General features: G+C 45.0%; 29 protein-coding genes (1 of these 29 running past the window's edge). 23 read left to right on the top strand and 6 right to left on the bottom strand.

The window, feature by feature from the left end; translation table 11 throughout:
- The 4 genes from BN161_RS21110 to BN161_RS21095 form a co-directional block, all read left to right on the top strand.
- Nucleotides 1–875, top strand: partial view of a DUF4836 family protein gene (locus BN161_RS21110; RefSeq protein ID WP_044270009.1) — the 3' portion only. It extends 676 nt beyond the left edge of the window; only the last 875 of its 1,551 coding nucleotides appear in the window; the start codon falls outside the window, past its left edge; the stop codon is at nucleotides 873–875.
- A 12-nt stretch (nucleotides 876–887) separates the two neighbouring features.
- The gene (locus BN161_RS21105) at nucleotides 888–1,532 is read left to right on the top strand and encodes an ATP-binding cassette domain-containing protein (protein ID WP_007215518.1); all 645 of its coding nucleotides are present in this window, start codon (nucleotides 888–890) and stop codon (nucleotides 1,530–1,532) included.
- Between the two features lie 12 nt (nucleotides 1,533–1,544).
- On the top strand, nucleotides 1,545–2,750 hold the full coding sequence (locus BN161_RS21100; protein ID WP_044270038.1) for a hypothetical protein: 1,206 nt from the start codon (nucleotides 1,545–1,547) through the stop codon (nucleotides 2,748–2,750).
- A 72-nt stretch (nucleotides 2,751–2,822) separates the two neighbouring features.
- On the top strand, nucleotides 2,823–4,754 hold the full coding sequence (locus tag BN161_RS21095) for a transglycosylase domain-containing protein (protein ID WP_044270007.1): 1,932 nt from the start codon (nucleotides 2,823–2,825) through the stop codon (nucleotides 4,752–4,754).
- A gap of 141 nt (nucleotides 4,755–4,895) precedes the next feature.
- Here the strand turns inward: BN161_RS21095 and BN161_RS21090 are convergent, their stop codons facing one another.
- Entirely contained in the window at nucleotides 4,896–8,999 is a 4,104-nt protein-coding gene (locus BN161_RS21090) for a hybrid sensor histidine kinase/response regulator transcription factor (protein ID WP_044270006.1), read from the bottom strand.
- Nucleotides 9,000–9,583: 584 nt separating this feature from the next.
- On the opposite strand from BN161_RS21090, the gene BN161_RS21085 reads away from it, so the two are divergent.
- The 18 genes from BN161_RS21085 to BN161_RS21000 all read left to right on the top strand — a co-directional run bounded on the left by BN161_RS21085 (nucleotide 9,584) and on the right by BN161_RS21000 (nucleotide 44,077).
- A complete protein-coding gene (locus tag BN161_RS21085; RefSeq protein ID WP_044270005.1) occupies nucleotides 9,584–12,736 on the top strand; it encodes a SusC/RagA family TonB-linked outer membrane protein in 3,153 nt (1,050 codons plus the stop codon).
- 22 nt (nucleotides 12,737–12,758) lie between these two features.
- On the top strand, nucleotides 12,759–14,447 hold the full coding sequence (locus BN161_RS21080) for a RagB/SusD family nutrient uptake outer membrane protein (protein WP_044270004.1): 1,689 nt from the start codon (nucleotides 12,759–12,761) through the stop codon (nucleotides 14,445–14,447).
- 15 nt (nucleotides 14,448–14,462) lie between these two features.
- Nucleotides 14,463–15,866 (top strand): glycan-binding surface protein, encoded by a 1,404-nt coding sequence (locus BN161_RS21075; protein ID WP_044270003.1) that lies wholly within the window; start codon nucleotides 14,463–14,465, stop codon nucleotides 15,864–15,866.
- Nucleotides 15,867–15,898: 32 nt separating this feature from the next.
- Nucleotides 15,899–18,217, top strand: coding sequence for an endo-1,4-beta-xylanase (locus BN161_RS21070; protein ID WP_044270002.1), 2,319 nt, complete (start codon nucleotides 15,899–15,901; stop codon nucleotides 18,215–18,217).
- A gap of 269 nt (nucleotides 18,218–18,486) precedes the next feature.
- The gene (locus tag BN161_RS21065) at nucleotides 18,487–20,199 is read left to right on the top strand and encodes a GH35 family beta-galactosidase (RefSeq protein ID WP_044270001.1); all 1,713 of its coding nucleotides are present in this window, start codon (nucleotides 18,487–18,489) and stop codon (nucleotides 20,197–20,199) included.
- 151 nt (nucleotides 20,200–20,350) lie between these two features.
- Nucleotides 20,351–22,024 carry a sialate O-acetylesterase gene (locus tag BN161_RS21060; RefSeq protein ID WP_044270000.1) on the top strand — a complete coding sequence of 558 codons (1,674 nt, stop codon included), beginning with the start codon at nucleotides 20,351–20,353 and terminating at the stop codon, nucleotides 22,022–22,024.
- Between the two features lie 73 nt (nucleotides 22,025–22,097).
- Nucleotides 22,098–23,594: an MFS transporter gene (locus BN161_RS21055; protein WP_044269998.1), complete on the top strand. Its 1,497-nt coding sequence runs from the start codon at nucleotides 22,098–22,100 to the stop codon at nucleotides 23,592–23,594.
- 155 nt (nucleotides 23,595–23,749) lie between these two features.
- Entirely contained in the window at nucleotides 23,750–26,467 is a 2,718-nt protein-coding gene (locus tag BN161_RS21050) for an endo-1,4-beta-xylanase (RefSeq protein WP_044269996.1), read from the top strand.
- Nucleotides 26,468–26,563: 96 nt separating this feature from the next.
- Nucleotides 26,564–27,541 carry a glycoside hydrolase family 43 protein gene (locus BN161_RS21045; RefSeq protein WP_044269994.1) on the top strand — a complete coding sequence of 326 codons (978 nt, stop codon included), beginning with the start codon at nucleotides 26,564–26,566 and terminating at the stop codon, nucleotides 27,539–27,541.
- 17 nt (nucleotides 27,542–27,558) lie between these two features.
- A complete protein-coding gene (locus BN161_RS21040) occupies nucleotides 27,559–28,539 on the top strand; it encodes a Gfo/Idh/MocA family protein (protein ID WP_044269992.1) in 981 nt (326 codons plus the stop codon).
- Between the two features lie 21 nt (nucleotides 28,540–28,560).
- Nucleotides 28,561–30,636 (top strand): alpha-glucuronidase, encoded by a 2,076-nt coding sequence (locus BN161_RS21035; RefSeq protein ID WP_044269990.1) that lies wholly within the window; start codon nucleotides 28,561–28,563, stop codon nucleotides 30,634–30,636.
- A 361-nt stretch (nucleotides 30,637–30,997) separates the two neighbouring features.
- Nucleotides 30,998–34,093, top strand: a complete 3,096-nt coding sequence (locus BN161_RS21030; RefSeq protein WP_044269988.1) for a SusC/RagA family TonB-linked outer membrane protein — start codon at nucleotides 30,998–31,000, stop codon at nucleotides 34,091–34,093.
- Between the two features lie 12 nt (nucleotides 34,094–34,105).
- Nucleotides 34,106–35,794, top strand: coding sequence for a RagB/SusD family nutrient uptake outer membrane protein (locus BN161_RS21025; protein ID WP_044269985.1), 1,689 nt, complete (start codon nucleotides 34,106–34,108; stop codon nucleotides 35,792–35,794).
- A gap of 278 nt (nucleotides 35,795–36,072) precedes the next feature.
- On the top strand, nucleotides 36,073–37,155 hold the full coding sequence (locus tag BN161_RS21020; protein ID WP_044269983.1) for a glycoside hydrolase family 26 protein: 1,083 nt from the start codon (nucleotides 36,073–36,075) through the stop codon (nucleotides 37,153–37,155).
- Nucleotides 37,156–37,191: 36 nt separating this feature from the next.
- On the top strand, nucleotides 37,192–38,478 hold the full coding sequence (locus BN161_RS21015; RefSeq protein ID WP_044269981.1) for an MFS transporter: 1,287 nt from the start codon (nucleotides 37,192–37,194) through the stop codon (nucleotides 38,476–38,478).
- A 4-nt stretch (nucleotides 38,479–38,482) separates the two neighbouring features.
- Complete coding sequence (locus BN161_RS21010; RefSeq protein WP_044269979.1) at nucleotides 38,483–40,075, top strand: glycoside hydrolase family 43 protein; 1,593 nt, start codon at nucleotides 38,483–38,485, stop codon at nucleotides 40,073–40,075.
- 18 nt (nucleotides 40,076–40,093) lie between these two features.
- The gene (locus BN161_RS21005) at nucleotides 40,094–41,152 is read left to right on the top strand and encodes a glycoside hydrolase family 26 protein (protein ID WP_044269977.1); all 1,059 of its coding nucleotides are present in this window, start codon (nucleotides 40,094–40,096) and stop codon (nucleotides 41,150–41,152) included.
- Between the two features lie 30 nt (nucleotides 41,153–41,182).
- Nucleotides 41,183–44,077, top strand: a complete 2,895-nt coding sequence (locus BN161_RS21000) for a helix-turn-helix and ligand-binding sensor domain-containing protein (RefSeq protein ID WP_044269975.1) — start codon at nucleotides 41,183–41,185, stop codon at nucleotides 44,075–44,077.
- Here the strand turns inward: BN161_RS21000 and BN161_RS20995 are convergent.
- Nucleotides 44,074–44,856, bottom strand: coding sequence for an alpha/beta hydrolase (locus BN161_RS20995; RefSeq protein WP_044269973.1), 783 nt, complete (start codon nucleotides 44,854–44,856; stop codon nucleotides 44,074–44,076). The genes BN161_RS21000 and BN161_RS20995 overlap by 4 nt on opposite strands.
- Before the next feature lie 174 nt (nucleotides 44,857–45,030).
- On the opposite strand from BN161_RS20995, the gene BN161_RS20990 reads away from it, so the two are divergent.
- Nucleotides 45,031–49,134, top strand: coding sequence for a hybrid sensor histidine kinase/response regulator transcription factor (locus tag BN161_RS20990; RefSeq protein ID WP_044269971.1), 4,104 nt, complete (start codon nucleotides 45,031–45,033; stop codon nucleotides 49,132–49,134).
- Nucleotides 49,135–49,234: 100 nt separating this feature from the next.
- Here the strand turns inward: BN161_RS20990 and BN161_RS20985 are convergent, their stop codons facing one another.
- The 4 genes from BN161_RS20985 to BN161_RS20970 form a co-directional block, all read right to left on the bottom strand.
- On the bottom strand, nucleotides 49,235–50,488 hold the full coding sequence (locus BN161_RS20985; protein WP_244436587.1) for a glycosyl hydrolase family 8: 1,254 nt from the start codon (nucleotides 50,486–50,488) through the stop codon (nucleotides 49,235–49,237).
- Between the two features lie 21 nt (nucleotides 50,489–50,509).
- The gene (locus BN161_RS20980) at nucleotides 50,510–53,743 is read right to left on the bottom strand and encodes a glycosyl hydrolase family 95 catalytic domain-containing protein (protein ID WP_244436586.1); all 3,234 of its coding nucleotides are present in this window, start codon (nucleotides 53,741–53,743) and stop codon (nucleotides 50,510–50,512) included.
- Nucleotides 53,744–53,775: 32 nt separating this feature from the next.
- Entirely contained in the window at nucleotides 53,776–54,657 is an 882-nt protein-coding gene (locus BN161_RS20975; protein WP_044270034.1) for an alpha/beta hydrolase, read from the bottom strand.
- Nucleotides 54,658–54,771: 114 nt separating this feature from the next.
- Nucleotides 54,772–56,739 carry a cellulase family glycosylhydrolase gene (locus tag BN161_RS20970; protein ID WP_044269966.1) on the bottom strand — a complete coding sequence of 656 codons (1,968 nt, stop codon included), beginning with the start codon at nucleotides 56,737–56,739 and terminating at the stop codon, nucleotides 54,772–54,774.
- Nucleotides 56,740–57,671: the final 932 nt, after the last annotated feature.

Here is a 57,671-nt window from a genome sequence, read left to right as displayed (position 1 = left end):
AAGAAAGTGATATGCCTTTTAACATGAAGGATCTGAAGATGTTGGGAAGTCTTTCTTTCGAAAAAGGTAAGATCAGCATGAAATATGAGAACTTCACTGAAAGTCCTGAACTGCAAGCCTTGTTCGATAAGCAAAAAAAAGCAACTTGTCCCATAGAGAATACTTTCCTGAAATATTTCCCTAAATCGACTCTGATGTATATCAGCATGGGTATCAACGGAGAGGAATTCTATAACCTGCTACTGGAGAACGAGCAATTCCAAAAGAACTTCTCCATTGCCAAGGCCAATGAAGTAAAAGAGTTGTTCGGCACATTCCAGAAAGATATGGCAATGGGGCTGATAAACTTCACAATGGACAATGCTCCCACTTTCCTGATGTACGCCAGCGTAAAGAGTGCGACACCCGTACAATTACTGTATGAAAAGAAGAATGAACTGGGCTTGAAACGTGGAGAAGATATCCTGAAACTGGGTGAGAACGAATATGTATATAAGTCCAGAATGCTGAATATATTCTTTGGTGTCCGCAATAATAGCTTGTATGCTACGAATGACGAAATGTTGTATAAGAGCATAGATAAAACTGTTAATCCTTCAATCAAAGATACCGAATTTGCATCTAATATCAAAGGAAAGAATGGTGCTTTCGTTATTAATACAGAAGCGGTTCTCGCTTTGCCGATTGTGAAAATGCTGTCGGAATACGGTGGTTCACAATATGCAACGGCTTTTGCTCTGGTTGATAAGATAGCTTATGTAGAAGCAACCGGCAATTCCAATAATGATGCAGACATGGTCATTCAGCTGAAAGACAAGAATGTAAATGCATTGAAACAGATCGTAAACTTCATCAAAGGGTTTGCAGGCATCTAATCCCGATAAATAATGGAAATCATTCATCTGCGGCAAACACTTCCCCAAGTGTTTGCCGACCGGGATGCCATCACATCCGACGTGTGGCATCAAGACCTTGTGCTACGAAAAGGAGAGCGGTATCTGATAGAAGCTGCTTCCGGCACAGGTAAATCTTCTCTATGCAGCTATATCTACGGATATCGCCGCGATTACCAGGGTATCATCAACTTTGATGAACGCAATATCCGTTCGCTCTCCATTCATGAGTGGGTGGAACTGCGGAAACATTCGCTGAGCATGCTGTTCCAGGAGCTGCGCATCTTCCCGGAACTGACAGCTTTGGAAAACGTTCAGTTGAAGAACCGACTCACCAATTATAAGAAGAAAAAAGAAATCCTTGCACTTTTTGAAACACTCGGTATCGCTGAGAAAGTAAACGAGAAAGCCGGAAAGTTGTCTTTCGGACAACAGCAACGTGTAGCCTTCATCCGTGCCCTCTGCCAACCGTTCGATTTCATCTTTCTGGATGAACCTATCAGCCACCTGGATGATGATAACGGCACACTTATGGGACGCATGCTGACCGAAGAAGCCGAACGGCAAGGCGCAGGAATAATTGTTACTTCCATTGGAAAACATATAGAATTAGAATATAATAAAGTGATGAAACTATAAATGATAATTTCAATGAACAAGCTTGTTTGGAAACTTCTTCGCCAGCACATCAGCATCGGACAATTAAGTGGCTTTTTTCTCGCCAACATCTTCGGTATGCTGATTGTACTGTTGAGCGTGCAATTTTATAAAGATGTTCTTCCCGTCTTCACGCAGGGAGACAGTTTCATGAAGAAGGATTATATCATCGCTACCAAAAAGATCAGCACTCTTGGCAGCATTACCGGACAAAGCAATACTTTTTCCAAAGATGAAATCAAGGAGCTGGAAGCACAACCTTTTACACGCAGCGTAGGCGCCTTCACACCTACCCTTTTCAAAGTATCGGCAGGGTTGGGAATGCAACAAGCCGGTATCCGTATTTCTACGGATATGTTTTTTGAATCTGTTCCCGATGCTTTTGTCGATGTCAGCCTGGACAAGTGGCACTTTGATGAAGGTACACAAACCATACCTATCATCATCCCCCGCAATTATCTGAACCTTTACAACTTTGGTTTTGCGCAAAGCCGTAACTTGCCGAAATTATCGGAAGGGGTGATGGGACTGATACAAATGGATATCAACATGCGTGGCAACGGACGTGTAGAACAATACAAAGGAAATATCGTCGGTTTCTCCAACCGGTTGAATACCATCCTTGTTCCTCAATCCTTTATGGAGTGGGCAAATCAGAATTTCTCCCCCGAACGGGAAGCGCAACCCTCCCGCCTCATCGTGGAAGTAAAGAATCCCACAGATACAGCCATCACCGACTACTTCCTACAAAAGAACTATGAAACCGAAGGAGACAATCTGGATGCCGGAAAAACAACCTATTTCCTCCGCCTCATCACAGGTATTGTTTCGGGAGTAGGACTATTTATCAGTATCTTGTCTTTTTATATTCTGATGTTAAGTGTATTCTTGCTGCTTCAGAAGAATACGGCAAAGTTAGAAAACCTGCTATTAATAGGTTACAGCCCTTCTAAAGTCGCATTGCCCTATCATGTATTGACCGTAGGCTTGAATTTACTGGTACTGCTCCTCGCCGTCATTGGTGTAGTCTGGTTAAGATCTTACTACACCGGAGTCCTGCAAACTTTTATTCCACAACTGGAAACAGGCTCTCTTCTGCCCTGTATCCTTGCCGGAAGTATCTTATTTATAGTGGTATCCGCTTTAAACATCCTCCTGATACGAAAGAAAGTTCTCTCCATCTGGAAAGGCAACAAATGATTACTGTTTTTAGGCTTCAAGAGTAGCAACTTACATTTTTATCCATACCTTTGCGCCCGAAAAGTAAAGAGTATGATAAAACGAAAAGTAACCAAAGTAATAGTAGCATGTCTCATGCTGCTATTTCTTTTATCAACAGGTATTTTCATCTTCCGGGGAAGCCTACTGCGCCATATCGCAGATAAACGCATTGTCAGACTGGAACAGCGTTACGGATTGGACATAAGTTACAATAAACTCCACATGAAGGGGTTGAATACGATCTCTATCGACGGACTGAATGTGGTTCCACAGAAAAGAGATACATTGCTTTCCCTTCAATCTCTCAATATCCGTATCGGTCTTTGGAAACTGCTGTGGAGAGATATCAAGATCAAAGAAGTCCGCCTGGACGGACTCTCACTCAATTTCATGAAAAAAGACTCTACAGCCAACTATGATTTCCTTTTCCTGCCCTCTTCCGAAGTAACTGCCTCCAATGAAAGCAATACCAGTACCGATTACACCCGTCGCATCAATACAACATTAAATCTCCTTTTCGGCCTGTTACCCGGAAACGGTGAACTCACCCATCTTACAATCACTGAGCGGAAAGACCGTAATTTCGTCAGCTTCCGTATTCCCCGCTTTGTGATTGATGACTATCATTTCCAATCAGAAATAACAGTTCTAGAAGACAGCCTGAACCAACAATGGAATACCGAAGGAGAATTTAATCCTTCGGAAAGGCGATTGCATGCAACTTTACACGCTCCACAACTGACTGTTCCTTATATCCACCGCCGATTCGGTGCAGAAGTACAGTTCGACAGTCTGACGTGCGACTTCTCACAAGAAAAAGCAAGCAACGGACTCACATATCTGGTTGGCCAGTCGGAAGTACGGGGATTGCAGGTATATCATAGGCGGTTGTCGTCCGAGACGATCAACCTGGATCGCGGACAACTGGATTTCCACGTAAATGTCAGTCCGCAAGCCGTAGAACTGGATAGTACCAGCCTTGTACGTTTCAATGCACTGACCTTCCATCCTTATTTAAAGGCAGAACGTGTCGGAAAAAGTACAGGCAAGAAAGAGTGGCATTTTATAGCTTCTGTTCGGAAACCCTGGTTCCCTTCGGAAGAGTTGTTCGGTTCATTGCCCAAAGGACTTTTCGAAAACCTGGAAGGTCTCGGCACTACCGGACAATTAGCTTATCACTTTCTATTGGATGTGGATTTCTCGCAACTGGATAGCTTGAAGTTTGAGTCGGAACTGAAAGAAAAAGATTTCCGTATTCTCCATTATGGAAAGACGGATTTAGGTAAGATGTCCGATGAGTTTATCTATACAGCGTACGAGAACGGACAACCCGTATACACCTTCCCAGTCGGTCCGTCATGGGAGAACTTCACACCCTTAGACAGCATATCTCCTCTGCTGCAAATGTCTGTCATGCAGAGCGAGGACGGAGCTTTCTTCTATCACCGGGGATTCCTGCCGGATGCCATGCGAGAAGCTCTGATTCATGACCTGGAAGTTCGCAAGTTTGCCCGCGGAGGTAGCACGATCTCCATGCAATTGGTGAAGAATGTTTTCCTGAACCGTAACAAAAACATTGCCCGCAAACTGGAAGAAGCGCTTATCGTCTGGCTCATCGAAACCGAACACCTCACTCCAAAGGCACGCATGTACGAAGTTTACCTGAACATAGCGGAATGGGGGCCTATGGTTTACGGCATCCACGAAGCGGCATCTTTCTACTTTAACAAACGCCCCTCACAGTTAAGTTTAGAAGAAAGTATTTTCCTGGCTTCTATCGTTCCAAAACCGAAACACTTCAAAAACTCATTTACGGCAGATGGGCGGTTGCAAGAAAGCCAGGAAGGCTACTTCCGCCTGATTGCGGAAAGATTAGCCAAGAAAGAAGTGATAACTGATGCACAAGCGGCACAGGTAAATATTAATAATGTGGTACTAAAAGGAGTGGCTAAATCAAGTTTTGTAAATGAAGGTTGGCAATAAAGCAAAACGGAAAAGAAAGGAATGAAGTTACAAGCTACAGGCTACAAGTGCCTTTCGGAACATAGCGCAGCTACTTGTAGCTTGTAGCCTGTAGCTCGTAACTGATTCATAACCGTTCCATAATAAATAAATTCCTAAAACTTACCCCTGATGCGCCAACATATACTCCTTAGGCGACATCCCATGCACCTCCTTGAAAGAACTGGAGAAATGTGACAGATTCGTATACCCCGTAGCATACGCCACTTCGGAAACCGTCAGTTTCTTCTCTTTCAGCAGTGCGGCAGCCTGTTGCAAACGGATATTCTTGATAAAATCACGTGCCGAAAGGTTTGTCAGTTCTTTCAGCTTCCGATGTACATGGACGCGACTTAGACCGACATTTGCCGCCAGCATCTCTACATTCAAATCCGGATTGGAAAGGTTCTCATTGATAACTTTCATTATCTTGCTCATCAATATCTCATCCGCCGATTTCATGCTCAGCTTCTGCACCTTGTCCTCTTGCTGTTGCGCACCACTGAATTTACTCTTCAGCAGTTTACGGTTAGCAAGCAAGTTGGCAATCGTACTCTTCAGCAGTTCAGTATTGAAAGGCTTCACCATATAAGCATCCGCACCGGTTGCCATTCCCTCCATGGTATCTTCGGGTTTCGACTTGGCAGTCAATAAAATTACAGGCACATGATTGACATTCGTATTCTGCTTAATCTTCCGGCAAAGTGACAGACCATCCATTTCCGGCATCATAATATCGCTGATTACCAGATCAGGAGTATCTGCGAGAATAGTATCATAAGCCTCCCTGCCATTCTTCCGGGTCATTATCCGATAGTCCCCTTCCAATTCTTCTTTCAGATAAGAAAGAATCTCCTCCTCATCTTCCACTATCAATATGCGCATACGGTTCTTCGCCTTACCGGTCTTCTTGCTTTCCTCATCCTCTTCACCCTCTCCTTCTTCAAAGACTTCCTCCAAGTCCGTCTTTTCCGGTTTAACCAGCACGGGATGAGGGGTGATGAGTGCTTCCACATCTTCCAGTTCGTCCGTACGCAGATGTGCTGAACCCAAAGGAATACGAATCACGAAACGACTGCCCGGAGCATCCTCCCTGTTCTCTGCCAAGATAATGCCATGATGCAGTTCCACCAATGAACGGGACAAATGCAAACCGATACCCGTACCGAAATTCGACTTCGTCACATCATTATCTATCTGATAGAAACGCTCGAATATACGCTCTATCTTCTCCCGGTCGAGTCCGATACCACTATCCGTGACCGTTATTTCAAAATATTCCTTCAGAGGATCGCGACGGGTGGCATCGCGCCCGGTGGAAAGCGAAACCGTAATTTCACCCTGCTCCGGTGTATACTTGAAGGCATTGGAGAAGATATTCATCAATATCTTGTCGAAGTTATTCATATCCACCCATACCTTCAACTGCGGCATAGCGTGTTCGAAACTGAAATTTATCTTCTTCTTCCGCGCCATATAATCGAAGGTAAGCATCACATCATCAATGAAACCAACCATATCCGTTTCACGGAACTTCATGAACATCTGTCCCTTATCCAGTTTACGGATATCCATCAACTGATTTATCAGACGAAGAATACGTTGTGCATTCCGGTAAATCATCAGATAAGTCTTTTGTACTTCCCCTCCCTTCTTTTCAGCCAACAATTTCTCCAGGGGATTAATGATCAACGTCATCGGAGTACGTATTTCATGCGAGATGTTGATAAAGAACTGTAGCTTTGCTTCATTCAGTTGTTCGGCATGTTCGCGCTTCATGATTTCACGGCGGTGGCGCATACGCGACAGGATATAGTTCACAATGCCCAATACAAGCAAGCCGAGCAGAAAAACATAAATGCAATATGCCCACCACATTTCATACCAGGGCGGAGTAATCAGAATCTTAACTGTACGTATCTCCGAAAGATTGCCGTGACTCAGCGCCCGCACATGGAAAGTATATTTGCCCGGCGGAAGATTATTATAAGTCACCCTGTTCACTCCCGGCTCGGTACTGAGCCACTGGTTACTCAATTCCTCAATCTTGTACTGATAGGATATCTGCTCCGGATTGTTATACTGCAACGTGGAGAAGACGATACTGAACGTATTATCGTAATGAGCCAGTTGGAACATATTCGCATCCGGCACAGACGTATAGATAACGGTATGTCTTCCCGAACGCGTATTTTTCCGCACAGGCTGGTTGAAGATAAAGAAGTCCGTAATCCAGACCTTGGTGTCTTTCAGCACACTCCCTATGGATAAAGGCTGGAAATAGGTAATACCATTTATACCGCCGAAATAGACTTTTCCCGCCTGGTCTTTATAGAATGCGCCGTGCGTGAACTCGTTTCCCTGCAATCCGTCGCCCGCATAATAATTGATGTAACGGTTGTTTTCGACATTATACTTACAGATACCCATATAGGTACTGATCCACATATTATGTTCCTCGTCTTCGCAAATTCCACAGATTACATTATTAGGCAAACCATCCGCCACCGTAAAACAGGTCAGTTCTTCGGTCTTCTTGTTGAAGCGATAGAGTCCGTCCGTCGTACCTGCCCAAATATTTCCGGCATGGTCTTCCTGCAAAACATACCCTACCCGGTCTTCAATCAGAGTATTCACATTGCGGTAGTTAATGAAACTCTCATTCACCGGATTGAAGCAACTGATACCTTTATAATGCCCCAGCCAGATCATTCCCTCACTATCACAAAAGATGTAGTTCACCCAGTCATTTGCCAGTTCATTCCGGGTCAGGTCGCCCGACTCATCTTTAGATGACTCATAATGCTTCAACTCCTTCGTCACCAGATTATAGCGGTAGAAACCCGAACCGAAAGTAGCGATATAAAGGTTCTTATGCCGGTCTTCCGTAATCGAGAAAATCTTCTCATTATCCACCGGTAGCGGATATTCGCACTCACCGGTTCTCCGGTTTAGTTTTGCCAGTCCCCGGGTGTACGTGCCGAGCCAGAAATCTCCGTCCGTATCCTCGTACATACACATAATCGTATTAGCCATCGAACGCGGGTTATTGCCGGGCTGATAATGCCGTAGCCTCTTTCCTTCCGCATCTAGTTCAAAGATTCCCTCATTGTCCGCTCCTACCCACAGGTGACGGTTACTATCCTGATAGATGGACATTACACATCCTTGTCCGATGGGATTATAATAAATGGACTTGTTGCCATAATACTCAAACGGATTCTCCTGCTTGGGCATCAGTACAATGCCTTTCTGAAACAATCCTACCCACAGGTTCTTGTCCCGGTCTTCCATGATAGCGTGTATCTTTCCTTCCGAAAAATCCAGCGGCGCGGAATTGATACTATAATCCTCTATCTTCCCGGTCATCCGGTTGTAAGTCTTCAGCCCCTGACCGTCGGTGCCTATCAACAGACGGTCGTCCACCAGCGTCAGACAATAGATGGACAGCTCCTCGCTACCCGTATAGGGAACAGGAATAAAACGGTTCTGCTCACGATCATAACGGGACAAGCCATGCTTTTGAGTGCCGATGAACAGATTCCCGTACTTATCTTCACCAATAGCCGACACATAGTTATCATTAATCACCGGATATCTGAACACACGGACTTCTTGCGTAGCGGGCAGATAGCAAATCAATCCATGCCCTTCCGTACCAATCCAGATATTATAATCAGAATCTTCATATAAATTCGACTGGAAGTTATAATTCACTTGCCTCATGATGGCGTCAATGGACTCCGCCTGCTGCTTCTCTTCGTCTAAACGGAAAATACCCTGTCCGGTAGTTACTACCCAGATCTCACCATTATGCAATTTCTGCATCTGCGTGATGTGTGGAAAAACCCGCTTGCCCGCGCGTATCATTGGAATCTCCCGGAAAGTATCCGTTTCCGAATCATACTTCATCAACCCGTCGATGCAACCTACCAGCAGATTCTGCCGGCTGTCTTCAAAAAGCGTGCGCACATAATTGTTTTTAATGGAAGTGGAGTCGCCGGATATATGCTTATAGTTAGAGAAACGAAGTCCGTCGAAGCGGTTCAGCCCGTACTCGGTAGCTATCCAGATAAATCCACGCTTATCCTGAAAAATCTGGTTGATAAGACTGCTGGACAATTCGTTGTTAGTAGAATAGAATTTACCCGTTTGCGCCGCCAAAGGCAGGACGGTCAAACATAGCAATAAGACTATAAGGAGGATTTTACTAAGAGCTGTTTTCATTGCATTTTATACTTAAAGGCAAGCAAAGATAAGAAAAACTTTCGAAATGGGCAGGGAAGCCATTGCATATATGTTCTTTATCTCTTCCGCATTATACCTAAAGGAACGGAACCTTAAACCCTTTCACCAGGAAGCCTTATACATTCATTGCAAAAGATGGCATCTTTTACATCGAAAGGTAGCATCTAATGATACAAAAGATGGCATCTTTTACAGCAAAAGATGCCACCTTTTGCATCAGCCCTCTTATTGATGCAGATGAAAGGAATAAATGATATAAGTGAAAGGAATATGGGATTTATCACTTAATTATTTATCTTTCGGGCATCAACAACCGCGGGACGTAACACCAGCAAATGATTTTGTAACATAGGGAAAAGTCATGTTACATTTAAATGTAACACAGGCTACAATTAAATACCTGTTTCTCCATTTTATAAAATACCTTTGTCACAAGCGAAAAGTAATGTTTAACCCTTTAATCTGATTAATGCAAATATGGAAACTTGAAAATGAAAAACATGTCTTCACATCTTTATTAAAGAAAGAGAATATTATTGTTATCCAACTAAATTAATTTCAGTATGAAATGCACAAATTATTGTTTTAAGCCTTTGGGGCTTCTATTCTTATTATGCCTGATACCTCTATGGGCATTTTCACAGAATATCACTGTGAAAGGTGTGGTGAAGGACGCCACAGGAGAATCGGTTATCGGTGCGAGCGTAGTGCAGAAAGGCACCAGCAACGGTATTATTACCGACATCGACGGTAACTTTACACTGAATGTTCCATCCAACAGTACCATCGTAATTTCATTTGTGGGCTACAAAACACAAGAAATTCCTGTAGCCGGGAAGACACAAATCAATGTTACGATGAAGGAAGACACTGAGATGCTGGACGAAGTCGTTGTAGTAGGTTACGGACAGATGAAACGTTCGGACCTGACGGGTTCGGTGGTATCTGTAAATGACCAGGCCATCAAGAAGTCGGTTCCGACTTCTATCGATCAGGTGTTGCAAGGCCGCGCTGCCGGTGTGCAGATTCAGGCAAACTCTGGTACACCGGGTGCGTCCACCTCTATCCGCATCCGTGGTATCAACTCACTGAACGCCACCAACCAGCCTATCTTCGTGATAGACGGCGTAGTGGTGGACTCTGCTACTGACGATGAAAACAGCAACCCTTTATCAAGCATCAATCCATCGGACATCGTATCCATGGACGTACTGAAAGATGCTTCGGCAACCGCCATCTATGGTTCGCGCGCATCCAATGGTGTCATCATGATTACTACTAAACGCGGACAGGCAGGCGAAGCAACCGTAACCTACGACGGCTATGCGGGCTGGCAGGAAATGCCTAAACAACTGGATATGCTGAACCTACGACAGTATGCACAGCATCACAATGACCGTTCGGCTCTTGGTCTGGTAGAACAAAGCAGCTCTTTCGTACGCCCTGACTTACTTGGCGAAGGTACCAACTGGCAAGACGAATTGTTCAGCAAAGCCTTCATGACGAGCCATAATATTTCTGTCAGTGGCGGTAACAACAAAACCACTTATGCTTTTAGCGGCGGATTCCTCGATCAAGACGGTATTGCATTAGGATCCAGTTTCCGACGTCTTTCCCTGCGCGCCAATATCGATACTGAAATCAAATCGTGGTTACGCGGAGGTGTAAACTTCTCGTTTGCTGAATCCAAGCAAAATGTCGGTACCGACAATAATACGATTATGAGCGCACTGATACAGCAACCTACGGTCGCCGTTACATCTCCCGATGGTTCCTTCGACGGTCCGGACGATGTGTGGATGCCTGAAAACCCCGTAGGACTTGCTTCCATACGCACCAACAATAACCGTAAAACCAACTTCCGTTTCAATACCTATCTGGAAGCAAACCTACTGAAAGGATTAACTTTCAAGACGGAATTATCAGCTGACTGGAACTTCAATAACTATTATTATTATCAACCAGACTACCAGTTCGGTATCAAAACAAGCGACACACGTACCTCACGCTGGACCAAGACCAATACCAAATACTGGTCATGGCGCAATATCCTTACTTATAATAATACGTTTGCAGAAAAACATAACATCAACGTAATGGTAGGTCAGGAAATGTCACACTCCAACTGGGAGACACAAGTAGGTACAGCCACAGGATTCCTGAGTAATACAACTCCCGACCTGAGTGCAGGTGATGTCACCACTTCCACTACCACCGGTTCACGCGTGGTGAATTCCATCGCTTCCTTCTTCGGACGTGCCTTCTACTCTTTTGACGAACGCTACCTGCTGACCGCTACCATTCGTCGGGACGGTTCCTCCAAATTCGCCAAAGGCAATAAGTGGGGTTGGTTTCCGGCAGTGGCTCTTGCATGGCGTGCGTCACAGGAATCATTCCTGCGCAACAACGCAATTATCAACAACCTGAAACTCCGCGCAGGTTGGGGTGCCACGGGTAACCAGAACGTAAGCGACTATGCTTATATGGCACTGCTCTCTTACAAAACCACTCCCTGGGGAACCGGTGTACTGACAGGCAATACCGCCAACCCTGACCTGACATGGGAAACCACTCATTCTTATAACGTAGGTATCGACCTCGGTTTATTCCAGAATCGTATCGAAGTAATTGCCGATGTATATTATAAGAAGACTAAAAATCTGTTGCTGCAACTCCCCTTGCCCGCCTATCTCGGTTCAAGTGGACAAGGTGCCGCTTCCAATCCTTGGGGTAATGTAGGTTCTCTTGAGAACAAAGGTATCGAGCTTACCGTGAATACGACTAACATCACAAACAAGGATTTCCAATGGACATCCAACCTCGTATTCTCACTCAACCGTAACAAAGTGCTGGAACTCGATACGGACAATTCTTCCATTGAAAAGAGTTATCAACCCAGTTCCGCAAGCTACATCGTAACCAAAACGACCGTAGGACAGCCTATCGGACAATTCTGGGGCTACAAAGTAATCGGACGTTTCGATGAACCGACGGATTTCTACTACAAAGATGCCGATGGCAACGTGAAGCAAGTAGCCATACCCGAAGGTAATACAATTGCCAAGAACAGTACGTGGATAGGCGACTATATCTATGAGGACCGCAACGGTGACGGTGTCATCAACAACGAAGACTGTACCTACATCGGAAACCCGGAACCAAAGTTCACTTACGGTATCGGTAATACATTCTCTTACAAAGGATTCGATCTGACAATATTCTTCTCGGGGTCTTACGGCAACAAGGCTTTGAATCTGACCCGCTACCGTATTGAAGATCCCCGCTCCAACGGTAACATACTCAAATCTTCGCTGAACTATGCACAGATAGGTTTGATAGACCCCAACGGTCCGGATGACGACTATCGTAACCTCCATGTAGTAAACGGCTCTGTCACTACATTGCCGGCTTTGCAGGAATCGGATGCTAACAATAACTTCACCCGTATCAGCGATATGCTTGTAGAAGACGCTTCTTACATCCGCCTCCAGAATATTTCCATCGGCTATACATTCCCCAAGAAGTGGATAAACAAGATTTTCCTCAACAATGCGAGAATCTATGCCAACATACAGAATGTATACACCTGGAGCAAATATAAAGGCCTCGACCCTGAAGTAGGTGCCATCTATGGAGATGCATTAATGACAGGTGTGGACTACGGACGTTATCCTTCGCCACGCATCTACACATTCGGATTAAACATATCCTTCTAATCCTTTAAAAAGAATTATACGTATGAAAAATAAGATATTAATCATAGCAACATTGGCCGGTTCATTGGTATTGAGTTCCTGCGAGGACTTCTTGACACACGATAACACCACCAGTGCCAACCAAGAGACCTTCTTCGACACTGACGAGGCTCTGGAAGCAGCTACCGCACCGCTTTATAACTATGTGTGGAACAGTTTTAATGATAAGGCCTACTATAGCATGGGAGATGGACGTGCAAACAATATCACCGCCCGTTGGTCAGACTATATCTATCCTTATACTAACTTTACGGAAACAGCATTGAGTCCGGGACTTGAAGATGCCTGGGGATCTTTCTACTCCGTAGTGGCACAATCCAACTACGCCATCAACAATATTAAGGATTATTCCGGTCCGCAAGTCAGTGAAAAAGCCAAAGTACAAGCTTATGCCGAAGCACGCTTCATGCGCGGACTGGCATACTGGTACATCGGCTCTTTATGGAACAAAGGTATCATCTATGAAAATACGGCAGAACAAGTAAACAACTCTGTGGTTCCCGCCAACCGTGGTGTGGATGTGATAGAATTCGCTATCCGCGACCTCGAATATGCAGCAGTCAACCTCAGCAAGACAGCATCTGATGTAGGTCGCGTCACTTGTTACAGTGCTTACGCTATTCTGTCACGCATGTATCTCTCTATGGCAGGTTTGACAACCGAAGGCGAATACAACGACAGTAATATAGCTACTGATTTCAACCGCGGTTCGCGCAACACGTACTATCTGGATATGGCGCGCAAAGCTGCCACGAAGGTGATCGAAGAAGGCCCGTATTCACTTCTCGACAACTATGGAGACCTTTTCGCACCAAGCACATGCAACAACAACAGTGAAGCCATCTTCCAGTTGCAGTGGTTGCAGGGTAGCACGGATGCCATCGGTTGGGGATGCAATAATTCCATATCAACCTATTTTGGCTGGTCTACTATGGTAAGCGAACAGAACTGGGGTAATGCCACCTATGCCTCTTATGACCTTGTACGTGCTTACGATCCTCAAGACCGTACCCGCCGCCATTACACTATCGCCACCGTAGGTGAATATTATCCGGATCTCAACACCAAGAACGGAGGATACACGTATAACGTCACCGAAACCGGCTATGACAACAAATGTAACTTCAAAAAATACGTGATAGGTAAGATTGACGACAATGGCCAAAGCTATGCACAAAGCAGTGGAATGAATACCTACATGATGCGTCTGGCAGAAGTATATCTGAATCTTGCCGAAGCAATTCTTGGAAATAATGCTTCGACCAGCGATCAAGCAGCTTGTGACGCCTTCAATGCGGTGCGCAAACGTGCTGGTATGCCGTCCCTGACAACCATCACATATTCAGATATCCATTACGAACGCCGCATCGAGCTTGCTCTGGAAGGACAGTACTGGTACGATCTGCTGCGCCGTTCCTATTACCAGCAACAGGAAGTGGTGAACTACCTCAACAGCCAAGAGCGTAATGCCGGTTACGAATGGGATGAAACAGAAGCCTGCCAGTATGCAAAGACTTCTGACGGAACCGGAGTTTCAACCGCTACATCGGCCAATCTGACACTGCCTATCTCGGATGTAGACCGCGGACGTAATCCGCTTCTGAATAACGACCCGGTAGCTTACGAATTCGGCGCAAAAGAAGTCACAGAAAATGATTTGTTCAATGATTAACAAACTATAGAAGATATGAAAAGCTTAAAATATATATGGATATTATGCTTGTCATGCCTGGCCGCAGGCATCACCTCATGCAATGAGGAGGATAAATACTTTGACAGCAAATACCAAAGCACAAAGATTGTGATTGACCAGATCTATCTGGAAGATTATGAATCGTCTGTACCCGACCGACCGGTTACTTTCGCACGCCTCGGACAGTTGATCCGTGTAGAAGGTAGCGGACTCTATGGCATGAAGAAAGTCTACATCAACGGATATGAGACTTACTTTAACCGCGCCTACGTAACCGACCACTCCATGTTGATTCAAATCAACAGCAATACTCCCGTTGAAGACGCTGAAGAGGCAGACCGCAATAAGATCCACTTTGTAAAAGATGACGCCACGCTGGAGTACCCCTTCATCATCCGTGCAGCATCTCCTACCATAACAGGCATCAGCAATACTTTACCTAAGGACAAGGAGAAAGTAACCGTATACGGCACCGGCCTACAGGAAACCACCAAAGTAACCCTGCCCGGCGGAATAGAAATCACAGCCGACATTGAAAGCGATGAAGACGGTGAATGGTATTCATTCATCATGCCGGAAAACTATTCAGGAAGCGGTTCCATCTATTCGGAAGGCGCCAACGGACAGGCAGCCACTCCGGCTTACTTCAACTTTGCAGACTGTATGATACTTGATTTCGATGGCAATGGCAGCCAAGGCTTCTGGAGCTGGAGCGAAACCGGTTCGATGATAAACGCTGACGACCTTGTAGAAGATCCTCATGATAGCGGACGTGGCAAATGCGTTCAGATTGTTCCCGAACGTTTATTAAAAGCAGGAGTTATATCCGGCAAACCGCGTGTATCCGAATGTTGGACAGCCGGCAATGACGATGCAGCAGATGATTGGAGCCGTATGTATTCTTATATACCGGCAACTACCCCACTGACCGAAGTAGCATTGCAATTCGACGTTTATGTGCCCGAAGCATGGAGCGGCACAGGACATCTGCAAATAAGCTTATTCAACAACTTCAATTTCGGAGGTATAGGTTCCGACGATGATGGTGCTTCCAATCAAGTGGCATTCTATGTTCCTTGGATTCAGGAAGGTGCTATCGTTCCATTCTCAACCACAGGTTGGCAGACTGTAACTATTCCGTTTAGCCAGTTCAACAAATACGCCACCATGATAGAAGATAAAGAAAGCCCGGTATTCCAAAATGTGGTAGAAGACCGCAATGCCGCCACTTACAGAAACTTCGGTATGGGATTTGTCAATACAGACTTTACTTACCAAGATGTAAGCATCACATCCACAGCTTTCTCAAGCCGTATCTATCTGGACAACTGGCGTGTAGTACCTTACAAGACTGTCACGATCTCCGATTATCCTGAAGATGAAGAAACTACGGAATAAACTCAGTAGAAACCCATTAAACATTAAGAATTATGAAACTAAATAGAATTATTCTTCCACTGATGGCTTGTGCACTGACATGGAGTAGTTGCGATGACCAGATAATGGAATGGAAAAACTCCGACGGAAGTATCACAGCCTCCGACATTCCTCTTGCATTAAAGGAAAAGATAGCAAATTATGACTACATAAAATCGTATGTGGCACAATATGCTCCTAACATGAATGTAGGACTTGGCTTAGGAGCCGATCTATACATCAACGATGCGACATACAGAACCATAGCCGATGCTAACTTCCAGATGTTTACAACCGGAAACGCCATGAAACATTCGGCTGTAGTAAAAGCGAACGGTGAATTGGATTTCACAACAATCGACGCATTCCTGAACCTGGTTCCGGCCGACATCCAGATATATGGGCATAACTTCCTCTGGCATACTCAGCAAAAACAGACATACCTGAAATCACTGATCGCGCCGGAAGTTATCGTTGAGGTAGGTGATGATGATGTATGCGAGAATGTCATCAGTAACTACGGATTTGAAGGAGGCAATGCAAATGGATGGACAGGCCTATGGGGGAAATATACTTACGCCGTGGAGCAACCGGGTCGCGACAGTGACTACGCCCTTCACTTCACCATGACCAATGAATCAAACGTGAACTATGACAGTCAGCTATTCTGGCCGACGGGATTGCTTGAAATAGGCGTAACCTACGCTTACTCGTTCTGGGTAAAATCGGATGTCGGCTTAGAGGTTCAGTTCATAGGGCAGAATGCTTCTTATGCAGGTATCTATAAAGACAAATTTACCGCACCAAGCGACTGGATTCTCTGTACGGGCGAATTCACCTATACAGAAGGTGACACTGAAAACATCGAACGCATAGGTATTCAATTCGGCGGAACGCCGGGAAGCAATTTATGGGTAGATGACTTCAAGTTCGGAAAGAAGATAGAGGAAAAGATGATCAATATCATAGACGACGGAAAGTTTGAAGACGGAACTCTCGGCTCATGGTTCGGTTGGGGTAATGGCTCTACCCGTACTATCTCAGAAAAGGGACAAGGCTACAACAGTGATTACTGCATGGTGATGGTCAATCCTTCCGATGGAGATTCCTGGAGTGCTCAGACTGCTCACTCATTCCCAGAGACATTAACCGTTGGAAAGACCTACATGTACTCTGCTATGGTAAAGGCAACCGTCATCAATCCGGACTTCACATTCCAGGTACAAGACGCCAATGGCGGTAACGGTGAAGGATATGTAAGTGCTGCAACAGCCGTTGATCAGTGGATACCTATTGAAGGCGAATTTGTTTGTAGCCATGAAGGTATAGCTCGCCTCTGCATCAACTACGGAAAAGTTGCCGGAACTTACTACATTGACAATTTCAAATTCGGTGAAAAGAAAGAAACTGCAACAGCCCAGACTTTACGCGCATCAACCCGCGCCGGTGGCATTAGTTACAAACTGAAGACTCCTGAAGAGAAAAAAGCAGCTTTACTGGGTGCAATGGAAGCATGGATTAAAGGTATGCTGCAACATCAGGGGATGGAACGCGTAAAAGAATGGGATGTCATCAACGAACCTATTGCGGACAACAATCAATGGCGTGGCATAGACGGTAACTTCATGAGTAATGGTGATGACGCGCCGGACACTGCACCGGTAGAAGACGAAGAAAACGGTCTGAACCTGAACTGGGCAAACGATCACTTCTATTGGGGATACTACATCGGTAAGGAATATGCCGTGAAAGCATTTGAATATGCACGCAAGTATGCAGCAGCCGACGTTAAGCTCTATGTTAATGATTACAATCTGGAGACAAACCCAAGTAAGCTTGCAGCTTTGATAGACTTCGTAAATTACATCGAAGACAATGGACAAACCGTTGACGGTATAGGAACCCAGATGCACGTGACTGCTTCCAGTATCACAAGAGAACAAATAGATGCCATGTTCAAGACAATGGCTGCCACCGGAAAACTGGTTCGCGTAACAGAATTGGATGTAGCATTAGGAACATCCAGCCCCTCTGCCGAACAACTGGCAACTCAGGCCAACGTTTATCAGATGATCTTTGAATCATACAAAGCAAACGTTCCTGAATCTCAGCAGTCAGGTATTACCATCTGGACGCTGAGCGATAATGCCGCAGAGCATGAATATTGGCTGTCAGGCGATGCACCGAACCTTTTCGACGCAAACTATGAACGCAAACATGCCTATAAAGGTGTATGCGATGGTATTGCCGGAAAAGATATCAGTGAAGATTTCAGCGGTGACGACTGGAAGAATGCGTATGAAACAGAAGGAGAAGAAACTCCGGCTGAATAAAGTGTGAAGACAGGAAATCCGGTAAGGCTCCGGCCTTACCGGATTCCATTCATCAAACCATTTACCAAACTATTCCCGAATACGGTAAAAACACCTATTTTACCCCCTGAAACAGGGAAATGTACGATAAACAAAAAATTATGTAACATCATTGAGGAATGATGTAACCGAAATGAAGTTTTCTGCAACACTGCGAAAAGCTTTCTAAATTATAGCTCACTATCTTTGTTGCAATGGAAAACATCTCAAATCAATACCAGAGACAAACGATGAAGAATTGGATTTTAATTTTAGTTTTGAGTGTAATGACAGTTGGGTATGTAAATGCTCAAAAAAGTACATTACAAAAACAAGGCACCGCTACTCAATTAGTAGTAGACGGTAAACCATTTCTTGTTTTAGGCGGTGAATTAGGAAATTCATCGGCAGCATGCACAGAAGATATTGAACGTATCTTCCCGAAGCTGCAACGGATGGGACTGAATACAGTACTCGTTCCCGCATACTGGGATTTGATAGAACCGCAGGAAGGACAATTCGACTTCACCCTCACAGATAAAGTCATCCGTCAAGCCCGGCAGAACGATCTGAAAGTAATCTTTCTTTGGTTCGGTGCCTGGAAGAACTCCATGAGTTGCTACGCTCCCCTCTGGTTCAAGGAAAACTACAAGAAATACCCACGTGCTTATACACAAAAAGGGAAACCACTCGAAATAGCCAGCGCATTCTCTGAAAATGTATTCCAAGCCGACAACCGCGCTTTTTCCGGGTGGATGGAACACGTCGCAGCCATTGATAAAGAGGAAGGTACCGTCATCATGATACAGATAGAAAATGAGATAGGTATGCTGGAAGATACCAGAGACTATTCTAAAGAGGCCAACGCACTGTTCAATGCACCGGTGCCCGCGGAATTAATGAGTTACTTGCAGAAAAATAAGAAAACGCTCCACCCCCAAATGCTTGAGAAATGGGAAAGCCAAGGTAGCAAGAAGCAAGGTACCTGGCAAGAAGTATTTGGAGCCGATATCTACACCGATGAATTATTTATGGCCTGGCACTACGCCCGCTATGTGGAAAGAATGGCACAAAGCGCCCGGTCCATCTACAATATTCCACTATACGTGAACGCTGCCATGAACAGCCGCAACCGGAAGCCGGGGGAATATCCTTCTGCCGGTCCGCTGGCACACCTTATTGATATATGGCATTGCGGAGCGCCCAGCATCGACCTTCTTGCTCCCGACCTGTACGACAATGGCTTTACAGACTGGGTAGCTAAATATAAGTTACACAACAACCCGTTGTTTATTCCCGAAATCAAACTGACAGATAATAATGGCGTAAGAGCTTTCTATATCTTTGGTGAACATGATGCCATCGGTATCAGCCCGTTCTCCATCGAAGGAGGTTCCGACTCTCCCAACTCTCCGTTGGTGAAAAGCTATCGTACGCTGAAAGAGTTCATGCCTCTGCTCGCTAAGTATCAGGGTAAAGGCGCAATGAAAGGATTACTTTTCGATCAGGAAAATAAAGAACGTATCATTTATCAGGATGATCTGAAGATAACCTGTCGCCATTTCTTTACTCTTCCCTGGGATGCGCGTGCCACTGATGGCAGTGTATGGCCCGAAGGTGGAGGTATATTATTAAAATTGGCTCCTAATGAGTATATAGTAGCTGGTAGTGGTATCGTTATCGAGTTTGAAAAAGCTACAGAAAATCAGGCCAAAGTCCGGGCATTGGGCGAAGACGGATTTGCCCAGACAGGAGGAAAGGGGGATAGGGTGATAAGTGATAAGGTGATGTGGAAAGGGGCACGTTGCGGCATAGGTTCAGTAGATGAAGTGAAGGTGAACGAGGACGGTACACTCTCTTATATCCGCCGTCTGAATGGCGATCAGGACCATCAGGGACGCCATGTGCGCATCTCAGTGGGAGATTTCCAGATACTTCATGTGGAGTTGTACGAGTATAAATAACATATTTTAAGAGTTGGACGAACGACTTGTCCAGGGTGGACAAACGATTTGTCCAGGTTAGACTAACGATTTGTCCAGAAGTAAGCTGGCGGTTAAGCTAAGAGGTAGATTTACGGCTTATCTGCAGAAGGAATAAAAAGATAAACAAGATATGAATAAGGTTAGGTTTAATAAAGTTAGGTTGAGTCTGGCAGTGTTACTTTGCCTTTGCGCTACTTCCATGGTGGACGCAAAGGTAAAGTTGCCTGCCTTGATTTCTGACGGAATGGTACTGCAACGCGAACAACCCATCCGAGTATGGGGTACGGCAGATGCCGGAGAAAGTGTACAGGTAAAGTTCCTGAAGAATGCCACTCCTACAGGTGTAAAAGGTGGAAAACTAAAAGCTATCTACACAGCCACAGCAGATGAAAACGGCCAATGGTCCCTCACCCTTCCTGCCATGAAACCGGGCGGGCCTTACATCCTTCAAGTAAATGACATCGAACTAAAAGATATTCTGGTGGGAGATGTATGGCTATGCTCCGGTCAGTCCAATATGGAACTGTCCGTCAGCCGGGTTACGGATATGTTCCGTGATGAAATCTCCGCTTATGAGAATACGAATATAAGGCAGTTGAAAGTACCCAATATCTTCAACTTCCATGCACCGCAAACGGACTTGCCGGATTACGTTGCCTGGAAACCACTGACGCAGGAAAACGTAATGAGCTTCTCCGCTCTGGGCTATTTCTTTGCCAAAGCCATGTATGAAAAGAACAACATACCCGTCGGACTGATAAACTCCAGTTGGGGCGGAACTCCCGTTGAGGCGTGGATAAGCGAAGAAGGACTGAAAGAATTTCCGAAATATATCAATGATAAACGGCAATATGAAGATGATGCTTATCTGAAAAGCATTAAACAGACAGAAGGTTTGAACTTCTATCGCTGGAACACTTCCCTATACCGGGGAGATGCAGGACTGCACGAAGCAACACCTTGGTATGCCGCCAACTACAATGATAAAGACTGGAAGACCGTTGATTTATTCTCTACCGACTGGGGAACCAACGGTTTGAATCCGATAAACGGTTCGCACTGGTTCCGCAAAGAAGTGGAAGTACCGCAGGATTGGAATGGAAAAGAAGCGACCTTGCGTTTAGGTTGCATCGTAGATGCAGACTCCGTCTATGTGAACGGTACATTCGTAGGTACTATTTCCTACCAGTATCCTCCACGCATCTATACCATTCCGGCAGGTGTACTGAAAGCGGGAAAGAAGAATACAGTGACCATACGCCTCATCAGCAATAACGGTTATCCGCACTTTGTGAAGGAGAAACCTTATAAGATTATTTGCGGAAATGAAGAAGTAAGCCTGCAAGGAGAATGGAAATACAGACAGGGTGCTTCCATGCCTCCGGCTCCGGGAATGATGTTCTTCTGTTACAAACCGGTATGCCTGTACAATGCCATGATTGCCCCGTTACAAAACTATGGCATCCGTGGTGTCCTCTGGTATCAGGGAGAGTCCAATGTGGACCGCCGCAATGAATACGCTGCCCTACTGACAGCTCTGATTGCTGATTGGCGCAGCACATTCGGCAACCCGGAATTACCTTTCTACATTGTAGAGCTGGCAGACTTCCTGTCCCGAGATGACGTCAGCGGTCGGCAGGCCTGGGCTGAGATGCGCAAAGAACAGGCCAAAGTAGCTGAAACCAACCGGAACACCCGACTCATCCGCAACAGTGACCTGGGCGAATGGAACGATATACATCCATTGGATAAGAAAACCCTGGGACAACGCGCAGCAGAAAGTGCGCTGGAGAATAATAAATGACGGACAGCCGGAAACGGATAACAGCAAGCGAACAACTGATTACTGACAATTAATAACTGAATAATACAGCACTATGAACGCACTAAGTCAAAAAGTGTCTATGGCCGAGAAGATTGGCTATAGTTTAGGAGATTGCTCCGCGAACCTCGTGTTCCAGATGATGATGATTTACCAAACCAAGTTTTATACCGATGTCTTCGGTCTGGAAGGCGCCATTGCAGGATCAGTGATGCTGATTGCCCGCATTGTGGACGCTTTTGTAGACCCTACCGTAGGTATATTGTCCGACCGGACACAAACCAAATGGGGCAAATACCGCCCATGGGTACTCTGGACTGCATTGCCGTTCATGGTGTTCTATGTGCTGGCATTCTACAATCCCGGTATCGAGGATAAAGGTTTGGTAGCGGTATATGCTACAATCTCTTATACCTTGTTGATGACGCTTTACTCGTTCAACAATACACCGTACGCATCGTTGGGTGGTGTAATGTCAAGTGACATCAAGGAACGTACAAGCATTACGTCTATCCGTTTCGTTGCCGCTACCATTGCGCAGTTTGTGGTACAGGGCTTGACGCTCCCGCTGGTAAGCAAGTTTGCAGGTGAAAGCGGTGATAAGGGGCACGGTTGGCTATGCACTATTTCCTTGTTTGCAGTCATCGGTTTCGTGTTCCTGGTTATTACCTTCTTCTCCAGCCGCGAACGTATCACACCGCCGGCAAATCAGAAAACTGATACCCGGAAAGATATCAAGGATGTATTCAAGAATATTCCCTGGCGGGCGATGTTCATCCTGACACTCTTCCTTTTCACTACCCTCGCCATGTGGGGAAGCGCTATGAACTACTACTTTGAGAATTATGTGGATTCGGGCGCATTATTTGCCTTCCTCGATAAACTGGGGTTGGTGGCTACACAGACCAGTGATTCGGTGGGCTATACGATACTGAATGCTTTCGGCCTTATTGTCAGTAGTCCTGAAAGGGCTTATGAAGTGGGGTTCGGTGTGTTTAATATGCTGGGAGCAGTGGTACAGTTCTTCGGCGTTATCTTCCTGTCCGGCTTCTTAGCCAATCGTTTCGGAAAGAAATCGGTGTTTATCGTTTGTCTGGCACTGACGGCAGTGTTCACCGCCTTCTTCTATTTCCCGAATGAAACGGATGTAGAAACAATGTTCGTCCTGAACTTCCTCAAGAGTTTGGCATACGCTCCCACCGTTCCATTGCTTTGGGCTATGATTGCTGACGTGGCGGATCATTCGGAATATGTCAATCACCGCCGTGCAACGGGTTTCGTGTTCGCAGGTGTGGTGTTTGCCCTGAAGGCCGGATTGGGTATTGGCGGCGCTATTTTGGGTTTCCTGCTCTCCGGTTTCGGTTATGTATCGGGTGCAGGGATCGCACAAAGCGAATCGGCTATTCATGGTATCGTGCTTTCATCCAGTATTATTCCGGCTGTTACGTTCTTTATCGGTGTCATAGCGCTGTACTTCTATCCTATTACAAAGAAGTATAATGAAGAGATGCAGGCTGAACTGACGGAACGCAGAAGTAAAGAAGATTATTAACCACCCCGGGTACGGGATATTTTCCTAATCCCGGTCTGAAATGAGTTAAATAACAGCTTGTACTATCTAAATTCTCCTCCTTCTTGAAGGAGGAGTCCCCGTAGGGGGAGGTGGTAGGTAAAGCAATAAGTACCTATTAATCATACTAAAACAGCATGAAATTAAAGTATTTAGCATTATCAGTTTGTGCTGCCGCATTAATGTCTTGTAATAGTGACAAACCTGTTGCGGCAGACCCGACTCTAACAAACATTCTCGGTGATAAATTCCTTGTTGGTGTCGCCATTAATTCCGAACAGGCTGCGGGTCGCGACACCAGCGCAGTCGATGTAGTGCGCCGCCACTTCAACTCCATTGTGGCCGAAAACTGCATGAAGAGTGAAGTGATACACCCGGAAGAAGACAGATATGACTTTAGCCTGGCAGACGAATTCGTTCAGTTCGGCGAGGATAACGGAATGTTCATCATCGGGCATTGCCTGGTGTGGCATTCCCAGCTCTCACCTTGGTTCTGCACAGATGCCGAAGGAAAGAATGTTTCACCCGAAGTCCTGAAAGAGCGACTGAAAAGTCATATTCATACTATCGTGGGCCGATACAAAGGTCGCATTAAAGGCTGGGACGTAGTAAACGAAGCCATCGAAGGAGACGGAAGCTACCGCAAAAGCAAGTTCTACGAGATACTGGGAGAAGAATATATCCCGCTGGCTTTCCAATATGCACATGAGGCAGATCCGGAAGCGGAACTCTACTATAACGACTACGGTATGCACGAACCGGGACGCCGCGACGCAGTGGTGCGCATGGTCAATTCACTCAAAGAAAAAGGATTGCGCATAGATGCCATAGGTATGCAGGGACACATGGGATTGGATTACCCGAGTATAGGTGAATATGAAACCAGCCTTCTCGCCTTTGCCTCCACAGGCGCTAAAGTGATGATAACGGAATGGGACATGAGTGCTTTGCCAACCGTAAACCGCGGAGCAAATATTGCCGACAAAGTAGCCTTTGAGAAAGCCTTAAATCCCTATCCCGAAACTCTGCCGGATAGTGTTTCCAATCTGTGGAATGCACGTATGAAATCGTTCATGGAACTTTTCATAAAGCACTCGGACGTCATTACACGCGTAACCGCCTGGGGAGTATCGGACGGCGACTCCTGGAAGAATGACTGGCCCGTACCGGGAAGACGGGAATATCCCCTACTCTTCGACCGTAACTATCAGCCCAAGCCCTTCCTGAAAGAAATTCTGGAACCGAAAAAGGCTGTGTTCGATGAGTTCACGTATACGGTAGCTCCCAAGGATACCGATAAAGCAACTGGTCAGGTTACCACACCGGGCACATTGAATCCCGTGTTACCGGGTTGTTATCCCGACCCGAGCATCTGCCGCGTAGGAAACGACTATTATATGGTCAACTCCTCTTTCGCCTTCTACCCCGGCGTACCCATCTGGCACAGCACAGATCTGACGAACTGGGAACAACTGGGCTACGTCCTCAACCGCCCCTCACAGTTGCCTATGTACGACGGCCTGCGTATCAGCGGCGGTATCTATGCTCCGGACATCAAATACAATCCTCACAACGGACTGTTCTATCTGATCACCACAGCCGTAGACGGTGGCGGCAACTTCTTCGTCACCACGGATGATCCGAAGAAAGGAAACTGGAGTGATCCCACTTTCCTGCCCGAAGTGGGCGGCATCGACCCCGGATTTCTCTTCGATGAAGACGGGAAAGCATACATTGTGAACAATGACGGTCCGGCAGGAAAGCCCGAATATGACGGTCACCGCGCTATCTGGATACGCGAATTTGACTGGAAAAACGGTTGTACCATAGGAAAACAGAAGATGATTATTGACGGGGGTGTAGACAAAACCCAGCATCCCAGCTGGATAGAAGGTCCACACCTCTACCACATCAACGGCACATACTACCTGATGGCTGCCGAAGGTGGCACAGGCCCCAACCACTCGGAAGTGATCTTCACCTCTGCGTCTCCATTCGGCCCTTTCAAACCTTGTGCCATCAACCCGATATTGACGCAACGCGGCTTGCCGGGCGACCGTCCCAACCCGGTTACCTGCGTCGGTCATGCCGATCTGGTGGAAACTCCCGATGGCGACTGGTATGCTGTTTTCCTCGGTGTCCGCCCCTATCGCGACGGTCACGACGTGATGGGACGCGAGACTTTCATGCTCCCGGTGACCTGGAAAGAGAATCAACCCATTATTCTTCCTGAGGGTGACATCATCACTTATACCGCCGACCGCTCCTACGGTCCTGCCCCACTATGGACAGCAAACGGACTGGCTAAAGAAGCATTTTTTATCCGCACTCCACTGGTGCCCTGCTATGATATAAACAGCAAAGGGCAGTTGGAAATGACCGCCAGCAGCACTGATCTTAACCAAAAGCGTCAGCCTGCTGCCATCGGTCGCTGGATTAACAATTGGACATTCACAGCTCAGACCGGCTTGGACTTCGTGCCACAACAGCCGAAGGATTTCGCAGGCATCATCTGTTTCCATGATGATAATTGCTATATTCGCTTCGGAAAGACATTGGATCAAGACGGCAACCCCGTCATGCTTCTGGAAACATACAGCCATGGCAGACTGTGCAAACAGGCAAACAGCCCGCTAACCCGGACAGATGGAAAAGTATATCTGAAAGTGGAAGGAGATAATGCAGTAAACTATACCTTCAGCTACTCCACCAGTCCTAAAGGTAACTGGACGCAAGTAGGCGAACCCGTCTCCGCCGACCTGATAAGCACGCAGACAGCCGGAGGTTTTACCGGAACCATGGTCGGCATTTATGCCACAGGAGATTATGAGAATACTAATAATACGAATCAGTAGATGAATTATGTTCATATCCGTATAGAAATGAACATAATTCAACTACTGATTCACATTAATAACTGAAACTATCAATAACTTAAAAACAATACCATTATGAAGAAAGAAAAAAGATATCTGGTACCCGGAGATTATATGGCAGACCCTGCCGTGCATGTGTTCAACGACCGTCTCTACATCTACCCTTCCCACGATTGGGAAAGCGGTATCCCCGAAAATGATAACGGCGACCATTTCAATATGAAAGACTACCACGTCTTCTCTACCGATGACCCCATGAAAGGTGAAATCGTAGACCACGGACTGGTACTCACCACCGAAGATATTCCCTGGGCAGGACGCCAACTCTGGGATTGCGACGTAGCTGAGAAAGACGGCAAATATTATATGTATTTCCCCCTGAAAGACCAGAACGATATCTTCCGTATCGGTGTTGCCATCAGCGACCGTCCCGAAGGTCCGTTCATTCCCCAACCCGACCCGATGCGCGGAAGTTACAGCATGGACCCTGCCGTTCTGAATGATGGAGACGGTAACTACTACATGTACTTCGGTGGTCTGTGGGGCGGACAATTGCAACGCTATCGCGACAATAAAGCCCTGGAAAGTGGAGCTACTTTCCCCGCAGACAACGAGCCGTCCATCCCCGGACGCGTTGCCAAACTCAGTGCGGACATGCTGCAATTTGCCGAAGAACCTAAAGCCGTAGTGATCCTGGACGAAAACGGGCAACCGCTGACAGCCGGAGACAACGAACGCCGTTTCTTTGAAGCAAGCTGGATGCACAAGTATAACGGAAAGTATTACTTCTCCTACTCTACCGGTGATACCCACCGTCTGTGCTACGCCATCGGCGACAATCCTTATGGTCCTTTCACCTATCAGGGAGTAATCCTGACTCCGGTAGTAGGCTGGACTACCCACCACTCCATTGTGGAATACCGGGGCAAATGGTATCTGTTCCATCACGACAGTGTGCCTTCCGGCGGACGCACCTGGTTGCGCAGCCTGAAAGTATGCGAACTGGAATACGACGCCGACGGAAAAATTATCACCATTGAAGGACTGGATTAACCGTTGCCCGATAGAGTATGGATACTGTCAAAATAGGTATTATAGGTACCGGGTGGATTGCCGAAAAGATGGCAATCACCCTCGAAGGAATGGAGGGAGTAGAAGCTTATGCAGTCGCTTCCCGCCAGTTGCAGACTGCCTGTGACTTTGCCGACCGGTGGGGTTTCACCCGTGCCTACGGTTCTTATGAAGAAATGCTGGATGATGAAGAGGTGGAGTTGGTATATATTGCCACTCCCCATTCTCACCATTTCGAACATGCACGTATGAGTCTGCTGAAAGGCAAAGCGGTTTTATGCGAAAAGGCATTCACCGCCAATGCCCGCCAGGCGGAAGAACTGCTGAATCTTGCCAAAGAAAAGGAGCTCTTCATCACCGAAGCTATCTGGACACGTTATATGCCTCTATCGCAAACCATCAATGACCTTGTAAACGGTGGAATCATCGGACGCCCCATGACGCTGTCTGCCAATCTGGGTTACCCAATCGGCAACCGTGAGCGCCTCCGCCAACCGGCACTGGCAGGCGGGGCTCTGCTCGACCTGGGAGTGTATGCACTGAACTTTGCTTCCATGGTTTTCGGGACGGATGTAGAGTGTGTCACCTCTACCTGCGTAAAGACCGATACCGGAGTCGATGCACAGAATAGTATAACTCTTACATTCAAGGATGGGAAAATCGCTGTACTGCACAGCAGTATGCTGAGTATGACCGACCGCCAAGGCATCATTTCCGGTGACAAAGGCCATCTAATCATTGAAAATATCAACAATCCACAACGAATCAGGGTGGTAACAGAAGATTATAAGACGGCAGTTGTCTACAACTGTCCGCCACAAATCACCGGATACGAATACCAGGTATATGCATCCATGGAAGCTCTGAGGAACGGGTGGCTCGAATCTCCCTATATGCCTCACGCCGAAACCCTGCGCATCATGCGCATGATGGATGACTTACGCCGCGAATGGGGAGTACGCTACCCCGCCGATGAATAAACCAACCAATACTTTTTGTTTATGAAAAAACTGCTCTCTTTATTCTTATTATTATCTTGTTTACTCGGACCCGTATCCGCGGAAGACGGCAGCCGTTTGTGGCTCCGGCAATCGACAGATGCCCGGGCACAAATTACAGCGCCTCGCCAGTCTCCGACACTAAATATAGCCGTCCGTGAACTGAAGCAGGCATGGCAGGGGCTCCCCGTTACGCTTGTACTGAAGAAAGACAAACAACTATCTCCCGAAGGCTTCCGTATACGACAGGCAAATGGAAAACTCACCGTCACTTCTCCCAGCGAAGCGGGTTTGCTTTATGCTGCCTATCACCTGATCCGCCTGCAAGAAATGCGGAACTTTGGAAAACCTTCGGAAACAGACCAGGAAATAACGGAGAATCCTGCCTATGACCTGCGTATTCTCAATCATTGGGACAACCTCGACCGCAGCATCGAGCGCGGTTATGCCGGCAAATCTCTCTGGAACTGGGAAGAACTGCCCGGCACACTCTCCGACAGATACGAAGCTTATGCGCGTGCCAATGCCTCCATCGGAATCAATGCAACGGTACTGAACAATGTAAATGCTTCTTCTAAAATCCTTTCCGCCGAATATCTGGAAAAGGTAAAGGCTCTGGCAGACATATTCCGTCCTTACGGCATCAAGGTATATCTCTCTATCAACTTTGCCTCCCCCATGCAACTGGGCGGGCTTTCCACAGCCGATCCTTTGGACAAAGATGTCATCGCCTGGTGGAAGCAGAAAGCCAAAGAGATCTATCGCACCATTCCCGACTTCGGTGGCTTCCTGGTGAAAGCCAATTCCGAAGGACAGCCCGGCCCGTGCGACTTCAACCGTACACACGCCGAAGGTGCCAATATGCTGGCAGATGCATTGAAGCCCTATAAAGGTATTGTCATGTGGCGTGCTTTCGTCTACAGCCCAACGGATGCAGACCGCGCTAAGCAAGCCTATCTGGAATTCCAGCCTTTGGATGGACAATTCCGCGACAATGTCATCGTACAGATAAAGAACGGTCCGGTCGACTTCCAGCCTCGCGAACCGTATAGTCCTTTATTCGGCGCTATGCCCCGGACTCCGCAGATGGTCGAATTCCAGATTACACAAGAATATCTGGGCTTCTCCAATCACCTTGCCTATCTTGCCCCGATGTGGGAAGAGTTCTTCGACTTTGTGAAGCCGTCTTCACTGAAAGCCATAGCAGGTGTTGCCAATATAGGTACGGATACAAACTGGTGCGGTCATCCTTTCGCCCAAGCCAACTGGTACGCTTTCGGGCGCATGGCCTGGAATCCTTCCCTGACATCAGAAACAATCGCAGAAGAATGGCTGAAACAGACCTTCTACAATGAAGAACTAAAAATGAAGAATGAAGAAGGTTTGCAGACCGATAGTGCAGCCAATTCTTCATTCTTAACTCTTCATTCTTCATTAAAGCAAATGATGATGGAAAGCCGCGAGGCTGTGGTAGACTATATGATGCCGCTCGGGCTGCATCACCTCTTTGCATGGGGACACCATTACGGCCCGGAACCTTGGTGCGATGTGCCCGGTGCACGCCCCGACTGGATGCCGTCTTATTATCACAAAGCTGATAAGGCAGGCATAGGTTTCGATCGTAGCCACACGGGTAGCAATGCCACAGCCCAATATCCCGATTCACTCTGCCACCTTTACGATGACATCCGTACTTGTCCGGATGAGTATCTCTTGTGGTTCCATCATGCCCCTTGGCAACACACCATGCAAAGCGGACGTACTTTATGGGACGAGCTTTGCTATCGCTACGATCATGGTGTACAGCTGGTAAGAAGTTTTCAGAAAAAATGGGACCTGGCCGAGAACTATATCGATGCGGAACGTTTCAAGGATGTACAGTCACGCCTGAAGATACAGGCACGTGATGCCGTATGGTGGAAAGATGCCTGTCTGCTATACTTCCAGGAATTTTCGGGTATGCGTCCCCCTTACGAAGTGGAAAGGCCAATACATGAATTGGACGATTTGAAACAAGTGAAGCTTCCTATCGACAATCATGAATGCCCGACACCGAAAATGCTGAATGAAAGAAGGTAATCACATACTTCACAAACCTATCTTCAAGAGGAGAAGCCAAAGCTTCCCCTCTTTTTTATATTCGGCTGATTCTATGAAAACATGAAGGCTATTTTTATACACGAACAAAGTCCATGCTTATATACACAACTACTTATCAACACATTAGCAATCAGCAAGCGTATTTCAAACGTATAATTTACCTCCGACAAAAGTATGTAAAGAGTAGTGATTCGCTTGCTTTTACTCTTCCCACCCTCTACTTTTGTATCAGCCAAACAGACCAAAGGATGGACGGACTACAACGCGCGGTAACCTCGGATATCCCTTTTCTCTGTATTGCATGAAAACACTATTATTAACTATTAAATCTTTTAATATTATGAAGAAAAGACTGCCACTTATCACACTGCGGCCTCTTGCATGGATACTATTTCTTCTTATAACGGCAAGCGGATACGCACAAGAGAGTCTTATTCAAGGTCTGGTTATTGATGAAAACGGAGAGCCGCTGATTGGTGTATCCATACAGGACCAGAAGACACAAAAAGGTACCATCTCCGATATAGACGGTAAATTCTCGCTCGAAACCCGCATAGGAAACATGCTGAAGATATCTTATATAGGATATCGCACCGTAACACTTGCCGCTGCCAAAGATATGCGTGTAGTTATGAGTGAAGACAACATGAAACTGGATGAAGTAGTAGTCGTGGGATATGGCGTCCAGAAGAAAGTAAATCTGACAGGTGCCGTAGCTTCCGTGAAAAGCGACGAGATTCTGAAAGCCCAATCGGCAAATACCTCCAACGCACTTATCGGACAGATTCCCGGATTGATAGCCAAACAAACCACCGGAGAACCGGGACTGGACGGCTCACAAATCTATATCCGCGGTGTTGCCACTTTCCAGGGAGGAACTTCACCTACCTATATCATCGACGGCATCGAACGCCAGGCAGAAGACTTTGCCCGCATAGATCCCAATGAAATAGAATCGCTGAACGTATTGAAAGATGCCGCCTCAGCCGCTATCTTCGGTATGCGCGGTGCCAACGGGGTTATACTGGTCACTACCAAACGAGGCAATACCGGAAAAGTCCACGTAAAGTACTCGGGCAACGTATCAATACAGAAGCCTACAAGTCTGCCGGAATTTGCCAATTCTACCGACTATGCCCGAATGAAGAACATATACATGGGCAATACAATCTATACAGACGAGGAAATCAGAAAATTCGCCGACGGCTCTGATCCCGAACGTTATCCGAACACCGACTGGTACAAAGAAATGCTGTCAAAGAATGCAGTGCAGCATCAGCACAACATTACCGTGGACGGCGGACGCGATAACATCAAGTTCTTTACCAGCTTCGGATATGTACATCAGGATGGTTTGTGGGACAATCTGAACTACGAACGCTACTCTTTAAGAAGCAATATCGACATAAAGATCACTTCTACCACTCAGCTCTCGGTAGATGCATCCGGTCGTGTGGAATACCGTCATGGAAGCCCACAGAGCAGTACCAATGTCTTCCAGCAGTTGATCCGTAATACTCCTGTGCTACTTGCCAAGTATGACAATGGCCTTTACACAGTACCCGATGCCACTCACCCGAACATCATGGCGCAAACCAGCAAAGACGCAGGATACAGTGACTCACGAAACAACAGTCTGTTAACCCGCCTCGAACTGACTCAAGACCTTCCGTTCGTAACCCAAGGATTGAAAATAAAGGGTGTCTTCTCATACGATAAAAACAATTACGCCCAGAAGACCTGGTCACTCTCCCCTTACCTGTATGTACGCGACCAAGACAACAACTACAACTTGCAGCCACGAGGTAGCGCCTCACTCTATCAGAATCAGAATGACAACGAATACATAGAGTGGCAGGGACATCTTACCTACGACCGTTCTTTCGGCAACCATACCGTTTCAGCCCTGTTGATGGCATTGGGACGCAAAGAAAAATACCACAACGTATGGGTATCCCGCAACTCTTTCGACTCGGACGTAATGGACCAGATCAGTGCCGGTAACAGTACCGGACAGCAATTGGGTGGATATGACAGAGAGTCGGCACGCCTCAGCTATGTGGGTAGAATCAACTATAATTATGGCGGCAGATACCTGTTTGAAGCGAATATCCGCCGGGACGCTTCCGAAAACTTTGCTCCCGACAAACGTTGGGGAACATTTGCATCCGCGTCTATCGGCTGGGTGGTTTCGGAAGAAAAGTTCTTTGAACCTTTGAAGAATAAGATAAATTTCCTGAAGATCAGAGGATCCTATGGTACATTGGGTAACGACAATACCGGTGGTGTAGCCTTCCCGTATTACAGCCGCTTCGACTTGTACGCTTCACGCGGTTCGCATGGCGGCGGACTGGCGAATAACCTTGGCGATTATGTATTCGGAGAATTGGTTACCAAGGGTTTGGTTCCCGGCCCCATAGCCAATGCACTGGCAACCTGGGAAACTTCCAAGAAGATGAATATCGCGATAGATGCAGGTTTGTTTGATAGGTTCAACCTGTCTTTAGATTTCTTTAAAGAAACCCGTTCCGACATCCTTGCACAGCGAGGAGCCGAAGTGCCCTGGTCGTTCGGTGGAGAACTCCCGCTTGAAAATATCGGCAAGGTGGAGAATAAAGGTATCGATGCCAACCTGACGTTCAATCATCACATCGGTAAAGTCCGTTACTCCATAGGCGGAAACTTCACTTATGCCCGCAACAAGATATTGGAAATGGCTGAGGCCGCAGGAACCTCCGAGTACTTGAGAAAAACCGGGCGTCCCATCTACAGCTACTACGGTTATAAGACAGACGGCATCTTCCAGAACCAACAGGAAATAGATGCGTATGCCAAGCAGGAAGTGGCAGGAAGCGACTATGTGACCCGTCCCGGTGATATCAAATATGTAAACGTAAACGGTGACGAAGTGGTAAATGCCGGTGATATGACCTATCTGGGATACGGCAACGTACCGGAAATCGTATACGGTATCAACGGAAGCCTGGCATGGAAGAATTTCGACCTCAGTTTCCTCTTCCAGGGAGCAGCCCATGCGCAGGTTTATCTGAATGGTGGCGTAGTAATGCCTTACTTCAATGATGGCAATCTGCCTCAGTTCTGGGTAAAAGAAGCATGGAGCGAAAACAATCCCGGCACACGTTATCCGCGTCTGGAGCAGTCCACGCACAACTTCCCGAATACGGATTTCCCGCCCGTGCAGACCTATCTGTATGATGCGTCTTATTTCAGACTGAAAAACATTGAAGTAGGTTACAACTTCCCGCGCAAATGGTTGAGTAACCTCCGTTTAGAGAATGTACGTGTGTACGTCAGCGGACAGAATCTCTTCACCATTACCGATGTTCCTCAGATAGACCCTGAGAATGTAAACTCACAAGGTTGGTCTTATCCGCAAATGAAATCATTTAACGCAGGTATCAGTATTCAATTTTAAACAGACAATATCATGAAAGAAATATTTAAACCCCTATTCATACTACTTGCCGCTATCAGCATGACTTCCTGTACTGATATGCTGGACATCAAGCCTACGACATTTGTCTCCGACGACTTGATTTGGCAGGACAAAAAGCTTATCGATCAATTCGTAGCCAATACGTACGGTACACTGGTATGCGGCTTCAACCGTAATACGCAGGGATGGGATCAAGACTGGGCTGCCGCTTTCGGCGGTAACTTCGATGCCGGTGCCGACGACTTTGACGGCAAGTTCGATGCAAATGTAAATCAGTTCAATACAGGGCAGATCACAGCGCAAAGCACTCCGTTCATCGATGAAATATGGAAGAGCAATTACAGCATTATCCGCAAATGTAACCTGATAATTGCCGCCGTTCCGGACACCAAAGACGTGGTGCTGACACCGACCGAAAAGAAATATTACGAAGCGGAAGCACGTTTCCTGCGGGCATTCTGTTACTTCGACCTTGCCAGGACATTCGGACGGGCACCGTTGATTACGGAAGCTCAGCAACTGGAAGACAATCTACTGGTACCGGCCACCGATTTCGAAGGATTGATAAACTTCATTGCCACCGAGAGCGATAACTATGCGGAAGATCTTGACCCGACCGTTTCCGATGCCATGAAAGGGCGTGCCACCCGTGGTGCCTTCCTGGCGCTGAAAGCCCGTGCCCTACTCTATCTTGCCAGCCCGCTCAACAATGCCTCCAACTCTAAAGAGCGTTGGGAAGATGCCGCCAAAGCCGCACAAGCTGTCATGACTCTGGGAGTACATCATCTTTACCGCAACGGTGAATATGCCTACGGTTCTTTATTCTTCGACAAATCGAATGCCAACACGGAGATTATCTTTGAGCGCCGCTTCCAGTTTCCGGAAATCACGCATAACATCCACATGCAATGGAGTCTTGACCCTGCCGATGCCGACCGCGGTTCCTGGAACGGTTTATATCCCACCCAGAACTTAGCCGATGCTTACGAAACCACAGACGGTAAACTGATAACCGACCCTACATCCATTTACAATCCGCAGGATCCATACGCCAACCGTGACAAACGCTTCTATCAAACTTTGCTTTATCATGGAAGTTACTGGGAAGGAAGCCAGTTACTTATGCATCGCCATCTGCAAAACCCGGATTGGAGCGGCAACTGTCTGCCCAACGATTACCGCGCACGCTGCGGGTATGGGCTTCGCAAAATGATGCAGGAATATGACGGAGCATCTGCCGACTTATACACCGGAGCCTTTGCGCAGGATAACAACTGGCCTTATTTCCGCTATGCAGAAGTGTTACTGAACTATGCCGAAGCGCAGAATGAGGCATTGGCTGCACCGGACAAAAGTGTGTACGATGCCGTCAACGAAGTTCGCGACCGTGCAGGCCAACCGGGATTACCGGAAGGTTTATCCAAAGACGAGATGCGTATCCGTATTCACAATGAGCGCCGCGTAGAGTTGTGCCTGGAAGAACACCGCTTCTTCGACTTGCGTCGCTGGAAAGAAGCAACGACTCTACGGGCACCCATCAAGGGAATGACGGTTGAGTTTGACGGAAACAATAATAACTATAAAATAGTAACCATTGAGGAACGGGTATTCAATGAAAACAATTACTATCTACCCATTCCTCACAGTGAAACAGAGAAGAATCCGAATCTGAGGCAGTAATGGGATGAATTCAACGTGGTGCGGTAATGAGCTACATTCCCATTAGGACTGAACATACTTCCCACTACGACTGAAACCACTTCCCACTACGACTGAAACCACTTCCCACTACGACTGAAACCACTTCCCACTACGACTGAACTAGTGTTCCACTACGACTAATCTTAGTGGAACACTAAGTACACTATCACACAAGAAGTTACGTTCTTCTGTTCACTCCTATATAACGCATATCGGTATAGTAATGAATTTATTGAAACTATAAACTCTTATTAAGCATGAAATCAATACTAAAGTATATCATATTTCACCTCCTTTTCACCTCCTGTATCGGATGTGAGAATAAAGAGCACGATACCCCCGCCCCGGAACCTGACGGACGGGAACTCTCCAAATACGAACCTGAAGACGGCCAATGCTTTGTCTTCATCGGTCAGGATTTAGGAGCAGTAGGCGGACTGGAACAATACAATGAGGGCTACTGCGATCATTTCCGGACTCCGGCAGGAATAACTGTTTACCTGGGACTGGGCGGTAGCGACACCGATAAAGTATCCGGTCTTTATGATATCGACAATTGGGGTTCAGGCGATTGTTGTGCCAACTTATACCCTCAATCAGAACGTTTCAACAACTCAATGATCGCTGTAGGGCTTGCCATTGTGGGAAATGAATCGGACATAGCATCCGGCAAATATGATCGGAAGCTGGACATAATAGGTGAATGGTTCAAGAAGCTTGCTCCCCGTCCCGTCTTTCTGCGTATCGGCTATGAATTCGACGGTACAGACTGGAATCATTATGTACCCGAAACGTATATCCCCGCCTACAAACACATCAAAGATCATTTTGATGCGGCAGGCATCCGCAACGTAGCTTATGTATGGCAGTCCAAAGGAGATGGTACTCCCTTGTCCGATATGCAGAAATGGTATCCGGGAGATGAATATGTGGACTGGTGTGCCTACTCTTATTTCGGTCAGCCGGATCAGGTGATGATCGAGTTTGCCCGGATGAAAGGCAAACCGGTATTCATAGCCGAATCGACTCCCGTCTTCCAGAAGGGACAGACTTACTTCGATGCGGATATCAAAAAGCCTGAGATAGCCCGGAAGATATGGGATGAGTGGTTCACCAAATTCTTCAGTGTTATCGAAGAAAACAGCGATGTGGTTAAAGCTTTCTCTTACATCAATGTGGAATGGCTCTCACAACCGATGTGGATAATAAATGTAACCTTCCAGCAATGCGACTCGCGTATTCAGCAAAGTGAATATGTAAGCAACCACTGGAAAGAGAAAATTTCGGGCAATGGCTATATACATGCCGCGGAATTGGATTGGAGTAAGCTGCCTCGATAAACACGCTGTAATTATTTACCCTGAATAAATAAATCAATGGATAAAAGAAACAATGCATATCTGTACATCACCTGCTTCATCGTCTCGATAGGTGGTCTGCTGCTGGGCATATCAGCCAATGTATCGGGAGCAAGCATGTACTTCGGCGACTTTTTCGGTCTACAATCCGGCTCCTTTCAGGAAGGGCTGGCTGTAAGCATCACCATGCTGGCAACCTTCATCGGTAACTTCTTTGCCGGAAATGTCAGCGAAAGAATCGGACGAAAGAAATCACTCATTCTGGCAGCACTGCTCTTTTGCTTCTGCACATTGGGCAGTGCACTCAGTCAGACGTATATGTTTTTTCTGATAAGCCGCTTCATCGGTGGACTGGGTATAGGAATCTCACTGCTGGTAGTCCCCATATACATTGCGGAACTTGCACCTTCCGATAAGCGGGGTTTTCTCGTATCGTTCAACCAACTGAACATCGGAGTAGGTTATCTGGTGGCTTACGCTTCCAATACGTTGGTGAATGGCTGGTTCGACAGTCCGGAACTGAAATGGCGCTGGATGCTCGGATTGGGTACTTTGTTCCCGATTATCTACCTAATCGGATTGACATTCGTACCGGAAAGTCCGGTATGGACCGAAAACCGGAGCCAACGGAAAGACAAGGAAAAGACTGCCCTCTCCTATCAGGAACAGGGACGCAGATTGTTTAAACGCCCGATGCGGCTGATACTGTTTATTGCTTTCAGTGTCGCCTTCTTCCAGATGGCATGCGGAATCAATGCGGTATTATTCTATGCACCCAGAGTTTTCGATATGGCGGGTTTCACCCCCGACAGCTCTTTCCTGCAATCCAACCTTATCGGGATATGTATGGTGGTTATGACCCTCGCATCCATGACATTGATTGACCGGATCGGACGAAAACCTCTGCTGATTATCGGTTCGTGTATCATGATAGCCTCACTGCTGACTGTATCTGCTACGTTTTATATGTCGGGCTCCCCCGTCATTATCCTGATCGGACTGCTCTGCATGATAGTCGGCTTCTCTATTTCATTAGGTCCGATTACCTGGATATTACTGTCTGAGATATTCCCGTATCATGTAAAAGGACTGGGTATATCGCTTGCAGGTGTTTTCAACGGAATTATCAGTTTTGCCGTCACCACCTTGTTCCCGGTCGAGATAGACCATCTGGGTGCAGGCAATACCTTTATGATTTATGCTATCATCATGGTATTCTGCCTGATCTCTGTCAGCCTGCTCTACCCCGAAACAAAGGGGCGCAACATGGAAGAACTGGAAAAAGAACTCATAAAAACAACTTAGCACTATGAATATGATTACAAACCCTATTCTGACCGGATTTAATCCGGATCCGTCTATCTGCCGCGTAGGAGATGATTTCTACATAGCCACCTCCACTTTTGACTGGTTTCCGGGTGTACAGATACATCACTCCCGTGACTTGGTTCACTGGCATTTACTAACCCGGCCACTCACCCGTGTGTCTCAACTCAATATGAAAGGAAATCCTGACTCTTGCGGAGTCTGGGCACCCAATCTGACCTACAAGGACGGAAGGTTTTATCTGGTCTACACAGATGTCAAACGCTTCGATGGCAGATGGAAAGATACGCACAACTATCTTGTGACGGCAACCAAGATAGACGGTGAATGGTCCGACCCCATCTATCTGAACAGTAGCGGATTTGATCCTTCGTTGTTCCATGACGAAGACGGGCGTGCCTGGGTTCCCAATCTGCTTGTAGATCACCGGAAGGGAAAATTCTTCGGTGGGATTGTCTTGCAGGAATATTCTTACCGGGAGCACCGGCTTATCGGAGAGGTTTATTATATCTTCCCCGGTACTGCATTGGGAATTACGGAAGGTCCCGTACTCTTCAAGCGCAACGGTTGGTATTATCTGATAACAGCCGAAGGCGGAACGGAATATAATCATGCCGTAACTCTGGCACGATCCAGACAGATTACCGGCCCCTACGAAGTGCATCCTACGAATCCGGTACTGACTTCCGCTCACAATCCGGATTTGTATCTCCAAAAGGCAGGTCACGGCTCGGTAGTATCTACTCCCGATGGCAGATGGTATCTGACTCACCTTGCAGGGCGGCCATTAACTACCCGTGGCAGATGTACCCTGGGGCGCGAAACATGCCTGCAGGAAGTGGTATGGCACGAAGATGACTGGCTATATCTGAAAAGCGGAGGTAATGAACCGCAGGTACAAATTGAAGCTCCCGACTTGACAGCCTGCCGTTGGGAGGTTTTACCGGAACGATGTGATTTTGAAGACGAGACTATGCCTATCGACTTCCAGTCACTCCGTGTGCCGATGGATGAAACCTGGGTATCACTCAGGAAACGGAGCGGATTCCTGAGTATTAAAGGTAGGGAGTCACTTTGTTCCACCCATAACCAAAGCATGATAGCCAGGCGACAACAAGATTTCAACTTTACAGCCAGCACCCGACTGGAATTTCAACCAGATACTTTCCAGCAAATGGCAGGATTGGCCTATTACTACAATACAAGGCACTTTTACTATCTTTTCATGTCGTGGGAAGAATCTCTCAACAGCTATGTGCTGAATATATTCGTTAATGATGATAATCGCTGGAGTGAGCCGTTACCGGAATATATCCGGCTGGAAAAGGGAGAAGTATGGCTGCGGGCAACTATTCAGAGAGAAAAGTTGAGCTTCAGTTATTCCACCGACGGGGGTACATGGCAGGAAATAGGGGGTACATTGGATGCTTCCATTATATCCGATGATTACGTTTGCAACAAGTTTGAATACAAAGCCGCCTTTACCGGAGCTTTCATCGGTATGTGCTGCCAGGATGTATCAGGACGGGGCAAATGGGCCTATTTTGACAGCTTTGAATACAAACCTTTATTGTAAACTCTATTAATTTGCTATATGAAAAAGCTATTTTATCTCGCTATAGTTCTTTGTGCCATAGCTTGTACAAACAAGAAGTCTTCCGTAAACTATGCCAAGTTCGAGCCGGAAGACGGCAAGTGCCTGGTTTTCATCGGTCAGGATATGGAAGCAATAGGCGGTATAGAAGGGAAAGAAGGATATGTTGACTTCTTCGGAACTCCGGCAGGTATAACCATCTATACCAACATCCGCCCAGGAGATGTATCTTACGGATATACTTACCAGGGACTTGACGGGCTTACATCGAATGCCAATTGGGGTGCAGGCAATTGCTTTGCGGACGCACAACTTGCATCTCCCCTGCTTAAAGACTGTGACGTAGCCATCGGTCTTGAATTAGTAAACCATGAAGAAAAAGTAGCCAGCGGAGAACATGACAGTTATATCATTCGCTTGGGAGAATGGATACAAAACATTGCCCCCCGAAGAGTATTTCTGCGCATCGGCTATGAATTCGACGGGCATGCCTGGAACCACTATCAACCAGAAGCTTACATTACAGCTTTCCGCCGTATCCATACCCTATTCGATTCACTGAACATATCCAATGTAGCTTATGTTTGGCAATCCACCGGAGGCAAAAGCAGTATGGATGAACTTTATCAATATTACCCCGGTGATGAATATGTAGATTGGTTTGCATACAGCCAGTTTGCCCAGGGGCGTTGCCAGACTATGATAGACCTAGCTCGCAAACATGGCAAGCCACTCTTTATTGCGGAATCTACTCCTATGTTCCAGGAAAAGGGAGTTGTAGCTTCCGAGTTACGCCTTTCCAATCCGGAACAGGCCAATCATGCCTGGCGTACCTGGTACAAGGAACTGTTCAATACAGTGGAGAGTAATCCGGATGTCGTGAAAGCATTTTCATACATCAATGCAGATTGGCCTTCAGAAGCAATGTGGCAAGGGGATACGGTGATTTTCAGCAATATAGATGCACGGTTACAGATCAATCCGGACATCACTGTGAAGTGGAAAGAGAAAATGAAAATGGAAAGATATATCCATGAACCGATAGCTCATATTGAATAAATTTATATTTTTGGAGCAAAAGAGGCTGAAATGAAATACACACTGATATTGTTATTACTCATCTTCTCCGTTCATGCATACTCCATAAAGAACTGGTTACCTTATATCAATAACATCAGCCGTATGGAGTATGGTGGGGGCACGCAGAATTGGACAATCACCCGTGACAACAACGGCTGGATTTATGCAGCCAACAACTCAGGGTTACTACAGTTCGACGGTTACTCATGGCATCTGTTCAGCAATGGCATGATTATCCGGACGGCTTACCATGACGGCAAGGAACGTATCTATGTAGGAGCATTCAACAATTTCGGTTATTTCTCGCCGGACGAAAAGGGAGCTATGCACTATCATTCCTTATCCGACAGTCTGGAAGATAAGTATCGAAATTTCAGTGATGTATGGGATATCTATTGCATAGATCATAGCATCTACTTTGTATCCTACAACCATATATTCAAACTTACGAACGATGAAATTACTGTTATCCAAAGTAAGGAACGTATGCTCTGCTCCGCCAATATAAACGGAAATTTATATGTGTTCAAGGAAAACGCGGGGGTATTTCTGCAAACCGGACAGTTATTTATACCGTTGGCAAGTACGGAAAAAATCAGTAACTACCATATCAGCGAAATACTCCCCTATCAGGATCAAAAGCTATTACTGATAACTGAATATCATGGCATTTATATCTATGACAATTCAACAACTGTTCCGCTCATCACTCAAAATGATCCGTTACTCAAATCCAGTCAGCTGTATTGCGCAGAAATAAAGGATGACAAGATTTATATCGGGACGATTAAGAGCGGACTGATAATTGCAGATATTCCTACGGGAGAGATTGAGCAATATGATATTCGGTCGGGACTACAAAACAATTCCGTACTGAGTCTGAACGTGACCGAAGGAGATAATATATGGTTAGGACTTGACAATGGCATCAGTTATCTGGAAACCAACAGCCCATTATCAAACCTCTATACCGGAAACCAGAATTACGGAGTAGGCTACGCGTCGATTATTCATAATGGATACATCTATTTCGGAACGAACCAGGGATTATATTATAGCCCCTGGCCTATCAAAGACATCCGCCACCTGGCTCTCCGTCCCGTAAAGAATGCCGATGGACAAGTCTGGAATCTGACTGCCATTGGAAAAACTCTATTCTGCGGTCACAATAATGGAGCCTTTATGATTGAAGAAGGAACGGCCATCCCCCTGATAGGTGAAAATGGCTTTTGGAACTTTACACCGGTCGGAGAAAATAAATCCAAAGTGCTGGCAGGCAGCTACACCGGATTGGTTTTACTAGAAAACAAAGGCACGGAATCTGCACCTCTCTGGATATCCACACGGAAAATAAAAGGTTTTAATCTCTCGGTACGCTATGTAGAATATGATGAATATGATGATATTTGGTGGATATTTCATGGGACAGGTCTAAGTGCGGTCAAATTAGATTCGGAATATAGTAAAGTAATATCCTGCCAGCATTATCCGAATCAGAATAACTCTTACCAGACCAATCTGTTTAAAGACAAAGGCCGTGTTTACTTCACAACAGATTCCGGTATCTATCGTTATAACCCCATCAGGCAGGAATTCGAATTATCCGAAGAATGGAATCAGCGTATAGGTAACAGAGATTATCTTCGTGTAGTCAGCAATGAAGAAAACAGTTGTGTATGGTATATGCAGTCCGGTAAACTGAAAATCAATTATATTACTCCGCATGGTTATATAACAGATTCTGTCAGTACCACCCGTTTGCAAAACAATCTGATGGGTACCTTCGAAAGTATCAACAGAGTGGACTCGGCTACTTGTATTATCAGCACTCTGGATGGTTTCAGTCTTTATCGTATCACCACAGATTCATTGTCATCCCTCTCCAACAGTTACAAGTTCCTTATTAAAAAAGTAATAATCTCTTCCAGCAATGAAGAAATAGATTCTTATTTCTACAATGGCTTTCCAACTGACAAACAGCATCAGACTATCCTAAGAAAATATCGTCCGGACGCTTCATATCGGTTTGAAATGAATCCGAATACTAATTCTTATGATAAAATCACTTATTCCGTCCAGCTAAAAGGGCTGGATGAACAAATGCTGGCATTGAATGCTTCAGGCATAAAAGAATATACTGGACTGAAAGAAGGAAATTATACCTTCCTTATACGTGCCTACAATCATCATACCCACCAGACGGAGGTAGAAGAAATTCATCTCAGAATTCTTCCACCCTGGTATAGAAGTATTTATGCTTACATCTTGTACGTACTTCTCATTGTTGCACTCGGATATGGAATCTATAAACTATTGAACCAGAGATTCAACAAGCAACACCAAAAACGTCTGGATGAACTGAAGGAAGAAAGCCTTAAACGGGAATTCAAACTAAAAGAGGAAGCTCTTGCACAGGAAAAGAGGATCGTTGAACTGGAAAACAACAAGCTTCAACAAGAGTTATTATTAAAGAGCCAAGAAGTCTCAAATTCCATGTTCTATGTAATCCAGAAGCAAGAAATTTTCACTTTCATGCAAGACGAACTCCAGAAAATTTCTGCCTACCTCCGTAAAGAACAGACCAAAGACGCCTTGCGTAAATTGAACAGACTTCTGGAGAAAGTACATGCCAATATCGAAGACGAAGATAACTGGCAGAAGTTGGAAAATAACTTCAACATCGTACACAATAACTTTCTCAGCCGCCTGAAAGAGCGTTATCCCGATCTTACATCCAGCGAATTAAAATTAGCCGCATATATCCGTATGGATTTAATCACCAAAGAAGTTGCACCACTATTCAATCTATCGGAACGGGGTATGGAATCAGCACGATACAGGCTTAGAAAGAAATTAGGTTTGTCACGGGAAGAGAGCCTGTCGAAGTTTTTGCAAAACTTCTAACAGGATTGTAGAAAGTGGCTAAAAGTATAATAAAGCAAATCCCAGTCCACATTTCCATAAAAAAAATGAGTTGACTCTTTTAAGTGAACAAGTTGTAAGTACTTCTCCGGAATTGTTCTCTCGAAGCACTTCACGCTGGAAGCACTTACCAATTCATCATCATCTGCATGAAAGACCAATGTAGGAATAGAGACCTGAGGTAGTACCTCTCTTGTTTTCTTCATCAAACAAAACAAGTCAATCATTCTCGGTGCCCAACTCAAATAAGTGAGTATGGAACAAGGAGCTACACTACTCGCCTCCAATAGAGCATGAGCAGGATCACTTTCCGGGATTTCTTTGCAGAAGCCTACCTTCAGATTATTTCTGAGAGCTCTACCTTTAACTCTCACATATAAAGGGGTATCTATAGCTACTATGCCTATTATTTGCTCCGGGCTCTCGGTATAAGTAAGAAACGACAAAAGACTACCCATAGAATGCCCAACCAAAATAATCGAATTATAGTTTTTCTTATAATGGGCGATTTCTGCATTGACATGTTCCAACCACTGCTGTCTGCTACTGCGTGCAAACTCCTCTCCTGTTCTGCCATGTCCCGGTAGTAGCAAAGAAGAAGAAGCAAAACCCAGTTCGAAGCTTCGTTTCATTAAATCTAGAAACTGATCCGGTCCTTCCACTATACCATGTATGAAAACAACAATAGTACTCGCACCTTCCCGTGGATAATAACACGGTTGTTGTCTCTCCATCTGCTCGTTGGCTTCTCTCTTGTTCATCTTCCAATTCGTTACTTTCAATTGACATGGTATCTACCATTTACACAGAATTCAAAATTAATAAAAACATAAAAGCCCCGCAAACTCTGAATAAGAAATTCGACATATAAGTTCATATTTTAAAAGGAAATATAGCGGATATTAAGTATATTTGCGAGCATAAAATTAATAACTATGAAGACTGTATTTATTTTATGCCTATTAGGTTTATGCTTATCTAGCACATCTCATGGACAGGAAGGAAAGATGTTCACGGTTGATAAAGACCTATCAAGCAGTATGCTCAATAAAATATACCAGGATCGTGACGGAATAATATGGATTGCAACAGAGGATGGATTGAATCGATATGACGGTGCTAAATTCACCGTTTATAGAAATGAAAAAAGTAATCCCCATTCTCTACTTAACGACTACGTACGTACACTCTATGAAGACAAGCAAGGGCGCCTTTTCATAGGATCTCTGAATGGACTACAAATATATGATCGGGCAACAGCCAGTTTTACCACCATTCCGATGTACCTTTCCAGTGGAGCTTCGATAGACCCCAATATAGCAACAATACTTGAACGCAATAATGGAGAAATACTAATAGGAACCTCAGGGCATAGCATGTTTTTACTGGAAACAAGGGGAGACAGCATAAAAGCCAGGCAAATAAGCCGGTTTATCTCCAGTAATCTGATTACTTATGCATATGAAGATAGAAAAGGGAATTTATGGATAGCGACAGGAGATAATGGCATCTTTCGTTTTGATAAAAACAACCAATCTAAACACTATTCAGGCGAAGAAGACATAGCCAAGAATACAGTTTCAAGTATGTGTGAAGACAAACAGGGTAATCTTTATATGAGTAGCTTAAAGAAAGGGTTATTTATATATGATGACAAAAAAGATGTGTTTATTCCCCTTACATATACTCCTAATCCAGATTTGCCTATTAAAATCTTATATCCCGGAGATCAGAATGAGATATTTATCGGTACAGACGGTTCGGGAATGAAAGTATATGATACTCAAGAACAAAAGATAAAAGAAGCCAATTTTAATATCACTACATTTAACCTGAAAAAAGCCAAAGTACATTCCATTCTGAAAGACAAAATAGGAAATATATGGTTAGGCTTTTTCCAGAAAGGAGTTATGATTATACCTGCCACGACAAACGAATTCAAATACATGGGCTATAAATCTTCCGTACATAATGTAATCGGTTCTAACTGCGTCATGTCAGTATACAAAGATCACACCGGAACACTCTGGGTAGGTACTGACAACGATGGAATCTATGCAATTGCTCCGGACAACACGCTGAAAGCGCACTTTACCCCTACAGATGATCCACATTCTGTTCCTGCAACCATCATGAGTATCTTCGAAGATTCCAACTACAATCTGTGGATAGGCTCTTACCTTCACGGCATGACACGATTGGATCCCAAGACCGGTCGTTGCGAATATCTGAAGCTATCGGAACAGCCGTCTAATCTGACAGAGAACATATATTGCTTTGCAGAAGATGACAATAAGACATTGTGGATAGGAACCATGGGAGGTGGCTTATTTTACATGGATATCAATACCAGAAAAGTAGTCCGTTGCCCGATGCTTGCCAATAATAGCACCGACTGGACAAAAGTAAACATGCTACATAACTCATGGATAAACAGTCTCTTATACACTAATGAAGGCAAACTGTACATAGGAACTTATGACGGTTTGGGATGCGTGGACATAAAGACCATGGATTTCATCTCTCCTTTGAAAAATAGAAGAATATTATATGGAGACGTAATCTATGCCCTTCACGAGGGTAGTGATGGAAGCATCTGGATAGGAACATCTAAAGGATTAAAACACCTCAATCCCAAAAGTCTTGATATTCGCGAATATACAGTAGAAGACGGTTTGCCGAGCAATTATATCTGTGCAATCAAGGAAGATACGAATGGATATCTCTGGATCAGTACGAATTATGGAATCAGTCGGTTCAACCCCCAAAACCAGAGTTTCATTAATTTCTATGCAAGTGACGGATTGCAAGGTAATGAATTCAGCAAAGGAGCCGGCTTTGCATGTCAACAAGGTGAACTTATTTTTGGAGGTACAAACGGCATCACTTATTTTAATCCGGCAGAAATAACCTACTCAAGCAAAAAGCCTGAGATTCGGATCACAGACTTTTATATCCATGATAAAATGGTAAAGAAAGGGATGGAATCAGGAGGTAAAGACATTGTCACTACTGCAGTAATGGATGCTGATCATTTCCAGCTTTCCCACAAAGATAATTCTTTCAGCATAGAATTTTCAGCCATGGAGTTTTTCAGTCCGGAACGAATTACCTATATATATCGCATTAACCATACAAGCTGGATTAGTTTACAACAAGGTATCAACCGAGTATCATTCAGCAACTTAAGTCCGGGTGACTATACATTCCAGATAAAAGCAAAAGATAATGACTCTTATTCTGATATTAGAGAAATACGTATCACCATTGACCCGGCATGGTATGCATCTGGATGGGCCAAACTAATGTATGGGATATTGCTGATAGCCATCATCTATATCATCGTCATCCAAGTACGCCATCGTTACCGTGCCCGCCAGGAGATATTAGAGCATATTCACGCAGAGCAAATCAATGAAGCCAAATTACAGTTCTTCATCAATATATCCCACGAGATACGTACCCCGATGTCTCTCATCATAAGCCCACTGCAAAAGCTTATCTCTACTGATAAAGATGGAGAGCGACAGAAGAACTATCATACTATTTATCGGAATGCTGAACGTATTCTTCGTCTGGTTAACCAGCTAATGGATATTCGAAAAATTGATAAAGGGCAAATGTCACTGAAATTTCAGGAGATGGACATCGTAGGCTTCATCCGGGATTTATGCTATACCTTCGAATATCAAGCAAATGCCAGACATATCACTCTTAGTTTTCAAACAAAGATGGAAAACTTACAGGCATGGATAGATCCTAAAAATTTTGATAAAGTTATCCTGAACATAATTTCCAATGCATTCAAATTTACACCGGAAAACGGAGTAATCAATATTTATCTCCGTACAGGTAAAGATATGAATGCCTCCCGCTCTTTACAACATTATTTTGAAATAATAGTGGAAGATAGCGGAATCGGAATTGATCCTGCAGAGATAGGAAGAATTTTTGAGCGTTTCTATCAAATCCGTAATAACCACAATAACTCTAATGTAGGTACTGGTATCGGATTGCATCTAAGTCGTTCATTAATAGAACTACATCATGGAACAATAGAAGCAGAAAATAATGAGGGGAAACCGGGCTCCCGCTTTATTATACGATTGCCCTTAGGCAAGGAACATCTGAACACTGAAGAAATAGATAATAACCCGGCTGAGAATAATTCTCCCGTACATATCACAACTGCCCTACCCACTTCTCCTGTTGATGAAGAAGACGAAAAAATACGTTCCAGAACAAAGAATCGTGTTCTGGTAGTAGAAGATGATGAAGAAATACGAAAATACATCTGCCACGAATTGGCAAGTGATTTCCACATGAGCGAGTGTACTAATGGAAAAGAAGCACTTGCAATTATTCTAAAAAAAGAACCGGATCTGATTATCAGTGATATCATGATGCCTGAAATGGATGGATTGACACTTTGCAAAAAAATAAAGCAGAACGTAACCATCAACCATATACCAATTATCCTCTTGACGGCCAAATCAAGGGAAGAAGATAACCTGGAAGGTTTAAACATGGGAGCAGATGCATATATAGTGAAACCATTCAGTATCGAAATACTGAGAAAAACGGCTATCAACCTCATCAAGAGCAGAGAAGTATTGCGCAATAGTTTCAGTGGTAGTCAGATGCAAGAACAGAAGTTGAAGAAACTAAAAGTCCAATCACCTGACGACAGGCTGCTTGATAAAGTGATGAAAGTTATTAATGACAATCTCGGTAATCCTGACTTGAATGTTGAAATGATAGCAACTGAAGTAGGTATCAGTCGCGTACATTTGCACCGTAAGCTAAAAGAGCTGACCAACCAGTCGACCCGCGACTTAATACGCAATGTCCGCCTGAAACAAGCAGCATCACTATTGGCAAACCAGTATCATAACATTACTGAAGTCGCTACCCTTACAGGTTTTACTAATATAGCATATTTTTCTACTGCTTTTAAAGAATTATACGGAGTACCACCCACCACCTATATGGAAGAACAGCAAAAGTCTTCTTCTGACGAAATTGAGCAACAGAACTAAACAGAACAAAAAGAAAGCCAACTAATTCACATAACTAATTAGCTGGCTTTCTTTATTATATCAATATATTACACTTATACTACTTTACGTGTTCTATCCATCAAGCAATCCGGAAGTTTCCACTGACATGCAGCATAGACATCATATATACCATACCGCTGTAATAACGAAATTTACCCGTAGGCAATGGTTCATCCCACAATTTCTGTATGCATTCTTTCGCCAGATTCTTGTCATTCAGAGCAAAAGCTCCGACAGCATTTGCACCGATCATACCTGTTGAATAATTACCGGCAGGTGCTGAGCCATCCACATTGAAATATTCGTGCGTAAAATTATCTTGCTTGAAAAAGTTAAGCAATCGACTCATCATCTCTGTCTGGTTAGCAGCATCTTTTCCAAACCAATAATAATCCATACCGACATTCATGGCACAACGGAGGGCATCAAACTGATACCTTCTTGTATCATATCCCCAATCCTTAGGTTTCCAAGGAGTGCCATCGAATGCAGAATAATCAGGGAACAAACCCGTCTTTTTGTGCGATGCATCAGCCAGCAAGCGACGGGCTGCATCAGGTGTCTGCTTCCAGAATTCCTTATTAGTGTCAGACCACAAAGCCCAAAGTTCAAAGAAAGCAGGCAGATTATAGGAAGGATCCGTATAGTTATAATAGACCTTTTCCGGTACAAATGTAACGAGTTTACTCTCAGTATTGAACAGGTTATAAACGCCTTGGGAACCATCTTTAGACATAACATCTTTCAATATTTTCTGAGCCTCCTGATTATAGTCATATGCCCCGTCATTCCCCCAACGGTGAGAAGCAAAGAATAAAGAAGTTATAAAATAAATTTCACCATCAGAAGCGCAACTCGGCTCCTTACCTATTTTAACACCATGAGGCGTACAGTGCCAGGCATAATATCCCGACCATTTGCCCGAAGTATATAGCATATATTTCTTGGCCCACCGCCATAACTTATCGAATTCAGCCTGCTTATCCAACTGTACACATATCATCATTCCATAGGACATTCCTTCTGTACGTACATCCTGATTCCCTGTATCATAAATATAGGCAGTATTGTCATCACTCTCATAGTAAACCTTTGTTTTTTCATTCACAAAGAAATGATTCCAGATTTGCTCCATTTTCCGGTCGGTTTGTTGCTGAGAAATACCTAAATACTCATTAAACAAATTCCGATAGTTATCAGTATAGTAAGCTCCTGCAGGAACCGGGTCCCCACTACTGTTTTCCTGAACAGGATGAGCCTGAACTCCAAGTGAACAAAAGCCGGAAAGTATCAGGCTGACACTAACCGCAAATAAAGTTGTAAGTTTCATCATTCCAAGGTTTTAAGTAGATATTCAAAATTGTTTTGTACTACGCTCCAGCCAATAGTCCTCGCCCGGCTGAGTAACAATATCATATTCATAAGTACGATAGAGAATCGGAGATTGAGGATTTATCTGTTTTGAAACGATTGGTTCTTTTATAACTGCCGGTGCATACAGAGGATTCGGGCAAGCACCGTCTGCCACTTTCACTCCTTTTCCCTTTAAAGGAACATAAGAACGGATACGCAGTACACCGCCCAAACGAGAATGTATCTTCGCCTTTTTCAGTTGAACGCCATCCCATTCCATATCCACCACAAAACCACCACGGGCAACAAGGCCTTTCACACTTCCTTTTTTCCATGCTTCGGGCAATGCGGGCAACAAGTGTACTGCACCGTCATGGCTTTGCAGCAACATCTCTGCAACTCCTGCCGTATAACCAAAGTTTCCATCGATCTGGAAAGGTGGATGGGCATCAAATAAATTAGGATAAGTACGTCCCTCAGGATATTCTTTCTGAACCTTATCATTAGGTAAAAGATGAAGCATATTCTGTATAATCTTATAAGCATGATTGCCATCCAACATACGCGCCCAGAAATTAATCTTCCACCCAATGCTCCAACCGGTAGCCATATCTCCACGCTGTATCAAAGTATTCCGGGCAGCCTGAAATAACTCCGGATTTGTAGTCGGAGAAATCTGATTACTGGGATATAAGCCATACAAGTGCGAAATATGCCGATGGTCATCCAGCGGATTATCAGCATCAACCAACCATTCCTGCAATTGGTTATGTTTCCCAATCTGCATGGGTGGCAACTTACTCAGCATTACCTGCAAAGAATCCTCATACTGTTTATCTCCACCCAGAATACGACTGGCCTGAAGTGTACTGTACAAAGCATCAAAAGCAATCTGATTATCCATTGTACAACCTGCCGTAATCGTTGTTTGTGAACCCCGATAACCATGTTCAGGAGACATGGAAGGTACCGTAACCATCCATTTATACTTCGGATGTTCCACTAAATGACTTAAATAAAAATCAGCAGTTCCCTTCAACAGCGGATAATACTTCTTTAGAAACTCTTTGTCACCGGTAAACAGATAATGCTGCCACAGATGCTGTGCCAGCCAGGCACCTCCATTAGGCCACATGCCGAAGTATGCAGCATCCACCGGTCCGCAGGCACGCCATATATCCGTATTATGATGTGCCACCCAACCTTTTGCATCATAAAGAACTTTAGCAGTCTCACTACCTGTAACTGCCAAGTCGGCTACCATATCAAAGAGGGGTTCATGCGTCTCACTCAGATTGGTTACTTCAGCAGGCCAATAATTCATCTCCGCATTGATATTAATCGTGTATTTACTATCCCAGGGAGCATATGGGCTATGATTCCAAATACCTTGAAGATTGGCAGGCTGTCCACCGGGCTGCGAAGAAGAAATCAGCAAATAACGACCATATTGGAACATCAAAGCTGCCATCGCCATATCATTCCCTTCCATAAAACGTTGCACACGGGCAGGTGTCTCCAAAGCAGAAACTCTAGTACTTTCTAAAGTCAAGGCCACACGGTCATATTGCTTGCGATAAGAGGCAATATGACTCTTCAAAGCCTGTTCGTAAGGAATACGGGTAGCTTTCTGCAAATAAGTAGCTGCACGTTTCGACTCGTTCGCACTAACATCATAATAATTCACAAAATTTGTAGCTGCTGAAATATACAAGGTAGCTTCAGTAGCCCCATTCACGGCAAGTGTGCTTTCTTCCTTACTCACTTTACCATCTGTTCTCACCTGTACTTGACATTCGGCACGCATAGCAGCAGGAATTCCTTCATGTTCAGCTCCCTGACAAGAAATAATCAACTTCCCCCCCTTTACTTGTACATCTGATTTCAGCGGACTGCTGTATGATACGGCAAAATTCAAGGCCTTTGCCTTATCCGCCTGAATACGTACAATAATCACATCATCACTCAAAGAGGTAAATGCCGTACGGACAAACTTCACTCCATCCACTTCATAACGTGTTGTAGCAGTTGCATTCTCCAGATTCAAATCCCTATAATATTCAGAAGGATTTTCATGCCCAGGGAAATTCAGGAAAAGACTCCCCAGCGTCAAGTAACGCATACCATGCTGAGGTGTCATATAATTCTCATCAATGAGTTTCTGAGCCTCCAAAGTTTTGCCTTCAAAAATAAGGCGACGTATTTCAGGCAATACCTGCAATCCTTTAGGATTATTATTATTGTACGGTCCACCAGCCCAGAACGTCTCTTCATTGAGTTGCAATTCTTCACGGGCAGTTCCGCCAAATACCATAGCCCCCAAACGGGAATTACCTAATGGCAAAGCTTCCAGCCAGTCTTGTGCAGGACGATTATACCACAACTTCATATTCTGAGCAGACGTCCAATCTCCATATCCTAAAATAGAAAGCATTTTAGCAGCATAGCGAGCTCCTAACATCCGGTATCCTTCGGCTGTAAAATGAAGGTTATCGAATGCGGCCGGGCAACCGGCAGAAGATATCACATGTGCGGTAGGAATCACCTGTGGCAAGCTGTCGATGATTGTATTCATGCTGGCACAAACGCCATTCTGATCTGCATGTACCACCTCACCCGCCAGCAAAGGCACATTAGCGGCAGATAATCCTAAATCGTTCAAAAGATTATCATACACTCCCTTTACTTTTGAGGGCCAGTCTTTATCATTTGTATTCGACTCTCCCTGATGTAACAGAATACCTTTAATCACTCCGTCTTTTTGAGCAAGCTTTGCCATCTCAACCAAACGCGCATAAGGGTTGCCGCCATATTCCTTTACCATATTCTTCAGCCAGTCCGGAGAAGTTTCTACATAGGACTGATAGTTATCCTTGTCAAACAGTTCTATCCTACAACCGCCTACGGCAACATTGATAATTCCTACCCGCACATTAGATGGAAGATTAGCCACCATAGCCCGGCCGAAATAATCTCCCGGGGTCAAGCCCGTATAGCAACGAGCCAAAGGAGGAACCGCCTTATACCAATTCCCTTTGGTTCTCCCCAAATTAGGACAATCGACAGCCGCTAATACCTGAAAGCGACTGTCAACTGCCACTGTATCCTGTTCTTCTACCTTTGCATTTCCTTCCATGTTCGATTGTCCCAAACACAGATAGATATGGAAATTCGCGTCCTGTGCAAATGTCGTCATGCCTAAAAGAAGCAAGCATGTAAATACAAATGTTCTCATAATCTGTCTATTATTGTTTTTTATATGCATATTCATTCCTTATCAAATATCCGGGTTACGAAAGGTAAACACTGATAAAGAGCCGAGTGCCAATATTCCCAATCATGTCCTCCATCGCGCACCCTGAACTGGCAAGGTATACCGGCATTACGCATTGCTTGATAGAACTCTATATTACGATCAAGCAGGAAATCATCATCCCCACAATCTACAAACCAAGCAACATTACGTAAATCAGCCTTACGGTTCTCGTCAGCCTCCATCACATATTTCACACAGCTATTTTCAATAACACTACGGGTAAGTATGGCTATCTTCGAATTCGGATCATCAGCAGGCACTGCTCCCTGTTCAGGAATAGACATCAGGGCGCTCATCGCATAGACTGCACAAAACATATCACTATGGCGCTGACCATAATTAGTAGCTCCTCCACCGCCCATCGACAAACCGGCAATGGCACGATGCTGCTTATCACCTATCACCCGGTATTTCTTCTCTATATAGGGCAAGAATTCCGTATAAAAGAAAGTCTCATATTTCCACCCCGGCATATCAAAATATCCGTTCCATTCCATATGGATATTACCACCGGCATTCGGAGTAACAATAATCATCTCACATGCTTCTCCACTGGCTACAAGGCGATCCATCACATCTTTTACATGTCCACGCTCGGCCCAGACAGGATTGGTCTCCCACATACCATGCAAAAGATATAGGACCGGATATTTTTTCTCTTTATTCTGTTCAAAGCTCTTTGGCAGAAAAACTGTATAAGCACGCTTTGAATTCAGCACTTTACTGAAAAGAGTATCCGTGACTACTTTACTCTGAAAATTCCAAGGTGCATTTTGTGCATAACCGGACAATGTATACATCATTACAGCCAACCATACAATTATCTTCTTCATCATATCTTTTATTTAAAGTTTATCAGACCATTCATATATATCTGCAAAAATAAGGCATGAATCCGATCACTGATTTGCAATTTTAGATATTTGAATATCAATATTAGATAATACTCAATCCGCCAAAGTAATATTGGATATTACAATCGGTTTGCCACCTGTAGACCAGAAACCTATAATATAAAGATGTGAAGGATCAATCTTCCCCCCACTCTCATCAGTCATCCGATTCAACTCGATAACTACTTTACGAGACGAACCGAAATCATAAGTGGCAGGTTTTGTCCAATAGCTGGTTTTATCAAACAAACGGAATGAAACACTACTTTCATTATCATTGCCCAATTCTACTGTCAGTGTTTTATATCCTGACAAATCAAGCCCGTCAGTATACTGCCAACCACCGAACCCATACCGGCCTGTCACCAAAGTACGGGTAGCCTCATCAAAAGTGCCATTCTCCCAAATGGACGGATTAAACACATCCGCTGTTAATGAAAAAGGAGAAATCACCGTAACCTTCAGTGATAACTGCTTACTGACTCCGGCCGCGGATTGATAAGTAACAATCACCGTCGCTTCGCCCGGTGCCACAGCCACCAGTTTACCGGCCCGTTCCACTTTCAGTACAGACGTATTCGAACTACTTACAGTTGCTTCCGCAGTCACCATTCGTGATGTACCGTCCGAATAAGTAGCTTTCACCTTGAGATAACTTGCACCTCCCATTTGCAGGCGAAGTTCACCTTCCTCTCCCATCAGTTCCAGTTTTTCCAACTCCCCGTTCACGATTGTACCTTCAGCATATTCTTTGAACCAATGATACATAGCCCACGGACAAGCTTCAGGATCATTAAGAAAAGTATAATTACCCGATTCACCCGGTACATCCTTAAATGCCGCCAACTCATGAGACCTTGTGGTGAAAAACAACCAAGAGACGTTACCCGAGTTATCAGCTATGTACTTGAAGTTAGCACCAAAGCCTTCACCCCCTGCCGTGCCTGTTATACTTTTACCCCAAGTGGCATCATATTTCTTCGGTGCCCAGTCTATCTCCGTCACCATGATAGGGGCAAAAGCCGCCACAGGTCCTACCTGCGCATCCCATCCACGCTGAAAGGCCTCATACCCTCCTCCTGTAGGCGAGCCGATTCCTTCACCGCTATCCTGTTCCACATCACTGCCATACCAACCCGGATAGCAATGAACGGCAAAGCCAATATTCTCACCTTCAATACGGTGAGTGGCATAGCCTGCATAGGATGACTGATACGCAAGCCCGGGTACCCAGATAATATTATTACAATGACTTCGTATTTTATCGACAATCGCTTGAAAATAGATTTTCATGTTAGCAAAGCAAGCGTCACCCGTACTTCCATAAGTTCCGTCCGTTCCTTTTATATTGACCGGTTCATTAGCCAATTCAAACATGATTCCGGTATTGTTCTTCAACTTTGAGTGTTGTGATACGATATCCCAGACTTTTAATAAGAACTGCTGATAAGTATCCCCTACTTCTATCCCCTGATATTTATCCGCAGGTTCCCTGTTAGGACACACACCGGGGGGACGCATCACAACATACATCCCTTTAGAAATGAAGTATTCCGCCATTGGCACAAACAGTTCATCCAGATATTTCCGGAAGCGCGTTTCCGAGAAGCGCTCATGCCCCTCATATCTCACAGATGACTTGGCAGGATCATCGCTCCAATAAGGATCGAGATGCATCCTCACGAAACTGAATTTCCAACCGGCAGCCACGATTTCATCCACCATTCTCTTGTTATAGCTGAGACATGCCTGCACGTCATAGTTACCCCAAGCGTTGTTGTTGAAGAAAGGACTGTAAGTCTGCGTAAAGCCGTGCAAATTTACAATCTCCCCTTCCGTATTCTTAAGATAACGCCCCACTACACTTAGAAGAGGCAATGTATTATTATCCCCCGGTTCCGGATCAGGCTCAACGGGCTCCACCGGTTCTTCCGGCGGCACTGCCTCTTGCATTGCATTATCGGAACAAGATGACAATAGTATAAAGCCCAAGAAGAAAAATACTGTTACAATCCTTTTCATTTTAATATCTTTAAGTAATTAATTATAAAACTGTTTTTTCATTTGTGTTCCTGCACACTCTTCACAGAGGATGCAGGAAAGATATTATAAAATGCACAAATTACATCAAGTTCTCGGGAAGATGAGAACTGATATATCTTTTTAAAATTATTTCCTTTCGATTAGTTCCTTAACAAAAGACTTCTTGTTTCTCATGTTGTTTTTCATTTGATCTTTAATAATTATTTTAGAAATCTTTCCGGTTTCAAATGTAACGGATAGAAATGAAACGAACCGCATCTTCATGATACATAGTTATTCGCTGATGTTACATCTTTAATGTCGGTGTTACATTTTCTTTCGGAAACATTCCATCATGGCTCTATACTACTATCCAAGAAAGTCGAAGCGGTAAATCTGGTGGATAGCGTATTTAATTAGCGAAACATTTTGAGATGCGAAACTGATGAAGTGATACGGAGCTCGTTTGTTCTCCATATTTACTTCCATTAGCTGAATTTATTTGTCAGTTATCGTTTTGTGCGGAGATATGAGATAATGATGTCTGGATTGAGTATTTCCCCATCGTGCGGCACTTGATGAAAAAGAATGCAAGGAATCCTTATTGGGGGAAATGCAAATAGAAAGCGCATACGGATAATAAAAAGAACATTGCATGATAATACTCTAATAAAAGGCTCAAAATACCTATTTTAGGTATGTTTTTAATCAAATAGACATTGCGAAAACAAACAGAATATACCGGAAAGTAGCGGATAAAACCTTTTTCAAAGGAAACTTACGCTCATATTTCGGACAAAATAACCTTTTATCCGGTAAGGCTACACCCTTTTAAACACATGGCTACACCATTTGGGGCACATGGCTACACCCTTTCGGGCAAATGGTGTCGCCCTTTTCAGCCGCAACCTTCTTATATTAGATCCGTTTCT

This window comes from Bacteroides timonensis (genome assembly GCF_000513195.1).
Lineage (GTDB): Bacteria > Bacteroidota > Bacteroidia > Bacteroidales > Bacteroidaceae > Bacteroides > Bacteroides timonensis.
The sequence above is the reverse complement of the archived record's forward strand: the minus strand, read 5'-3'. Positions and strand labels throughout refer to the sequence as shown.

Coding starts and splice junctions, on each gene's coding strand:
- BN161_RS21105 (WP_007215518.1), top strand. CDS start 888: ATGGAAATCATTCATCTGCGGCAAACACTTCCCCAAGTGTTTGCCGAC.
- BN161_RS21100 (WP_044270038.1), top strand. CDS start 1,545: ATGAACAAGCTTGTTTGGAAACTTCTTCGCCAGCACATCAGCATCGGA.
- BN161_RS21095 (WP_044270007.1), top strand. CDS start 2,823: ATGATAAAACGAAAAGTAACCAAAGTAATAGTAGCATGTCTCATGCTG.
- BN161_RS21090 (WP_044270006.1), bottom strand. CDS start 8,999: ATGAAAACAGCTCTTAGTAAAATCCTCCTTATAGTCTTATTGCTATGT.
- BN161_RS21085 (WP_044270005.1), top strand. CDS start 9,584: ATGAAATGCACAAATTATTGTTTTAAGCCTTTGGGGCTTCTATTCTTA.
- BN161_RS21080 (WP_044270004.1), top strand. CDS start 12,759: ATGAAAAATAAGATATTAATCATAGCAACATTGGCCGGTTCATTGGTA.
- BN161_RS21075 (WP_044270003.1), top strand. CDS start 14,463: ATGAAAAGCTTAAAATATATATGGATATTATGCTTGTCATGCCTGGCC.
- BN161_RS21070 (WP_044270002.1), top strand. CDS start 15,899: ATGAAACTAAATAGAATTATTCTTCCACTGATGGCTTGTGCACTGACA.
- BN161_RS21065 (WP_044270001.1), top strand. CDS start 18,487: ATGAAGAATTGGATTTTAATTTTAGTTTTGAGTGTAATGACAGTTGGG.
- BN161_RS21060 (WP_044270000.1), top strand. CDS start 20,351: ATGAATAAGGTTAGGTTTAATAAAGTTAGGTTGAGTCTGGCAGTGTTA.
- BN161_RS21055 (WP_044269998.1), top strand. CDS start 22,098: ATGAACGCACTAAGTCAAAAAGTGTCTATGGCCGAGAAGATTGGCTAT.
- BN161_RS21050 (WP_044269996.1), top strand. CDS start 23,750: ATGAAATTAAAGTATTTAGCATTATCAGTTTGTGCTGCCGCATTAATG.
- BN161_RS21045 (WP_044269994.1), top strand. CDS start 26,564: ATGAAGAAAGAAAAAAGATATCTGGTACCCGGAGATTATATGGCAGAC.
- BN161_RS21040 (WP_044269992.1), top strand. CDS start 27,559: ATGGATACTGTCAAAATAGGTATTATAGGTACCGGGTGGATTGCCGAA.
- BN161_RS21035 (WP_044269990.1), top strand. CDS start 28,561: ATGAAAAAACTGCTCTCTTTATTCTTATTATTATCTTGTTTACTCGGA.
- BN161_RS21030 (WP_044269988.1), top strand. CDS start 30,998: ATGAAGAAAAGACTGCCACTTATCACACTGCGGCCTCTTGCATGGATA.
- BN161_RS21025 (WP_044269985.1), top strand. CDS start 34,106: ATGAAAGAAATATTTAAACCCCTATTCATACTACTTGCCGCTATCAGC.
- BN161_RS21020 (WP_044269983.1), top strand. CDS start 36,073: ATGAAATCAATACTAAAGTATATCATATTTCACCTCCTTTTCACCTCC.
- BN161_RS21015 (WP_044269981.1), top strand. CDS start 37,192: ATGGATAAAAGAAACAATGCATATCTGTACATCACCTGCTTCATCGTC.
- BN161_RS21010 (WP_044269979.1), top strand. CDS start 38,483: ATGAATATGATTACAAACCCTATTCTGACCGGATTTAATCCGGATCCG.
- BN161_RS21005 (WP_044269977.1), top strand. CDS start 40,094: ATGAAAAAGCTATTTTATCTCGCTATAGTTCTTTGTGCCATAGCTTGT.
- BN161_RS21000 (WP_044269975.1), top strand. CDS start 41,183: ATGAAATACACACTGATATTGTTATTACTCATCTTCTCCGTTCATGCA.
- BN161_RS20995 (WP_044269973.1), bottom strand. CDS start 44,856: ATGAACAAGAGAGAAGCCAACGAGCAGATGGAGAGACAACAACCGTGT.
- BN161_RS20990 (WP_044269971.1), top strand. CDS start 45,031: ATGAAGACTGTATTTATTTTATGCCTATTAGGTTTATGCTTATCTAGC.
- BN161_RS20985 (WP_244436587.1), bottom strand. CDS start 50,488: ATGATGAAACTTACAACTTTATTTGCGGTTAGTGTCAGCCTGATACTT.
- BN161_RS20980 (WP_244436586.1), bottom strand. CDS start 53,743: ATGAGAACATTTGTATTTACATGCTTGCTTCTTTTAGGCATGACGACA.
- BN161_RS20975 (WP_044270034.1), bottom strand. CDS start 54,657: ATGAAGAAGATAATTGTATGGTTGGCTGTAATGATGTATACATTGTCC.
- BN161_RS20970 (WP_044269966.1), bottom strand. CDS start 56,739: ATGAAAAGGATTGTAACAGTATTTTTCTTCTTGGGCTTTATACTATTG.